Genomic DNA, 57220 nt, shown 5'->3' with positions numbered 1-57220 from the left:
CGAGCTGCACCTTGCTAGTACGTGAGATACGTTCATTCTCGTAAAGTCTCAAAGCGGTCGTCGGATCGGGATATCTGCCGAGGAGTTTGCCAAGGACGTATGCGTCTTCTATCGCCATTGAAGCGCCTTGAGACAGGAACGGAAGCATTGGATGGGCGGCATCGCCGAGTAATGTGAGTCGGCCTTTGCCCCACTGGGACATGGGATCCCGATCGAATAAGCACCAAGCGAAGATCTCAGAGGGATCGGACATCTTGAACAGTCGGATGAGATCTTCATTCCATCCGTCGAAAGCCTCCAACAATGCCGCTTGGCTGCTCGGCACCGTCCACGATTCCTCTACCCAATCACTGCTCTCTCTGACTGCAACGATGTTGACCATGGAACCACCGCGACAGTAGGTCGTACGGAGACGTGTCTACTCGCGGGCAGTGGGGCGGATCGGTACTCATTGTCACCGAAAACGCAGATCCTCGTAATAAGGGGCTTTATGCTGCGATCCCTCAGTTGGGCAACGGGTTCGGTATCCTCTTCGCCAACGGTTCGTTCCTGTTCCTGACGCTGGGATTCCCAGACGCTTTCCTTACCTGGGCATGGCGAGTTCCATTCTTGATCAGCGTGATCCTGGTGGTAATCGCCATCTACATGCACTTCCGTGTCGAAGACAGTGAAGAGTTCGTGCGGGCACGCGCCAAGGTCCCGGCCGCGACTAGTGCGCCGTTGCTGGCCGTACTGCGCCGCTATCCCATCGAGATCCTCTTGGCCGGTGCCGCATTCATGATCGTCAACGCGGGCTACTACATTGCGTCGACCTACGGTCTGTCGTACGGCACGACTGTCCTCGGCTTGAGGCGCGAGACCATTCTCGTCGGCATCGTAGCTTCGGCGGCGGCGTCGATCCCGGTCACTCTCCTTGCGGGCTACATCTCGGACCGTGTCGGTAGAGGACGCGTCTTCATCACCGGTGCTGTCCTCCACCTGCTGTGGGTGTTCCCCTTCTTCTGGCTGTTCAACTCCAAATCTAGTGTGGCTATGGGGATTGCGCTCATTGTCAGTCAAGTCACCCTCAACACGATGTACGGTCCGCTAGCAGCAATGTTCGCCGAGCTGTTCGCGCCCGAAGTACGCTACAGCGGTATGTCGCTCGCCTATCAGTTCGGCGCAGTCCTCGGCGGAGGCTTCGCCCCCACAATCTGTGCAGCACTGTTCGAGACGTTCCAGACATCCGCGGCGATCTCCACGTACTGGGCCGTTGTTGGTGCGGTCTCTCTCGTGGCGATCTCGATTCTCACGGCCAGGCAACGCCGGATGGCCGCACAGCTGGCCCTTTGAGAATGTTCCTACCATCTGCGGGCTGACAGGGATGCAGCCTCGTCAGCCCGCAGTGGTCAACACCCGGATTTTGATGCACACCGAACAGGTGAACTGCGCCCGTCAGTTCGGGGTGAGCAGAACTTTGAGGGCTCCGGTAGTGGCGGCGTCGGCGAATTCTGTATAAGCGGTCTCGAATTCGTCAAAGTGGTAGCGATGCGTGACCATGGCGGAGGTATCGAGTTTGTGCGCGGCGACCAGGTCGACAAGGTCCGGCGTCGAATAGGTGTCGACCAGACCTGTGGTGATGGTGAGGTTCTTGATCCAGATGTCCTCGAGATGAAGTGTTGCGGGCCCACCGTGCACCCCGATATTGGCGATGTGTCCACCCGGGCGGACCAGTCGCACGGCGAGTTCGAAGGTTGCGGCGGTTCCGACCGCTTCCATTGCCACGTCTGCACCCGCGCCGCTTGTCAAGTCCGCGATGGCCGCCAGCGGGTCTTGCCGGCTTGGATTGATGACGACATCCGCTCCGAACTTGCGCGCAGCCTCCAGCCGAGTGTCGGCCAGGTCTATGGCTACGACGTGGCTCGGGCTGAACAACTGGGACGTCATGATGGCTGCCAGGCCGATCGGTCCAGCACCCACAACGGCGACGGTGTCCGCCGGTCGGACCCTGCCGTTGATGGCCCCGACTTCGTACCCCGTCGGGAGCAGATCCGCCAGCGTGATCATGTTCTCATCGTCCACGCCATCGGGAACCTTGTGTGTCGAGTTGTCCGCGAATGGAACTCGTACGAACTCGGCCTGGGTACCGTCGATCCGGTTCCCCAGGATCCATCCGCCTCCGCCCGTGCACTGGCCATAGCTGGCGCGACGGCAGTATCGACAGCTTCCGCACGAACTGATGCAGGAGACCAAGACCCGGTCGCCGATTGCGAGCCGACGCACGTTTGATCCGATGGCGGTCACGGTTCCCACCGCCTCGTGGCCGAGGATTCGCCCTGTGTCCACGGTAGGGACATGGCCACGCAGGATGTGCAGGTCGGTCCCGCAGATTGTGACGGCGTCGACCCGAATGATCGCGTCAGCCGGATCGATGAGTTCGGCATCCGGTACGTCTTCCCAGGAGGCCTTTCCACCGCCGTGGTAAACCATTGCTTTCATTGCTGTCTTCCTCAGTTCAGGTGAGCTTGGTCAGTTGGTCGAGGACATGTTCGGGTGACGCCGTCGCGGGAATGGAGGTGACCAATACATCGGCCGCCGGGACGGCGCGGGCGTCCTCCGCATCGCCGGTCCAGAACTCGGGTCCGAGCACACCGATGTTGGGATTGCCTGCAGCCGTCTCGATTCCGTCGACGTTCCACATCGCCAGCGTCCAGTCGAAGTGCGAGGCCACGTTGGCCACGGCGGAGTAGGGCGCCAGGAATTCTGAGAACGGGGCATCGCGGGCATCGAGCAGTGTCAGGGCGATCGGAAGCGTTCCGAGCTGCCCCAGCCATTCAGCGATGTACACCGACGCACTGTCGGCCCGGTCGGCGTCGACTGCATCCAATGGATTGCCGGCCATCAGGTGCGCCGAGGCGAGCCAGGATGCCGGCGACGGAAGATGCAGGAGCAACTGGCGCCGTGCTGTCTTCGCCACCGTCTCGAGCGTCTCCCGACACGCTGACAGGACCTCGGCATTCGTTAGCAGGGTCCGTAATGGATAACCGGTGCGGGTGCGTGCGCCCATCGCCGCGACGAGGTCGGGGCGTGCGCCGGTGTGCGCGGTGAGCAGCCGTTGGACGTCGACCCAGAGTGCATCTGGATCGAGTAGAGCCCTCACTTGTTCGAAATGTCCGACCGCCAAGGCGGTCTCGGTCCACGGAATCGGCGTGCCCTGGCGTACCACCGCGGTGGAGTACTCGGCATCGTCGATCAGTAGTGGCCGGCGTCGCCCGCTCGGCGTGTCCGCCATCAACGATTTCACACTCATGGAAGTGCCTTTCTGGGCTGGTGGCGGCCCCAGGACAATCCGGGGCCGCCATCGATCTCAGGTGAGTCGTGCGACCTGCTCGCCGTGCTTGGCTTCGAGTTCGGCGATGCGGGCTTCGAGCTTGCCGATCTTGACTTCGCGGCGGTCCGGAACCATCACGATCGGAAGCTCGGCCAGGGGTGCGCATACCCGCTCTGGACCGTCGATCGAGTACACGGTCGCGGTGATGTCGGGGTTGTCCTCGGTCCAGGTTCCCCACGAGCCGTAGTACGGCAGGTCTTTCGGTGGTTCGGGAGTAACGAACTCCTGGCAGAACTCGGCGAACGGCTTTCCCCGTCGCAGCCGGTCCTTGCGCGCAGCGGCGCGTGCCGCCTCGGTGCCGGCGACGTCGAGACGAAATGTCGTGGGCTCGTATCGGACTCCGAAGATGTCTTCGGCGACCTTCTGGCTGATCCGCCCGAGCTCGGCGTCGCGGACCACGGCCTCCGGCGAGCGCTCCAACGGATCGCCGTAACCACCGCCTGCGCCCTGGCTGATCATGTAGAGCTCGCCGTCCTTGGCCAGGTCGAACTGCAGACCCATGTGATACGTGGAGTAGCGGCCGTCGGGGAAGGGCCGCTCGTTCATGACCTTCTCGATCGACAGGTCGAACGTCTTGTTGTCCCGCCGAAAATGTTCGTAGACGTTGGTGCCCTTGACCATCGCCAACGGGTAGGTGCCGCAGCCGTATCCGCCGTACATGCCGTAGATCGACGAGAACTTGGCGCCCGAGGTAACCGTCATGAATCCCCACTGCGGTGTGCCCTCGGCGGCCACGATCATTTCGTAGCCCATTCCGCCGGTGAACTTGCCGAAGCCCATGTTGTCGCGCACCAGCCGCTTGGCGACCAGCTGCATGAACGGCACTTCCTCCTCCATCACCTCCTGCTCGGCCGTGTCGGCCATCGCGCAGAACAGCGGGGAAACAGCGTCTTCGCCGTCCCGGAACGGCTTCGCGCCGCCCGGCATCCCGTTGAGATCGGCGCACAGGTTGCCCACCATGTCGCCATGCTGGGTGATGCCGCCCCACAGGAACGTGTTGATCTGGTTGAACCAGTTGGCCACCACGTTGGAGTACTTGTGCGGAGTGGAGAACGACATCCGGCTGTAGAGCGCCTGCATGCAGGAGAAGCCGCGGAACGAGGCCTGCAGTGACTGACCCATCGGGGCGTCGTACGACGCGTCCGCCCAGGTGCCTTCGTCGGAGATGATGTCGATGCAACTCATCGCTGCCGTGCACCGCGGCAAGTCCGGCCACCAGAACGCCAGGATAGCCTGCATCATCATCGATTTCACCGAACACAGCGGTGAGTTGATGGCGCGGTTGAGGATCTCCGGGCCCGTTCCGCGCAGATCCACGGTCATGTGATCGCCCTTGACCGTGATCTTGCACGCGAACTTGATGAGGATGTTCTCCTTGAGTGTGCTGTCCATGAACTGGTCGAAACGGTATGTCCCGTCGGGCAGTTCGGCGATGCGACGGCGAACCTCGGCGTCGACGTCCTCGACCGTGGTGCGCAGCGCGGCCACGAAGGTGTCGACGCCCACCTCGTCGATCACCTTGTCGATACGCTCCATGATCTTACGGACCGCGGTGATCTTCACCTTCAGGTCGGCCAGCTGAAGTTTCGGGTCGCGAACCGAATGCTGAAGGAATGTCAGGAGATCCCGGCGCAACTCGCCGCGCTCGACGATCTTGAACGGGCTCATCCGCAGTCCGTCGTCGAACGCCGTCTCCGAACCTGATGGCATGCCACCGGGTTCGCATGCCCCGTTCTCGCCTTCGTGGATGGTGGCTGCCACCCATGCGATGATCTCGCCGTCACGGATGATCGGCATGATCATCGATTGGTCGGTGTTGTGCACGTTGCCGAACCGGGCATCGTTGTGGATGAAGCCGTCGCCGGGGTTGATCCCGACGGTCGGCTCGTCCTTCCAGTACTTCATGATGTACCGGATCGGGTGGTGCAGGATCGCGCTGAACGCGATGACACCGTGGCACGACAGGTAGGAAACATCGCCGGAGGCCGTGTAGATGGCGGTGGTCAGGTCACCCCATTTGGCCCCGGGTGCCGCGCCCTGTGCCTCGCACATCTCGTAGCCTTCATCGAGGGCGCCGGCGATGCGCTTGCGAATGCGCTCCACCTGGAGCCGGTCCACGCCGGCGGCGATCGCCACCTCCTCGTGCAGCGAGCGTTCCGAGATGCTGTGGCTACGCATGATTCCCGGGTCGGGTCCGAGGAACAGCGTGGTCTCGTCCATGAACTGGTCGACCCACTGCTGTTCCTCCGCGGTGAGCTTGCCGGCCGGTCGTTCGTTGACTGTGGTCATATCGTGTCCTTACTTGGAGTTTGGGGTCAGTCCTGCAGGAACCACACGGCGCCCTGGACAGTGGGTTCGAGGCGCCAGCCGGGTTCGACGAGAAACGTGGTGTTCTCGGTCGTGACGATTGCCGGGCCGGCGATGACACTGTCGGGGGTGAGGGCTTCCTCGCCATAGACTGGTGTCTCGATGGGGTCGTCGACGCCGATGAAGTAGGCCTTGCGGGTGCCCACCGGCACCGCGGCGGTGCGGGCCCGGCTGTCCTCGAGGGCTTCGAAGTTCACCACGTCGCCGTTGACGTAGGACGCGACCCGGACGGTGTTACACCGGATTCCGGCCTCCGGCGCAGCTGAGGATGCCCCGAACCGGTGGCTGTACACATCACCGAAGGTCTTGATGATCTCCAGCACATCGCCAACGCCATTGATGCGGTTGATATCCGAGAGTGCCACTGCCTGGGTGAGCAGCTGATTGCCGTAGCGCATGTCCAGCTCCAGTCGGAACTTGACGTCTTCGGCAGAGAAGCCCTGGCGGATCAGGTCTTCGCAGCCCTGGGCCTCCAACTCCGAGACCACGGAATTGAACTCGTCGTAGTCCTCGAACAGAGCCCTCGTGGTGGCGTTGTACATCGTCACGTGCACGCCCCGTTCGTGGAAGTGCAGCTGTTTCATGTTGCCGGCGCCGCACGCTGAGAACACCGACGAGAACGGCGGGGCCAGAACACGTTTGATCCCGGCATGGCGGGCGACACCGCAGGCGTGCAGCGGGCCGTTGCCGCCGTAGGCCAGCATGGTGAAGTCCTCCGGCAGGTAGCCGCGCACGCGCAGCTCCTTACCGATTCCGATGGCCATCTGCTCGTCGACGCCGTCCTTGATCACCCGGGCAACGTCGATCGGATCCATGTCGAGCTCGTCACTCAGCTCCTCTTCGATGGCGAACAGCGACCGTCTCGGGTTGAGCTTGATGTAGCCGTTGGCATAGTTGTCCGGATCGAGGTAGCCGAGCAGGAGGTCGGCGTCGGTGACCGTGGGTTTCAGCCCGCCGCGGTCGTAGCACGCAGGTCCTGGATTCGAACCGGCCGATTTCGGCCCGATCTTCACCGAGTTGTGGATGCGGTCATAGGTGGCGATGGAACCCCCGCCGGCGCCCAGGGTGTCGAGATGAACCATCGGAACCGACACCAGCCAGCGGTCGATCGTCGGAAGGAAGTCGTAGTGCTTCACCCCGCCCTCTGGCACCAGACCGATGTCGAACGATGTGCCGCCCATGTCGGTGGCTATGACGTGGCCGATCCCTGTTTCGTTCGAAAGATGCTCGGCGGCACCCACACCGGCGATGGGGCCGGAGTGGATGGTCTGCAACGCGTCCGTGGAGTTCATTTGCGCCATGCCGCCGGAGTTGTGGATCACCAGCATCGGCTTGTCGTACCCGAAGTCGCGTAGGTTGCTCGACAGCTGTGCCAGCGCGTGGAACATGATCTCGTGCAGGTAGCCGTCGATGATCGTCGACGTCGCGCGCACGTATTCGCCCTTGCGGCCTGACACCTGATGGCCGAGCAGCACCGGGATCGCGCCGAGTTCGTGCGGCGGAAACTCGTCGAGGATGATCTCCTGGATCGCGAGCTCGTGCTCAGGGTTTTCGGTGGCGTTGACCAGCGACACCACGATCGCTTCGGCGCCTGCGTCCACGAGTTCGCGGACCACGGTGCGGACGTCCTCGGGATCCAGGCGCGCCACGATCTTGCCTGCGGAGTTGATCCGCTCCTTGACCGAGCGGATCATCGCCCGAGGTACCAGCGGTTCGGGCCGTTCTGCGGCCGGAAGGTTCTGTTGCATACCGTAATCCAGACCCTCGCCGTAGCCCCGGCCGCGGGAGAGCGGGATGGTGTCCTCGAACCCGTGGGTGACGATGGCCGCCACCTTTGGCCCGTTGCGCTCGATGAGCGCGTTGGTGCCCAGCGTGGTGGCGTAGCGAACCGAGTCCACTTCCGAGAGCACGGTGGAGCGGTCGAGCCCGGCGCGCTTGCACGCCAGGTCCAGTGCATCGTTGAAGCCGACGGCCAGATTGTGGTGCGTGGTCAGCGCCTTGGCGTCGATGTAGATGTCGTCCCACACGAAGAAGCAGTCGGTGAAGGTGCCACCGATGTCGACCGAAATGCGTTTCATATCTGGTGTTCTCCTGTACAGGTCTGTCAAAGGATCAATGCAGGTGGCCGGCGGCCTTGAGCGCGGCGGTGTACTTCTGGGCGTCTTCGCCCGGCCCGTAGTTGAAGACGGCTTCGGCATCTTGGCCGCGGTCGGCCCACTGTTTGCGCAGAGCGGCGACGTCAATGAGCATGTCGACGGCCGGCGGGTGTCCCGGTGGCAGGTACTCACATTCGATCTGCGTGCCGCAGCCCGGGCAGTAGTACTCCAGGATCCGGCAGTACGTCGGGTCGGGGCTGAAGGTGTACTCGTAGCGTTCCGGGTCGATGATCGGCTGATGGATCTCGCGCGGATCGCGGTCGTAGACAAGAGTTCCCGCCTTGTACGTGTCGTGCGCTGAACCCATGTCCTGAGTGCACACCCGGCACACCCAGCGTTCGGTGTCGAGGTCGATGACGAGGTATTCGGTCATTGGGACTCGCATGGCAAGTCTCCTTTCTTGCGTTCTGGTGTCAGGACTTGTCGTTGAGGAGCAGGTCGCCTGCGGCAGTGCGGCGGAATGACCAGCCGGGCAGTACTCGAGCCGTGAAGAATGGGCCCTCGATGATCGCGGGCCCTTCGCCCGCGTCGCCGGGGCTCAGGTCGTCGAGCACGTAGACTGCGACATCGTCGACGCGGACGGGCGACGACCGAACCTGCCGGGTGCCCGCCGCCAGTGCTGAGGTCGGTGTCACCGCAGCATCAGCAGTGAGGTGTGGATGCGTCAGTGGCGCAGTGGCATTGAGCTGTAGTGAGACGACCGCGCCTGGGTAGTCCACTTCGTCGCCAGGCTCGTAGGGCAGTCGCGATACCGATCCGTCCTCGACGCTTTCGACCAGCAGCTGCCAGGATGTCTCGCAATCGGCCAGCGCGTAGCCCTCCTGGAACATGTCACGTTCGGCGCGGGCGAGCAGTGTGTCGTGGGTTTCGGTGGCGGCCGCGGTGGTGGGTTCGGCGACGATGACCTCGTAGGTCTTGCCGATGTCCGAGAACGAGATACCGAACGCCGAGAACACGGCCGCGGTGCGGGGTACGAGAACCTGTTTGACTCCTGCCAGCCGGGCTGCGCCGGTGGCACTCATCGGTCCGGCGCCGCCGAAGGCGAGCAGCGTGGTGTCTTCGGTGACGAGTGCTGCGAACGACTCCGACAGAGCCTGGAAGTACGCGTGCTCCATCCGGATCAGCGCTTCTTCCAACGGGATTCCGAGTGGCTGAGCGATCGTCTCGGTTATCACCGCGCGAGATCGGCTGGGGTCGAGGGTGAATGTGCCATCGAGGTAGGTGTCGGGGTCGAGGATGCCCAGCAGCAGGTTGACGTCGGTGATGGTGGCTCGTTTGCCGCCGAAGCCGAAGCAGGCCGGTCCGGGTGCGGCGCCCACCGACTGTGGGCCGACGGTGATCTGGCCGTCGACCACCTGGATCACCGACGATCCGCCGACGCCTGACGACGTCACGTCGCTCATCGGGTAGGAGATGGATACCCCCTCGATGCCACCCCGTTCGGCGACGGCGACCGCACCACCTTCGACCACGCCGACATCGGTGGTGGTGCCTCCGATGTCCATCATCAGGGCGTGCGGAAGGTTGTAGACCTGCGCCAGCGCTGCGGTACCTTCCAGTCCGCCGCGCGGACCTGACGAATAGGTCTTGAGCGCGATCGATTTCGCGACTCGGGAGGAGGCTCCGTCGTTGCGGTAGACCAGCAGGGGGTTGACCACCTTGTAGGCCTGCAGTCGCCGTTCGGCGCTGTAGAGAAACCGTTCCATCGTGGGGTGCAGGAACGCGTTGACCACGCACGACCACACCCGGCGGGCGTCGTTGCGGTCGCCGGCCAATTCCCAGCTGTAGATCAGCGGCACCGAACCGAGTAGGTGGCGGGGGAACTTGCGCAGCAGCACGTGCCGCAGCCGTCGTTCCTCCTCGGGCGTGGCGGCGGCGACTACGACACGCGCGGCGCCGAGGGTGGTGAGCCGGTTGATCTTCTGCACCGCGTCGAACTCGAGATCGGCCTCAGCGGCGACGGTCAGGAAGCGGTCGCCGACCAATCCGGTGAACAGTTTCTTCTCGGCGTCATCACGCTGCATGCCCGCATCGAGGCCGCCGATGGTGGTGAGAATGCCGATCATCGGGCCACGGCGTTCCACCAACGCGTTGGTGCCTTGTGTCGTGGAGTACCGGATGTGCTCGGTGGCGTGCAACAGCCTGGTGATGTCGGCCTCGCCGTACAGTGCGTTCGACGCTTTCTCGATGCCGGTGAACAGGCACTCTGAGAGGTCGTGGGGGGTCGTCAGCGTCTTGGTGAAGGTGAACGCGTTCCCGTCCCAGACGCAGATGTCGGTCAGCGTGCCGCCGTTGTCGATGTTGATGAGGGTGCCCATGGCGCTCCGTTCGTGGAAATTCGCATATCTGAATGCGTGGAGTGGGGTGGCATTTGTGCTGTGCGCCACACCGCTGCATAGAGCGTTGCCCATGTCTCAGCCGCGGCAGGTGTCCCAAAATCGGACACCGATCTCCTTGGCTGTGATGCGCGTCTCGTTCAGACTGGACATGACCTCAGGAGGTGAGCCATGCCCGACAGCTCCGCCCGGATGTTGCGGGTGGCGGCCGCCCGTGCGGATTTCCTCGAGTACGGCGGGAGCGGCGCCGCAGGGGTCTCAGACGTCGTCGTCGCGTCGTGGGAGCGCAGTCAGGCTGCGGGCGTGGATATTTCGCATCCGGACGCGCAGTTCACCGATGAGATCGACGCATCCTCGCTGCTCGTGCGGTGTGCGCGGCCGGTGTTGCAGCAGCTCCAAGTCGACACGGCGGATATGCCCCTGGTGATTGCGCTGACCGACAAGAAAGCGAGAGTCGTACAGCGCATCGACAGCTCATCGGCGGTCGCTCGGCTACTCGACCGGGTCCATCTGGCACCTGGATTCAGCTATGCCGAGTCGTCGATGGGAACCAACGGAATCGGCACGGTGTTCGAAGCAGGGCAGCCCATCAGCGTGGTGGGCCCGGAGCACTTCAGCGAGAATCTGCACTTGTTCGCGTGCACCGGTGCCCCGGTCATCGACCCGGTGACTGGCCGTGTCGAGGGCGTGCTGGACATCTCGACGCTGTCGTCCTCGTGGAGTCCACTGATGCACACCCTCGTCAAGAGTGCCGCGAAGGACATCGGGCGCAATTTTCTGCTTGACCGCGGCCAAGCACAGCGAGCGATCTTCGAGACCTATCTCAAGGTCGTCGCGCGCTCCGCGCGCCAGGCCGTGTTCGCGTTCGGAGACTCAGTATTCGTGGCCAGCGCCGTTGCGCAGCAGATGTTCGACGCTGAGGAACAGCGCATCATGCGTGAGCACGCGATGTTCCTGATGGCGGGCAAGGATCGGGTCAGCGACACGATCGCCCTGCCGGGGCACCGCCTGGTTCATGTTCGCGGAACCCGGATCCTGGCCGGCGCCGAGGTGGCCGGCATGGTGGTGATCGCAGATCTGGTGACATCGAGTCAGCCTGGCTCGCCGGATGACTTCAGTGAGCAGCAGTTGCCCCAGGTTGCGGTTGCGACGCCGCAGACATCGCAGATCGTCGGCGGCTTGTGGCGTTCGCGCGACTCTCTGGCGGGCGGCTCCACGCCGGCCTGGATGCGGGCATGCGGTGACCTGCGACAGGCGCTCGAACGAGGCCGGCCCGCGCTCGTCGTGGGTGAGCCGGGGTCAGGAAAATTCACCCTGGTGGCCGAGTTGTTCCACTCGGTGTACCCAGGGGGAAGAGCGATTTCGGTAGATGCCGGCCAGTTGGGAGTCGACGGTGCGCCTTCCGACCTCAGCTCGTTGCTCGGCGAGTCCTCCGAGCCGACGCTGCACATCATCCGCGACATCGATCAGGCGAGTACTGATGGCGTCGAACGGCTGGATGCGTACCTGACCGCGGTGGCCGCGGCGAACGGGCCGGTGTGGGTGGTGGCCACGGGTTCGGATTCTGCGGCGACAACCGACCTGCCGTTCCGCGAACTCCTGCACCACTTCGAGGCGTCCATAACGATCCCGCCGCTGCGGTGCCGGACCGACGATCTCCCAGCGCTCACCGCAGCGTTACTGCGGGGGGTCGCGCCTGACCGAAAGGTGAGACTCAGTCCTGCGGCGCAGCGTTTGATCGCGCGATACTCCTGGCCGCGCAACATTTCTCAGCTGCGCGAGGCGCTGGTCCACGCGCTTCGGCGCCGGCCGGTGGGCGAGATTCAAGAATCTGATCTGCCTGGGTACTGCCAGACCGCGTCGCGCCATGCGCTGACGCCGCTGGAAGCGGCCGAACGCGACGCGATTGTTGCAGCGTTGCGTGACAGTGGCGGCAATCGTGTTGCGGCCGCTGCTCATCTGGGCATGTCGCGGTCGAGCCTGTACCGGAAGGTCAAAACGTACGGCATTGTCGCCTGATTTGCCCAGCGGGCCAACCGATCACCTCCGAAGCCGCAATGTCAGCTCGTGCGCGAGTTCGAGGAGCAGCGCACCCATCTCCGCCCGTCGGTCCGCGCGGAACCGGGTTTCGACGCCGGTGAGGCTCAGCGCCCAGGCGGGGCGATTGTTTCGGTCGAAGACAGCCGCGCCCATTCCCCAGCTGCCTTCGACGAGAAGGCCGGGATTCACTGCGTAGCCGGTGGTGCGGGTGGCGGCGATCCGTTCGCGGATGGCGGCTTCGGAATGGCTTGGGGTCCAGCGTGGTTCGAGGTCTGATCGGGCGAAGTAGTCGTCGATGTCGCGGTCGGGCAGGTGACTGAGGATCGCCAACCCGGCGGAGGCGACTCCGAGCGGGAAACGAATGCCCTCGTGCAGCACGTGGGATCGCAACGGGAAGCTGCCCTCTCTGCTGAGTATGCATACGGTTTCGTCACCGCGGCGGGCCGACAGGAAGGCGCTCTCGCCGGTTTCCCGGGCCAGGCGTTCGATGACGTCGCGGGATTGGTCGGTGATGTCGTAGCGCTGGGCAGCGCCCGCCCCGAGGAGATAGAGCTCCGGGCCGAGTGACCACATTCCGGTGGCCGAGTCGCGATCGACCAATCCCTCCGCACTGAGTGCCGTGAGCAGACGGTGCGCGGTGGGCCGGGGCAACGCGGCGGTGCGGGCGATTTCCGTGGTCGACATCCCCGTCGACTCACCGCCGCCGATGGCGCGCAGCAGCGCCGCGGCACGCGCCAGCACCTGCGTTCCCTTGTCTTCCATGCGGGCGATTGTATGCGTTCATAGAGTGGACGCACGCCGGTCTTGCGGTCATCATCCGAGCAATGTCGGCGAACTTGCCAAGAATACTTGTGCCTTGGACCTGCGAAGAAGCAGTATCGGCACCACAACGGATCGCGTCTGTCCAGTGGTCGGAAAGGAAGGGCATCGATGCCATCGAAGGTCTACGGCAGCGCCGCGGAGGCGGTCGCCGACATCGCGACGGGGGCGACCCTCGCGGTCGGCGGTTTCGGTTTGTGCGGTATCCCGGATGCGCTCATCGCGGCCATCGCCGACTCATCGACCACTGATCTCGAAGTGTTCTCCAACAATTGCGGCGTCGACGACCACGGGCTGGGAGTCCTGTTGTCGCTGGGCCGGATCCGTCGGGTAACGGCCTCCTACGTCGGGGAGAACAAGGAGTTCGCGCGGCAGTATCTGGCCGGCGAACTGGAAGTCGAATTGACGCCGCAGGGCACGCTGGCTGAGCGACTGCGGGCCGGCGGTACCGGGATTCCCGCGTTCTTCACCCCCGCAGGCGTCGGCACCCCTGTTGCCGACGGCGGTATGCCATGGCGGTACGCGGCCGACGGTTCGGTGGCCATCGCGTCGCCTCCCAAGGAGACCCGGGTGTTCGGCGACAAGCGATACGTGCTCGAGGAGGCCATCAACGCCGACTTCGCCCTCGTGCATGCCCGGCTCGGCGACACCGACGGAAACCTTGTGTTCGAGAAGACCGCGATGAACTTCAATCCGCTCGCTGCGATGGCCGGGCGCGTCACCATCGCCCAGGTCGAGGAGCTCGTCGAGCCCGGCGCGATCGATCCGGGCCAGGTGCATCTCCCGGGTGTCTTCGTCCAACGCGTCGTACACACCGGACCGCAGAACAAGCGCATCGAGAAGCGCACTGTCCGTACCGCTGAAGGAGCCTGAGGATGACTGCGACGCTCGCATCCGGCTGGACCCGTAATCAGATCGCCGCACGCGCGGCCGCCGAGATGGTCGACGGGCAGTACGTCAACCTCGGCATCGGGTTGCCTACTCTGATCCCCAGTTATCTCGGGCCGGGAGTGCGGGTAATCCTGCACTCGGAGAACGGAATTCTCGGCACAGGCGGATACCCGGACGAGGACAGCGTCGACGCCGACCTCATCAACGCGGGCAAGGAAACAGTCACCGTCAACGCCGGTGCCGCGTTCTTCGATTCTGCGACCTCGTTCGGGATGATCCGCGGTGGCCACATCGACACTGCCGTGCTCGGCGCCATGCAGGTGTCTCGCAACGGTGATCTGGCGAATTGGATGGTGCCGGGCAAGATGGTGAAAGGTATGGGCGGCGCAATGGATTTGGTCCATGGCGCGGCGCGGGTCATCGTCGTCATGGAACACACCGACCGCAGCGGCGCACCCAAGATCCTCGACGCGTGCACGTTGCCGTTGACCGGACAGGGCGTCGTCGACCGCATCATCACCAATCTCGGTGTAATCGATGTCCCCGCAGACGGAAGCCTCATCCTGCGCGAACTGGCTCCCGCCGTCACCCTCGCCGATGTGATCGCCGCGACCGGCGCCGAGCTGGAGGTGCAGCTGTGATGACTGCTGACACCACTACCGTTCTGGTCGCCGGAGCCCGCACCCCGATCGGAAAGTTCATGGGGGCGTTGGCCACCCGCTCCGCCGCGGAGCTCGGCGGCATCGCCATCGCGGCGGCGCTTGCCAAGGCGGGCATCTCCGGGTCGCAGGTGCAGTACGTGATCATGGGTCAGGTACTGACCGCGGGCGCGGGTCAGATCCCGGCCCGGCAGGCGGCGGTCGCCGGCGGCATTCCGATGACGGTGCCTGCCCTGACGATCAACAAGGTGTGCCTGTCCGGTTTGGACGCCATCGCCCTGGCCGATCAGCTCATCCGGGCCGGGGCGTTCGATGTCATCGTCGCCGGTGGTCAGGAGTCCATGTCGCAGGCGCCGCACCTACTCGAAAACTCCCGTGCCGGAGTCAGATACGGCGACGTGACGCTGCGAGATCACGTTGCCGTCGACGGATTGCGCGACGTGTTCACCGATCAGGCGATGGGCGCTCTCACCGACAGCGTCAACGCCTTGTCGCGTTCCGAGCAGGACGAATTCGCTGCGGTGTCGCAGCAGCGCGCCGCAGCGGCCTGGAAGAACGGCATCTTCGACGACGAAGTCGTGCCCGTTGCCATCCCGCAGCGCAAGGGTGATCCGGTTCAGGTCACCCAGGACGAAGGTGTCCGCGCCGACACCACCGCCGACTCGCTGGCCCGCTTGCGGCCGGCGTTCATCCCCGACGGAACCGTCACCGCGGGAAATGCTTCGACCATGAACGACGGTGCGGCGGCCGTGGTCGTGATGAGCAAGGCCAAGGCCATCGAGCTCGGTCTGAGCTGGATCGCCGAGATCGGCGCGCACGGCACGGTCGCCGGGCCCGATTCGACGTTGCAACTGCAACCGGCGAACGCCATCGCCGCGGCGTGCGAGATCGACGGAATCGACCCGGCCACACTCGATGTCGTAGAGATCAACGAAGCGTTTGCCGCAGTGGGTATCGAATCGACCTGCGCGCTGGGCCTCGACCCGGAGAAGGTCAACGTCAACGGCGGCGCCATCTCGATCGGCCACCCGCTGGGCATGTCCGGCGCACGCATCGTCCTGCACCTGGCGTTGGAACTGCAGCGCCGCGGCGGAGGGACCGGGGTGGCAGCGCTCTGCGGCGGTGGGGGACAAGGATCGGCGCTCATACTTCGGAGCTGAAAGCCGTCGGTAGGGGCTTAGACGAAGCCGATGACGGCCGGGCCTGGGCACGGCGATGGCGCCGTACCCGGGCCCGGCCGCACGCATCGTCATCCCCAATGTTCGGCGGCGCGCACCTGCAGCAGATCGCGGAATTGTTTGGTGGTGTTCGGGAGCAGCTCACCGGTGCCCCAGTCGACCACGACGCCGTAGCGGCGCACCAGATCGAAGGTGTCTAGTTCTCGGTCCCGGAATCGGGCGGCGACCTCCGCAGGGTCGACGTCGAGCCACTGTTTGCGAGCTGCCCGGATCTCGGCGCGGAGCGCTTCCGTTGCGCTGCGGTCGATCTCGTACTCGTCGATCTCCGGGTCGATCGGCGTGATCACCACACCGTAGTCGCGGGCGCCGCCGGCAATGGTCACATAGCCGTCGATCACGTCCTCCAGAACAGCCTCCGGAGCGCGGTCGAGGGGATCGCCGAGTCCTCCACCGCCTGCCGACGGCCGCTCGAAGGTGTCGCCGGCCTGCACCGCAACGCTGGAGAACACGGATCCCAGAAAGGCTTCTTCGGCCGTTCCACGGTTGAGCCAGACGCCGTGAGGAATGGAGGGGAGCCCGCCGTTGATACCCCAGGTGACCGACCGGGATCGGTCGCAGCAATAGGACATCACGGTGTTCTCGCAATCGGTGAGGGTGCCGCCTTTGGTCACACCGCAGCCGCCGCGGTACTTACCCGGTCCGCCGGAATCGGGGATGATCGCGTGCTTGGTCGTCAGCACCGGAGTCAGGCGTTCTTGCCCCTCGCACGGCTGAACGGCCAGTCCCACACCGAACACCGGTGCCGTCGCGGTCGATCCGTCCTTGGTACTGCGCCCTCCCCAACCTCCGGCCATCCAGTCGTACCACATGAAGAACGGACGTTCGTCGCCTCGAGCGTCGCGGCCGCCGACCAGAAGGTATTCAAGGTTGAACGAGCATGCGATGGCTCGCTCGGGCATGATCGCCGACCACAGTTCGAATATGGCGTTCATGATCTTTTCGTAAGGGCCAGAACAGAATCCGGTCACCGCGATCGGCCAGCCGGCATTGACCACGGTGCCTTCGGGTCCGATATCGGTATTGATGGCGGCGTAGAGACCGGAGTTCAGCGGAACGTCGGGAAAGAAGGTCTTCGTGCCCGCGACGATTCCGGAGAAGGCCGTGCCGTACCCGCAATTGAGGAAACTCGCCACCGCGGGGGCGCTACCGGAGAGGTCATAACTGAGCTGATCACCCTCGATGGTCATCTTCACCCGAATCGGTACCATCCCTTCGGGTTTCGAAGGATCCGAGTCGAGGTAGTCCTCGGTCACCCACTCGCCGTCGGGGAGTTCTGCGACGCGTTGGCGGATGATGCGCTCCACATAGTCCTGTACCTCGGCCATGGCTTCGACGACGGTGTCCCGGCCGTATTTGGCGACCAGTCGGTGAATCTCGCGCTCACACACGCCGGTCGCTTCCGCCTGGGCGTGCAGATCGCCCAAGCTGATGTCCGGAGCCCGCGTGTTGGCCACCAGTAGTTTGGCGACATCTGCGAGAAAACGGCCCTCGTGCCAAACGCGAACGGGCGTAATGCGCAGCCCCTCGGCGAAATGCTCAGTGGCGGTGACGTCGAAAGATCCGGGGACGCTGCCGCCGATATCGGCCCAGTGTCCCTTGTTCTGGGCGAATCCGATCAGCTGGCCGTCGGCGAAGATCGGCCGGATGAAGCTGACGTCATTGAGGTGAGTGCCACCTCGGTAGGGATCGTTCACGCAGAAGACGTCACCGCGGTTGATATCGTCGCCGAACTCTTCGAGCACGGCTTTGCATTGGAAATGCAGCGTTCCGACGTGCACTGCGATGTCTTGGCTGCCCTGCATGACGGTGTTGCCCTGGGCGTCACACAACGCCGAGGAGAAGTCGCGGCTGTAGATGACGAACGAGTAGCAGGTACGCAAGATCTGCTCACTCATCAGGTCGACCGAGGTCACGAATGCGTTCTTGAGCACCTCGAACGTAACCGGATCGAGGCGGCGGGTGGTGTTGGCGGCGTTCACTGCTGCTCCTGATGGATGTGGATTCGAATGTTGGCCCACTCGTCGACGACGGCGGTGGTCGCCGGCGGTATGACGGTGGTCGAGTCGAGCTGGTCGATGATGGCGGGCCCGTCGACCGCGTTTCCGGCGATCAGCTCGTCGCGGTCGAAGACCGGCGTCGGCATTCGCCCGCCGACCTCGTCGAAGTAGACCTGACGAATTGCCAGCGGCGACGGTGCGGGTGCGTCCGACGTGTTCTGCTGGGGGAAGCGGGGTTTCGGGGTTTCACCGATGGCGCGAACGCCGATTTGGTAGATCTCGACGGCCACGTCGTCGCGGCGGAACGAGTAGTCGCGTTCGTGCTCTTCGTGAAAGAGTTCGACCGCACGGTCCAGGAACCCTTCGCGGTTGTCTGCCGTGACGCTCAGCGACCGCCATTGTCCCGCGTAGCGCATGCTGATCGAGCGGTCGATACGCATGCGACTCTCATCGACCCCCTCGTGCCGTAGCCGGGCGAGGCCTTCCTTTTCCAGCTGTGCGAATTCGGCTTCGAGCTCTGCCGGGTTGACGTCGGAAGCGATGCGCTGGAACATCGCCGACAGGTCGTGCCGGATGTCGACGAGCAAGCACCCTTGGGCCGAGGTGATTCCAGGATGGGCCGGCACCACGACCGTGGGGATCGACAGCTCCTTGGCGAGGGCGGCACCGTGGAGTGCGCCGGCGCCGCCACACACCACCAGGACGAAGTCCCTGGGGTCGTACCCGCGGCGGATGGACAACAGTCGCACTGCGTCGGCCATGTTGGCATTGGCGACCTGGATGACATTCGATGCGGCGGTATCGACATCAAGGTCGAGGCGCTCAGCGATGCCGCTGCGCACGGCTTCGCGCGCCGCGTCGGCGTCGAGCGTCAGTTCGCCGCCGATCAGTGACTCACCCAGCCGACCGAGTACCAGGTTGGCGTCGGTGTTGGTCGGTTCGGTGCCGCCGCGCCGGTAGCAGGCCGGGCCGGGTGCGGCCCCGGCGGATTGCGGTCCATTCCGCAGGGAGCCGGCCTCGTCGATCCACGCGAGTGAGCCGCCGCCTGCGCCGATGGTGAGTACCTCGATGCTGGGGAAGCAGATCGGGAAGCCGTACTCGACCTGCCAGCGTTTGGTGGTGCGGATCTCGCCGTCGTAGACCAGTGAGATGTCCGTACTGGTCCCGCCCATGTCGAGGCCGATCGCATTCGGGTATCCACAGCGGGAAGCAATGTCGGCCACCGCGATGGCGCCCGCGGCAATACCCGAGGCGGCCAACCGCACCGGATAGCGGTCGACCATGGCCGGCGTCATCGATCCGCCGCCGGAGTGCAACAACAGCAGGTCGCCGTCGTAGCCGTCGGCGCGCAGGGATCCTTCCAGTCGGTTCACGTAACCACTCACCAGCGGGGCGAGCACCGCGTTGGCCACTGTTGTTGACGCGCGGTCATATTCGAATATTTCCGGCAGGATCTCACTTGACGTCGACACGGTGACTCCGGGGATCTCGTCGATGAGAATGTCGCGCATCCGCCGTTCGTGGGTGTCGTTGACGTAGGAGTTCATGAAGCACACCGCCACGGTCAGCACACCTTTACGCCGCAGGATGCGTGCGACGTCGCGCGCCTTGTCTTCGTCGAGGGGTGTGACGATCGATCCGACGTAGTCGATCCGCTCCGGTACCTCGTACCGGTTTCGCCGCTTGATGTACGGGGCGCCGACGTCGACGTAGGAATCCCAGAGTTCGTCTTTCGTGCCATCGCGGATCTCCAGGATGTCGCGGAACCCCTCGCTGCACACCATCGCGGCGGCTGGAAAACGGCGCGTGATCAACGCGTTGGTGGCCACCGTCGTGCCGTGCGAGAACAGGGCCACCGCCGAAAGATCGACACCGGTCGATCGCACACCGGCGACGACCGCTTCCATGGGGTCGTGTGGGGTAGATGGCACCTTGGCGACGCGCGTGCTCTGGTCACGCTCGTCGAAGATGCACACGTCGGTAAACGTCCCACCCACGTCGACAGCAACACGAAGGGTCTTCGTGGCTGTGTTCTGCTTCATTGGTAAGCCTCCTCTGGTGAAGTGTGCTCAAGTATTGAGCTGCACTAATCCGCAGCCAATTGGAGAAAGTGACTGTCGACTACACTCAGATTGGAGTTTTTGACCGTCCGGGGTGAGGCCGCCGCAACTGTGGAGAATGACGATTTCCGCCTGGTCGATCTGCTGTTGGATCAGTCCCTCGGCCTCGTCCTGGTGAGCGACTGCAATCCGCACGTACCACTGTCGGGCGCGCACGCGATCGAGATCGCCCATCCGTCCGAATGGCTGCAGCCTGGAACAGTGATGCTGACGACGGGTTCGCTGTACGGCCATGAGGCCAAGAGCGGTAAGGCAGCGCAAGCGCTCCGCGGCCTGGTGCGCGAGCTGGTCTCGGCCGGCGTCGCCGCTCTCGGGTACGGACTCGGGGTTGTCACCGATGACGTGCCTCGAGCGTTGGTGGACGAGGCGAACCGTCATCACTTCCCGGTATTCACCGTGCCCCGTGAAGTGGCCTTCATGACGGTGATCGATCGTGTTGCGGAACAAACTCATTCAGTCGAGTCGCACTCCTTGCGGCGGGCGTTGCAGATGCAGGATCAGCTACTCGACGCGCTGGGCGCCGCTGATCCCGAGCAGGAGTTGATATCCCGCCTGGCCGCGATATTGCGTTGCAGCGTACTGCTGTACAACGAGTTGGGTGACGTCGTCGCATCCTCCGGCAAGGCACCGGCACATCTGATGCGGTCCCAACTGCGTGGCCGCAGCGGCCATCTACGGTTCAGCGTCGGCAAGTGGTCGGTTACCGCCGACCCGATTGAGCCTGGAGGAGAACCACATTGGCTGGTGATCGCCTCGACCCGGCACGAGGTTCCCGACGCTCTGGCCCGATCGATCCTCCAGGTCTCCGTCCGGCTGCTCAACGCGATCGAGCGGTCGCGGTATCGGGCGGCGGTGGAGAACAGGGCCCGCCAGGCGGCGTTTGTGCGCGAGCTGGTTGCCGGTGAGATCATCGATCAATTCAGCGCCGAAGGACATTTGGAGTCGCTTCGGTTCGGGCACCGGCCCCAGTTGCGGGTGTTCGCAATGTCTCCCTCGGACGGTTACGACGCCGGACGCTGGGTGACGCGCGCCGCGACCGCGCTCGACGCACTGGAGGCCGACGCGCTCGATCTCGCGCGATTGATGCGCCTGCCGGTGATGTTCGCACAGCACACCGATCAGCTGATCGGTGTGCTCGCGGCGGATGTGCCCGCCGTCAACGGCTGGATCGCCAACCAACCGGAAGGTACCGTCTGCGGTTTCTCCGAGCCGTTCCAAGATGTGCGCACCGGTCCCGAACGTCTCAGAAACGCACAGCGCGCACTGCGGGCTGCGCAAACCCGAAACCTTCGCCACACCAAGTTCGAAGACGTTGGCATCGCGGACTGGCTCTTGACCGGACAACACCGGGAGACCACCACAGCCAAGGCCACCGAACAGCTCGCCGTCCTCGGGCGGCACGATGGGTACCTGGACTTCATCCGCACGTTCTTCAGCCATGACCTCGATGTCGTGGCAACAGCGAAGGCACTCAACGTACATCCGAATACCGTGCGGCACAGAGTGAAACGCGTCGAGTCGATGTTCGGCGAGTCGTTGCGCTCGCCCGCGCTGATCACCGCCATCCACCTGAGCCTCGAGGTACTCGCGCTCGAGGGCGACCTTTCCGCGATCGGCGATACGAGAGCTCGGTGAGGCGGCCCCTTCCCGTCGGAGTGTCCTGTCTCCTGGCCCCAGCCGTAGAATGAGGCGAGGCGACTGGCGCAGGTGGGGGACCACCGGGAAGCTGAATTCAGGACGCATCGACCGCCTGGGTGCTCCTCAACTTCTGAGGAGTCTTCATGCGCGCGACTGTTATCGACGGCACTGCCGTCGCGAAGCGAATTCTGGACGAGACGCGTCAACGTGCCGCGAAGTTCGAACGATCACATGGTCGTAAACCGTGCTTGGCGACCGTGCTCGTGGGTGATGATCCTGCCTCACATACCTATGTGCGTATGAAGGGCAACCGCTGTCGAACCACCGGCTTGGATTCCCGGCACCACCAGCTTCCGCAGACTGCCGGCACGTGCCAGGTAGTCGAGCTCGTCACCGAGCTGGCCCACGACGACGCCGTTGACGGCATCCTGGTACAGCACCCCATGCCGGCACAGATAGACGAGCGCGAGGTCTTCGAAGCGATCACCCCGGACAAGGACGTCGACGGGGTTACTCTCGCCTCATTCTCCGCTATGGCATTGGGTGGCAGAGGGTTTCAGTCCTGTACACCAGGAGGCATCATGCGTCTACTGGATGCCTACGATGTCGATCCCGCTGGTCAGCATGCCGTTGTCATCGGCCGCAGCCCCATCTTGGGCAAGCCGGTCGGGATGCTGCTGTTGGGCCGCGACGCCACGGTGACGTACTGCCACTCCAAAACCACCAACCTGTCGGCCGTTGTCGCCGCCGCCGACATCGTGGTTGCCGCAGTTGGTCGGCCCGAGCTGATCAAAGGCGACTGGATCAAGCCCGGTGCCGTTGTCATCGACGCGGGCTATAACCCCGGCAATGTCGGCGACGTGGAATACCGCGCCGCCGCTGAGCGTGCCTGCCTCATCACCCCGGTTCCTGGCGGCGTCGGACCCACCACCATCGCCGTATTGCTGGCCCAAACGGTCGACGCGGCCGAACGGGTCACCCCAAGCTGACGGCCGCCCATCGGGGGACAGGGAGATTTAGTTACGCGACACCACCGTGGCGCGCCACGAAAAAGCAGCGGTCGCATGACACGCTGCCCTCATGGTTGAGGTGTTGGTAACCGAGCCTGGCGAACTCAGCACAGCCCAGCTTGGTGCAGCCGAAGCGTTGGTGCGCACCGCATTCGGATCTCAGTTCCGATCCCACGACTGGCTGCATGCCGTCGACGGAGTGCACATCGTGCTTCACGACGATGAAGCGTTGATCGGATTCGCTTCCGTCGTGCCCAGAACTTTGCGTTACCACGGCATTGCTTTCGACACCGGCTACATCGAAGCGGTCGCGGTTCGCTCCGACCAACAGGGTCGTGGTCTGGGCCGCGTCGTCATGGACCATGCAGAACGGGTCATCAGTGCGCGCCATGAGCTCGGTGCCCTCAATGCGGTCGAGACTGCGGCAGCTTTCTATGCCGCTCGCGGCTGGCGACTTTGGACTGGACACACCCAGGCTGATGGCCCAACGGGCATCATTGACACCTACGACACCGCTGACCGGATCTATCTTTTCGATCCCGACAACCCGAGCAAACCACTTGTCCCGGACGCCGCTCTGATCTGCGACTGGCGACCGGGTGATCTCTGGTAGACCCGTCAGAACGTGCGAGCCTCTCAATGACGATGTCAAGCGTCGACACCATCATTTGGCCCAGCTCGGGCGTGAACTCGGGGATGGTCACCTCGCGGAGACATAGCCGCCTGAATCGATGCATTCCGACCGATGGCGATGGGCAACCGGGCCCGGCTGCCAAACTCGGTTGCTGACCGTGAAGGCGGCGCATACGGTCGCCCTATGCCTGCGGATGTGCCGACCATTCTGGCGACCAGCGGTGGTATCACCTCGGGTCGCCGTACCCGATTCGCCTTCACCGCGCTGACAGAGTTCGCAGTAGATCTCTCGGGCGTGACGGGCCGATCACCTCGAATCTGCTTGTTGGCCACCGCGATGGGCGATGACAAGGCGGTTCTGCACTATCTCACCGAGGCCGCACAGGCTAGCGGTTTTACCCCGTCGCACCTGTCTCTGTTTCCGATGCCGAGCGTCGATGACATCACCGCGCATCTGCTGGCTCAGGACGTGGTGTGGGTGTTCGGCGGCAGTGTCGCCGGCTTGTTGGCGATGTGGCGATTGCACGGTGTCGACACCGCGCTGCAGGCTGCCTGGCAGGCCGGCGTGGTGCTCACCGGCATCTCAGCCGGATCGATCTGTTGGCACGTTGGTGGAACGACAGACTCGTTCGGTCCACAACTGCAACCGGTAACCAACGGTCTGGGCTTCGTGCCTTACGCCAACGGCGTACATTACGACTCCGAGGATCAGCGCCGGTCGCTGTTGCACAGGCTTGTCGGCGAAGAGGTGTTGCCCGCTGCGTATGCCACCGACGATGGTGCCGGTGTGCTGTACCGCGGGACCGAGTTTGCGGAAGCGGTATCCGAGCATGACGGCGCCGCAGCATATTTCATTGACGCCAGGGATGGCGTAGTCGTCGAGACGCGGCTCGACACCAGGAAGCTGTAGTCGTCGTTAGGGTCGAGCGCGGCGGGTTCAGCAGGCCAGAGAGCACACGGACAGATCCGCCATGTTCCTGAGACAACGTTGTTCGGCTTCGAGTAGCGCGCTACTCATGTCCTGTCGAGCTCCCGGGATCATGATGGGACGATGCCGACTGCGACGACAGAACCCCACCCGGCGACTTCGGATGAACGCTCGCAAGTTGTCACGACGCTGTGCAGAGCCTTCTTCGATGACCCGGTGTACCGCTGGTTGGTGCCCGACGACGCGCAACGTCGGTCGAGCACAGCGGCCTTCTACGCACGGTTCGTCGCGGCGTGCTGGCCGCATGGTGGTGTGTACGCGGCCGATCAGGGCTTAGGAGCTGCGCTGTGGCTTCCGCCGGGTCGGCAAGTGGTCACCGCTGAGGAGGCCCAGACGTTCAACGAAGCCCTTCTCGCCACGGCGGGCGGCGACGCTGCTCGGGCACGAATGACGCAACTGTTCCAGATGATCGACGAACACCACCCGGCAGATGTCTGCTGGTACCTGGCATTCATGGGCGTCGAGCCCGCCGCCCAACGGCGGGGCATCGGCTCGCGACTACTAGCGGCGGTGCTCGCGAAGGCGGACCGTGAAAAGCTGCCGGCCTATCTCGAGGCGTCCTCTCCAGAGAACCGGCGGCTGTACGAGCGCCATGGCTTTCAGACTGTGGGCGAGTTGACGATTGCCGGTTCGCCGACCATCTTCCCGATGTGGCGGCTACCGGCTTGACGTCAGATCGGTTGCTTGACTGCGTCTTCCGCGATGATCTCGAGTAGGACCTGGTGGGCGCGGCGGTCGAACGCGTTCAGCCAACGACGTTGGATGCGGTAAGTCAACAGAGTCAGCCGGCTGCGGTTCTTGAGCCGCACGCGGTACACGACCCGTGTTCCTCCTTCGGCCGTCGGGACGAAGTCAAAGGTATTGATCTCGTCATGAAGGCCAAGGTACGGGCCCAACGGCGGCGCGGTCACTTCGTGGGTGACGCTGGTGAAGGGTCGCCAATCAACGAATTCCCATCGGGCCGTTCCTGGACCGTGGCTACAATGCATGGCCGCGCCGGCTCCTATACGCCCCTTGGTATTTCGCGTCGGTACGTCCGGCTTCTTGCTGAAGTAGCGGCACTTCCATCGCTGACGTTGCACCGGGTTGAGGTAATAGTGCCACGCCTCAACCGGAGGGATCGGGACCTCGACACTGGCTGTGAAGTCGGCATCCTCGGGTCGCACATAGCGTCGGTGACTGTCTTGCATGGCGGCGAGGGCCGGCTTGAGGTCATGAACTCCGATCGTCGTGGTGCCGAACGATTCGTAATGTTCTTCCAGGAGAGGCATTTTCGTCGGCAATCCCAGCCGCTGAACGCACGCGGAAGTGAGCGCAGCGTATGCCTTCAAACCCGTGCGCTCGGCGACGGTGTTCTTGAGCAGGCGATGCACCAGTATGACGTCGGCGCCGGCAACGTCGACACCGCTCTCCGTCCGATCGACCACAAACGTCCCGAAATGACAGATGAACTTCAAATCCAGCGTTCCGATCGCCGCGCACGCGGCGCAGGAACACGTTGTATTGCGTGACATGTTCAGCAAGCGATTCGAAAATTCGTAGTAGCACACTTCGATCAGCTCGACGAGACGTTCCCCGTCCCCGAAAGTCGAGTCGTCGGCGTAACAGAACACCGCATCGCCTTCCGCCTGCACAAACCGCATCGGAGGAGCAAGTTGATCGCGCACGAGCGTGATCAACTCGCGGATGATCGACTGCGCGTGTTCCAGCTCGGTGCTGGTCAGGAAGTTTGTGTATCCCGAGATGTCGGCCAGCAACAGGTGCCCGGTGCGCGTCTGGTAATCGACTTGCACGTTCGCCTCCATCACCCGACCTCGGCGCTGCGTTCGCCATGCATTTTAGTCTCTGCATGACCGATTCGGAGAGCGTGATGTCAGCAGAACTCCGATCAATCGTCGGTGGCGATAATCACCGTAAGGGTGCTGCGCGCACGGTCGATCGCGATGAACTCGTGAAAACCTCGCTGCCCGACGACCCATCCGAACTCATGCGCGTTGCCCTCCCTCGGCACGGTGAGCCGATAGAGCTCATCGGCACTGACCAGCAGCGGCGCGACCCACGCCCCGAGAATCTCCCGCGACAGCAGCAGTGACTCACTCACCCACGGATTGAGGTCCGTCGCCGGCCAGTCGACCAGGATCTCCCAAGCGGTCGCCACGGTGCACCGTTGAAATCCTTCGACAGCAATGGTTTCCAACCGGTATGGACCGTGAACGTCACATGGGCCGGTCCACGGACTCATGCAGTCGTCGCGCCAGCGAGGATGCTCCAGCACCGCCGCGATCAATTGGGTAGCCGCCGGTTGACCGTCAAAGGCAAACTCGAGCAGCATGCACCAGTCGTACATCCCAGGTGCCAAATGCACGAGGGTGTCATCGGTCAGGCGCAGCAGCACGGGTTCATGCTATTGCCAACAGCTCGGTGCGGGATCGCTGACTCTGGTAGGTGACCGCTCAGGTGTTCCGAGGTCGGTGCATCGAGGCGGTGCCCGAGCGTCTGGGAGTGCCGATGTCATCGGGACGCACGATTGGTGTTTGTTGGCGAAATGTCGTGCGATAGGTCTGGGGCGGTACTCCGACGATTCTCTTGAACTGATCGCGAAAGTTCGCGGTAGACGTGAAACCGACTTGGCCGCTGATGGTTTCGATGCTCTCGGAGGTGCGCTCCAGTAGCTGTTGGGCGTGCCGTATTCGCACGCCGATGACCCATTGCATTGGCGTCTGCCGGATCTCGGCCTGGAACCGGCGATTGAGCGTTCGGATGGTCGTCGACGCCTGGGCGGCAATGTTGCGAAGCGTGAGCGGCTCATGGGCGTGGATTTCGATCCAATTGATCAGCTCACCGAGTTCGGTGTTGAGTGGTCGCTGATTGCGGACGATGAATTGCGCTTGCCCGCCGCTGCGGTGCAGCGGCGCGACGGCCATCCTCGCCGACTGGGCGGCGACGGCGGCACCGCAATCGCGGCCCACGATGTGTAGGCACAAGTCCAAACCCGCCGAGGCGCCAGCCGACGTCAGGATTTGGCCTTCATCGACGTAGAGCACATCGGGGTCGAGGTCGACGTCGGGATAGGCCTTTTGGAAACTGGACGCTCCGAGCCAGTGCGTGGTTGCCCGCTTGCCGTCGAGCAGCCCCGTCGCAGCGAGAACGAAGGCGCCGGTGCATATGGACGCCAGGCGAACACCGTTGTCGTAGGCCAGTTTCAGGGCTGCGATCAGCTCTTGGGGCACCTTTGCGAGAGGATCATGACAACCCGGAACGACGATGGTATCTACATACCTCAACAGGTCGAGTCCACGGTCGGTGGCAATGCGCATCGGTCCGGCATTCACTTCGGGTGCAGTACCGCACACCTGCACGTCATAGCCGGCGCTGCCGTCGGGCAGCTCGACACGGCTGAACACGTCGATCGGTGTCGCGATGTCAGAGGCGACGCTGTTGGGTAGTGCAACGACGGCAATCCGATGCATGGTTGGCAACATAACAGCGTTATATGTCTATCTAGCCAGTGGCCGCGGCAGTCGGCATCGACCAACATCGCCAGGTGTGTACGCACAAATCGTTCTCTTCGACAAGTTCGACCCACTCGATGTCATCGCACCCTTCGAAGTGCTCGTGGCGGGCGCGCGGGCCCTCGGCGGCGGCTTCACGGTGGAATTGGTGTCTGCCGAGGGGCCCCGTCAAGTAGTCAGTGGCACAGAGGGTTTGAGCCTGGCGGCCACCGGCACGTTGGATCCGACCAGGCCGGGTTACGTGGTGGTTCCGGGCGCGAGCGGACCGATCGACGGTGATCCGGACGACGGTGTCGAGACCATTCCGGTCTTGCTGGCGCGGGCAGCCCAAACAGCGCTTACCCCGTTGCTGGAAAGAGCCTTCGGAGATCCGGGGATCACGGTGGCAACGGTCTGCGGCGGCTCGATAGTCGTGGCGATGGGCGGGCTGATCGACAACCGCTACGCCACAACCCATTACTTGGGAATGGACGTACTCGACGCGGCCGGTGTCAATGCGGTGAGTGCCCGGGTGGTGGACGACGGCGATCTGATCAGTGCCGGTGGAGTCACCTCTGGCCTCGATCTGGGCCTCTATCTGTTGGAACGTTCCTTTGGGCCGCGGATCGCGCACGCCGTGGAGAAACTCTTCGAGTACGAACGGCGCGGCACCGTGTGGAGGCGCTCAGGAATCGAGCCGGGGGAGCTGTGAGATGACCATTGTCGGAGACTGGGACGTCACCATCAAAACGCCGATCGGCTCGTTGGCCGTGGAATATGCGTTCCGCGACACCGCCGACGGCGTCACCGGCACGGCCACCCTGAAGGGTGACAGTGTTGAACTGCAGGATGTTTCGCAGAATGGCAACCGCGTGACATGGCGGCAGAAAGTGACCAAGCCGATGCGGCTGAACCTCGAGTTCGACGTGACGATTGGCGGGGACGAGATGACCGGACACTCACGCGCCGGCCGGTTGCCTCGATCCAGAGTGACCGGTACGCGTCGCCACTGAAGCGTCGCCACATTTTCCGACCGTCGGCATGGCGTCATACTGACGGACGTGACGCCAAGAAAAGTACGGGGCACATCACGCAAGCAGGAATGGCTGACACCGAAGCAACAGCGCGCGTGGATCGCCTACATGCGCGTGCAGCTGCGGATGCGCTACGAGATGAACCGTCAGCTGCAGGCCGATTCAGATCTGTCGCTGGCCGACTACGACGTTCTCGTCGCCCTGAGCGGTGAGCGCAACGAGGGCATGCGCATCAGCGACCTGGCGGCCGAGATCGGTTGGGAACGCAGCAGGCTGTCACATCACTTGCGGCGCATGGAAGACCGTGGGCTGACCGAGCGCCGCGCCGGGGCCTCGGACGCGCGTACCACCATCGTCGGACTCACCCCGGGCGGTCGGCGGGCCATCGAAGACGCCGCACCCGCCCATGTGGATCTGGTGCGCAGACTGTTCTTCGATCCCCTGCCCGAGAACCTGCTCGGACCGTTCACCGAGGCACTCGAGCACATCCACGTCAATCTCAATCACAACAGTTCGCTTCCGCCTCCGCCAAGCTAGCATTCAGTGAGAAATCACCTAACTAGTGAGGAGCGGGACTATGAGTGACGTGGTCACCCGGCTGATGGAGGCCAACCTGCTGGCCGTGTTCGATGAGCGCGATCCTCAGCGCCGCGCCGACGCGATCGCGACGACCTATGCGGATGACGTGCGGTGGACCGACGACGACGGCGTCGTAACGGGCCACGACGAACTCAATGGCAAAGCGGCGGAGCTGCAAGCAAAACTGACTGGCCTGCATTTCGTCAAGGCCGGAGCGGTGCGTCAAACCCGCGGGCTGGGTTTCCTGGCCTGGGAAGTGCGTACCCAGGACGACCACACCGTGGCATCGGGCTTCGACGTGGCCGAGATATCCGACGATCGGATCAGTCGCTTGTGGACGGTGCTCGATCCGCAGGAATAGGTGACTAATCACCTATGTTGCAGCACCTGTCAACGTACCCACAGAACGGAGCCCAACCATGGGACAGCTCGACGGCAAGACAGCACTCGTCACCGGTGGAACCGCGGGAATCGGTCTGGCGACTGCGAAGCGGTTGGCCGGCGAAGGTGCCTACGTGTTCATCACCGGACGCGACCGGACACGTCTTGACGAGGCAGCCGATTCGATCGGCGCCCACGGCGTGAAGAGCGACATCAGCAAACCCGAGGAACTCGACGCCTTGGCCGCCGAAATCGCCAAGCGCGGCCGGGGGCTCGACGTCGTCTTCGCGAACGCGGGTGGCGGCGATTTTGCCACCCTGGCCGATGTGACCCCGGAGCACTACCGGGACAGTTTCGATCGCAACGTCGCGGGCACGGTGTTCACCGTGCAGAAGATGCTGCCGCTGCTCAATGATGGCGCGTCGGTCATCCTCGCCGGCTCCACCGCGGCGAGCGAAGGGACGCCGGCATTCGGCCTCTACGCGGCATCCAAGGCGGCGATTCGGTCGCTCGGCCGCACATGGGCCGCAGAACTGGCCGACCGCAAGATCCGGGTCAACACCGTCGTCCCCGGCCCGATCGACACCCCTGGACTCACCGGTCTGGCACCTGCCGACCAGAAGCAGAATCTGCTCGACAGCATGGCTGCCCAGGTGCCGATGAAGCGGTTGGGACGACCCGAGGAGATCGCGTCCGCGGTGCTGTTCCTGGCCTCGGACCAGAGCAGCTTCATGACCGGTACGGAGTTGGCCGTCGACGGCGGGATGATCCAGGTCTGAAGTCCACGACTGCGGTCCGACCATGAGGGGAGCGCGGATGGCCGGACAACGACCTGACACCATCGGAGTGTGACGACACCGTGCGATAAGGGGTTGCCGCGGGCGACCGATCGGATCTCGTGGCCGGTGATGATTCCGCTGCTCGTGGGAATCCTCGCGCAGAGTCTCGCGGTCAGCATGATCAACACCGCCCTGCCCAGGCTTGCCCGCGATCTCGGGATCGCCCCGGCGGACCAGTCGTGGGTCGTCAACATCTACCCCCTCGCCGTGGCGGCCGCGATCGTGCCGGCCGCGAGGTGGGGCGACCGGTCTGGACGGCGCCGCGCTCTGGTCGCGGGCATGACGGCCTTCGCGCTGCTCAGCACGGCGGCCCCGGTACTGCCGGCCCCCGGGCTGCTCGCGGCGCGACTCGGCCTTGGCATCGCCGGCGCGCTGATCCTGGCGAACGTGGTGTCCACCATCGGCGCGCTATTCACAGGTCACGCCCGGACGCTGGCGAACGGCCTCTGGGTCGCCGTGTTCGGTGCCGCCAATACCATCGGCCCGCTCGTCGGCGGCTACCTCACCGATCACTGGGGCTGGCAATGGGTGTTCTGGATCTGCGTACCGATAGCGACGATCGGCGCGCTCCTCACCTGGGCGAAGGTGCCGAACACCCGGGCCGATGTGACGCCGATGTGGCATCCGGGATGGGTGATGGTCGCGGCGCTCGGGCTCGGCGTCACGGTGTACGGCGTGCAACGCCTGCCGTTCGTCCCGGCGGTCGGCGCGCTCGTCGGGCTGGCCGGCGCGGTCGTCCTGACCGTGTTCCTGCGGGCCCAGCGGCGACTGCGGGACCCACTGCTGCGGGTGGACCTGTTCGGGGATCGGGGCTTCTCGGCAGCGGTGGCGACGATCATCGTCTCGGCCGGGGTCACCCTCGGGGCGATCTACCTGACCAGCCTGCATCTGCAGAACGACCGGGGGTGGTCGGCTTCGGCGACCGGGCTCGTGTTGCTGTGGCAGGCGATCGCGACCACGGTCGGCGGCATCGTGGCGCCGATGCTTGCCCGGATCGACCGCCGCGGCCTGGTCCTGCCGGCGGCACTGATGCTGCAAGCGGCCGGGCTGGCTTGGGCCGCAACCGATCCTGCGGTGATCGGCCCGGCCCTGCTGCTGATCGGCGCGGGCTTCGGTGTGATCGGCACGCTCGGCACCACGGCGTTGTTCGTGGCGGCTCCCGCCGGCGCGGTATCGCAGGTGGGGGTGGTGCAGGAGGTGGCCTTCGCGCTCGGCTCCGGGCTCGGCATCGCCGTGTTGGCGGCGCTTGCGGCACCGTTCGGCTACTCAGGTTCGCTGGCTGCCGGAGCGGTCGGGGTGACGGTGACGACTCTGGTCGTCGCCCGGATGTGCAATCCCCTGGCTCCGGCCTCCGGCCGCTGACTGGACCGCGAACGACGGCCCGGCTGTTTGAATCAGCTTGTTCTGTAAGGCGATTGAGCAGTCAAGGTCCTCGCGAGGCGAACAGCGGCCGCGCGGTGAACGGCATGCATTTCATGGCTTTGACTGCCGCGCGACGGTCCGGCCCACAACGGATTTCCCTCCTGGTCGACCTGGACAAGTAGGCCGGTTGAGCGGTGTGATCGTCGGCGGGCGTTGTGGCGTGGGCCGCGCGGACAAGGTCGTACTGGCAACGCCTTGGCGGGCGAGTGGGATATCACGCCGGACGCCTGCCGTCGCCGCGGTCCATACGGCATCCTTGGCAACGTGACGGTCGACTCGATACTGGAATCCATCCCACCGCTGGCGGTGTACCTCGTCATCGGCCTGGTCATCGGCCTGGAGAGCCTGGGCATCCCGTTGCCGGGCGAAATCGCATTGGTGAGCGCGGCGCTGCTGGCTTCCCGGCACAATCTCGACATCAGCCCGGTGTGGGTTGGGACGGCCGCCACGGTCGGAGCCATCGTTGGCGACTCCATCGGGTACTCGATCGGCCGACGCTACGGCATGAGCCTGTTCGAGCGGCTCGGCAAGCGCTTCCCGAAGCATTTCGGACCGGGCCACGTCGCGCTGGCGAAACGCTTGCTGGGCCGCTGGGGCGTATGGGCGGTGTTCTTCGGGCGGTTCATCGCGCTACTGCGAATTCTGGCCGGCCCGTTGGCCGGTGCGCTGCGCATGCGCTACGGCCACTTTCTCGCCGCCAATGCATCCGGCGCCATCTGCTGGGCCGGCGGTACCACCGCGGTGGTCTACTATCTCGGCCTGGCCGCCGAGAAATGGCTGGCCCGATTCTCCTGGGTGGCACTGGTCGTCGCGATCATCGTCGGCATCGGGTTGACCCTGTTGCTCAAGGAGCGCACCCGCAACCTCATCGCCGAGCTCGAAAACGAACATGACTGGGAAACCCTGCGTCGGCACGACTGATATCGGCGCAGCCGCTGCGCGCCGGCATACGTGAATCCAGCGGGAAAACCGTTGTGACGCGGTCAGTTTCGCTTTGACGACATCCGCCCGACGATGCCTCGCTGGCCTTGAACGGGCATCAGACAGCCTGGCCGGACGATGCTCGCTTCGATCGACCGAGAGAATCGGCCGCCGCGACACGCATGCGCAGTGACCGGTGAACGGCGGCTGGCGGGGGAACAATGATAGCGGCCCGAGAGCGAATCGACGCCTTGGCTTGAGTGCACACAAACTTGATCGCACATGAAAAGGAGTGCCGCGATGGCAGCAAAAGAGACTTCGACGGATGCGGGAACAGCGAAGCCGACGACCCGCCGGACAGCTTCGAAGAGGGCTGCGGCGCAAGACAATAAGCCCGCGAGGCCAAGGAAGTCGACTGTCGGCAGGGCGACGACGAGCGCCAAATTGCCAAGCTTCACCCACGAGATGATTGCCGAGCGCGCCTATCACATCTCGCTCTCGGAACGGCGTGGGACTGACGAGGAGAACTGGCACCGCGCCGAGGCGGAGCTGCGCCAGGGCTCGTAGGAGACCCAGGACCGTACCCGCCGGCTGGCTGAGCACAGACCCGAGCCGGTGTCGGAAACCCTTGCGCAACACGGGATAGGCAGTTCGAAGCGCAACGTTTGGTGTGGCGCGCGCCGGGCAATCCCCAGCCATGAGCAGTCATCCCACCGTCGGCGTGGAGGAGGAGTTTCTCCTCGTGGATCGGCGACACGGCTACCCCGCCGCCCGCAATAGAGCTGTGGCTGAATATGCGGCCAAACATGGTGTCGAGTTGCAGCTCGAACTCACCAGCTGTCAGGTTGAGACCACGACTGATGTGGTCGACAGCAGCACTGAGCTACGCGCCGAGCTCAGCCGGCTGCGTCGCGTCGCCTCCGAGGCGGCGGAGGCCAATGACACGCGGCTGTTGGCCGTCGCGCTGCCACCGACCGTGCCACACGCGTTCCCGGTCACCAGCACACCGCGCTACCACCGGATTGCCGACCGGTTCGGCATCATCGCCCATGAGCAGGGCATCTGCGGGTGCCATGTGCACGTCGCGGTCCCCAACCGCGCGGCCGCCATCGACGTCAGCAACCGGATCCGGCCCGTCCTGCATCTTATGCTGGCCCTCACCGCGAACTCGGCGATCTACCGCAATACCGACACCGGCTACGCGAGCTTCCGCAGCATGTTGTGGGCGCATTGGCCGAGCTCCGGGCCGCCGCCATACTTCGAGTCGGTCGAGCAGTACGACGCCACGGTTCATGCCCTCCTCGAGTCTGGTGCCGCGCTCGACTACGGCATGGTCTATTGGGACGTGCGTCCGTCGGCCCGCTTTCCGACGGTCGAGGTGCGGGTGGCCGATGTGCCTGCCACCGTGGCCGAGACCGTATTGCTGGCCACGCTCATCCGTGCCTGTGTGATGACGGCGCTGCAAGCCCGGGAGGCCGGGGATCCACCACCGCGGCCCACAGACTGGGCTCTGCGCGCCGCCCACTGGAGGGCGGCACATGATGGGCTCGACGGCCAGGCGATCGATCTGATGGCCGGGCATGCGCTGGCGTCGACGCGGCTGCTGGCGGCCGGGCTCATCGAACATGTGCGGCCGGCCCTCGAAGAGTTGGGTGACTACGAGATGGCCCGCGACGAGTTGGCGCGTATCGCCCAGGCGGGCAATGGTGCGATGCGGCAACGCCGGGTGTGGCGCCGTCGCGAACAGGTCGACGACGTCATCGCCGAATTGGAAGCAGCAACAACAACATTCGAATGAGTGCCAGGATCTTCGCGACACCGCTGCTGGATACGTCCGAAAACCATGTGCAGCGTGGCCGACGGGTGGGTAGTCCCAGGGCATGGCAAAAATCGGATACTTCTTATCAAGTGAACAGTTCGGTCCCGCGCAGCTGATCGATCAAGCCAAACGCGCAGAGGCGGCCGGTTTCGAGGCGTTGTGGATCTCGGACCATTTTCATCCCTGGAACGACGAACAGGGCCAGAGTCCTTTCGTCTGGGGTGTGATCGGCGCGCTTTCCCAGGTGACTTCGCTGCCGGTGTCGACCGCTGTGACCTGCCCGACCATCCGGATACATCCGGCGATCATCGCCCAGGCCGCCGCGACCGGCCGTCCAGCTCGACGGACGGTTCGTGTTGGGCGTCGGCAGCGGGGAAGCGCTCAACGAGCACGTACTCGGTGACCGGTGGCCGTCCGTGGGGGTGCGCCAGGACATGCTCGAGGAGGCGGTCGACGTGATCCGGCTGCTGCACAAGGGCCACGAGGTCAGCCATCACGGCCCGCACTACGAGGTTCAGGAGGCCCGGATCTACACATGTCCCGACCAGCCGGTGCCCATCTATGTCTCAGGCTTCGGGCCACAGTCGGCCGCGCTGGCCGGGCGGATCGGCGACGGTTACTGCACCGCGATGCCCGACAGCGAATTGATCAAGACCTTCCGCGACAGCGGGGGAGGATCCAAGACCGTGCAAGCCGGCACGAAAGTCAGCTGGGACCGCGACGCCGACACCGCCCTCAAAGCCGCCCACCGGCTGTGGGCGAACGAGCAGCTGCCCGGGCGTTTAGCCCAAACCCTCCCGACCCCACAGGATTTCGCCGACGCGATGACCCTCGTACCCGCCGAAAAGGTCGCGCAGTCCATGGCTTGTAACAACAATCCCGACGAGCACGCGGCGCAGGTCCGGCGCTACCTGGACGCCGGCGCCGACGAGGTGTACGTGCAGCAGATCGGCCCTGACATGGACGGCTTCTTCACCGCCTGGCAGCGCGACGTCCTGCCGCAGCTGGTCTAGGCGCGCCGGTACGGCGTGTTTAAACCTCGCCAAACCGGCAAACACGTGAGATGACGGCGTTTGTGCGACGAGGGAGGAGAAGGCCATGGCTGGTTTGAAAGCCGCTGCCGCTACGGCAAGCGCAGCCGCAGCAACGGCGCTGTTGATGGGCGCGCAGGCAACCTCCTCGGCCAGTCCCATCGGTAGTGAGCAGCAGGTGGTCGGCCCGGACGGGTCAGTGGCTGCCTACAGCGTCACCGATCTGCAGCCAACCGACAGCACGACGTTGAACGTGCCGGGAACCGGCGGTGTCCCACTGGCGGGCCGGCTGTGGTCCGCCACAACCACAGTGTCCGCCGTGCGGGGGCAGGTCATCCCGGCGATGCGGGCATTCAACGCCCGCACCGCAGACGGCCAAAACTATCGGGTGCTGGACCAGGCGCTGGCACCTGATCTTGACGTGTCGCCGATGAGTCAGGGCCAGCGCACCACCGGGCATATCTACTTCGACGTCACCGGGCCCGCCCCGACCGTCGTGGCCTACAACGATGGCGCACAGGACCGCATGGTCTGGAGCGGCCAGTAGTCAGTGCTCTTCTCCCGCTTCGTCAGCTGGTGGCGGCGCTGGAGAAGAACAGCAGGCGAAAATTTCCAATCTGAATTTCGTCGCCATTGGCTAGCTTTGCGGAGTCCACCGGTTGGCGGTTGAGGTAGGTGCCATTGAGACTGTTGGTGTCTATGATGCGGTACTCCCCATCGTCGCAGTGGAATTCGGCGTGTAGTCGGCTGACGGTGATGTCATCGAGATAGATGTCGCTGCGGGGATGACGGCCCGCAGTGGTGACGGGCTGCTGCAGGACGAACCGGAGTCCGATCGTGGGGCCGCGCTTGACGACCAGCATGGCGGCGCCCGGTGGCAGCGTGTCGAGGTGTTCGAGGGCGGCTGCCGCGACCCCGACGGTCCCGTCGAACGGGGCGAGCAATCCGGCAGTGTCCTCGATCTGGTATTCCGATGTCGGGTGGTTCTCTGCTGTGCTCACGGGTTGTCCTCCTCGGCCACGCGCGGTCTGGTTGACCAGAGCGCCGCTAATTCGGCGGTTAGGGTGACGATGGCTCTTTTACACTGGTGCCCTTGGCATTTGAATGCGCAATGATCGGAGCTTGGTGTGGTCCGGCGCCGTCGGCATGGATCGACCATGGGCAGGAGCCGCGTTCGCTTCTGCCGAGCGCATCAAGAGCAGCGGCGGCGATGATGATCGGAGCCCCGCACGTCGGGCACCGCATCACTTAGCAATACCACTCTGGGGTGGCGGACACAACGAGGAGCCGGGCTCTGTGGCCGGACCGGCCGACGCCGTGCCGCGCGCGGTGGCGGATTTCCGAATCCGGTTTTCGCAACCGCGGCGCACTGCGCGACGTAGTCTGGGTCTCCGACTCCCAAGTCGGGGCCACGACGAAAGGTGTTCGCAGAGTGAAGGTCACAGTTATGGGGGCCAGTGGCCTCATCGGGAGTCTGCTCGTCGAGCTGTTGACCCGAGAGGGCGAGGACGTGGTCGCGGCGTCCCGGCGTACGGGCGTCGACGTGCTCAGTGGCCTGGGTGTCCCCAAGGCGCTCGCGGGTGCTGACACTCTCGTCGATGTCACCAACTCCCCGTCCTTCGACGACGAGGAAGTGTCGGAATTCTTCGTCAGGTCGACCACCAATCTGGTGGCCGCGGCGCGGGCGGCCGGGGTGGGCCATTACGTCGCATTGTCGATAGTCGGTGTCGACGAGCTACCGGACAGTGGATACATGCGGGCCAAGGCCGCCCAGGAGCAGATCATCGCGTCGTCAGGGTTGCCGTACACCATCGTGCGAGCGACCCAGTTCCGTGAGTTCGCGGACGCGATCGTCGATTCGCTGGTTGTCGAGACCGATGCGGACGAGGAGGACGAGCATGACGTCCGGGTGCCGGACGCGCTGATCCAGCCGATCGCGGCCGACGAGGTGGCGGCCTTCTTGGCCGAGGTCGCGATATCGCCACCGCGCAACCGCGTGGTCAACATCGGTGGGCCCGAAAAGATCTCGTTCGCGCGGCTGGCGCGGGAGGTGCTGGCACTGCACCACGACGATCAGCGAGTGGTGGTCGATCGCCAGGCGACGTACTTCGGTGCGAAGCTGGCAAAGGACAGCCTGGTCACCCGTGACGGAGCGATGATCGCTTCAATTCCCTTCTGCTGACCCGTAGTTCGGCGCCGCCGATCATCGCCCGCCAGGGCGGCGCGGAGCGATGCCGTCATCGAGCATCTGCTGGAAATGGTCGGTGACGGTCACCTCCGCGGGCCGATACGTCAGCCCGAGTTCGTCTCTGCTGCGGCTGTTGTCGAAGGCCAACGGGTAACCGACGTTGGTTTCGACGTACTTTCGCGTCAGCCCGGCAAGGGGAGCGATGAGTTTCACGACGGCCTTGGGCGCCGTGGTCCTGGGGAACGGATACAACGGGCCGTACCCGCGGCGCAGAATCTTGCCGATCTGCAGCAAGGTGAGGGAGTCGGCATTGACGATGTAGCGGCCGTGGGCCTCTGGGGTGAAGCCTGCGAGCACGTGTGCGTCGGCGACATCGCGGACGTCCACCACGCCCATGGTCAGCGCGGGAGCCCCGGTCAGCAGGGTGCCGTCGATGAACTGCTTCATGGTGCTCAGGCTGGCCGAATCACTGGCACTGGTCAGCGAAGGTCCGAGCACCAGGCCCGGATGGATGGTGACCAGGTCCCACCGGTCCTGCGCCTTCTGATACCGCCAGGCCTCCTGCTCGGCCACAGTCTTGGAATACGAATACGGTTGGTGGTCAACGCTACTGGTGGTGTTCCAGTGCTCGTCGGTGAAGACGCCACCGGGGACATCCCGTGATTCGCGGGCATCGCCGTAGATCGCGACCACGCTGCTGGTCAGCACCACCCGCTTGACGCTTTCGGTGCGGTTGACCGAGTCCAGCACGTTGCGGGTGCCTTCCAGCGCCGGACGCACCAGTGCCTCCTGCGCATCGGTGAATCCGGACAGGATGAACGGCGACGCGGTGTGCATGACGAGCTGGCATCCGGCCATGGCGTCGTCGAAGCTGCCGGGGTCGAGCAGGTCTGCCTTGAAAAGCCGGAGCCGGCCCGGGTGATCGGCGGAGAGCTTGTGCAGATGTTCCAGTCCGGTGTCCTTGTCCGGGTTGCGGACCGTGCCGTGCACGGTGTGTCCTCCCTCGAGGAGGCGGCGGACGATCCAGCTGCCGATGTATCCGCTGGCGCCCGTGACGAGCACCGGTGCGGTCGCGTCGATCGTGGTCATGGGCCAATCCTTACCTGCCGACGCGACGGCGTCGAGGCCGGTACGGATATCAAACCCGGTGATCTTCTCTTGGATCAGGCCTGACCGGCTGTGGCGCAGGCGATTTCCTCGGTGCGGACGGCTTCGTCGCGGCGTGACCGTGGCTTGAGTTCGCTGACGATGACACCCGCGACGATGAAGACGGCGCCGACGATCGCCAGCCCGGGCAGTCGGTCTCCCGCGACGCGACCGAAGATGCCGCCCCAGACGGGTTCGCCGGCGTAGATGATGGTCGCGCGCGTCGGCGAAACCGAACGCTGGGCCCAGTTCATGGTCGCCTGAATCAAACAACTGGAGACACCCATCCCCACGGCGGCTCCGAACCACCACCAGGAAAACGCCGGAATGGTCTCGCCCGTCACGGGCATGGCGAGGAAGGCGAACGCCCCGGCGGCCAGCAGCTGAATGACGGTGACCCTGCCGAGGTCCACCTTGCCGGCAAAGCCGCCGATCAGGAGGATCTCGGCAGCCATGGCGACCGCGCCCATGAGCGTCGCCAACTCGCCGCGCCCGAGGCTGAGGCCCGTGGCGCTGGGGCCGGCCAACAACACCAGGCCGACAAAGGCGAGCAAAACCCCGACCAGCGCCGCGCGATCGGGGCGGCGGCGCATCACCGCCCACTGCAACAGAGGTACCAGCGGCACATAGAGCGCGGTGATGAACGCGGAAACGCTCGAGCTGATGGACTGCAGGCCGTACGTTTGCAGTCCGTATCCGCACGCGATGGCCGCACCGATCGCCACCCCGGCAACGACCTCGGCGACGCTGACACCTCGAAGGGTCTTGTAGAAGACGGCAGCACCGAGCACGCCGGCGATCACAAACCGCAGACCGACGAAGAACAACGGTCCGCTGTGGTTCATCGCCTGATGCACGATCGGGAAGGTTGAGCCCCAAATGGCGGTGACGCCGATCAGCGCCAGTTCAGGCCCCGAAGGCAACCGGTCCCGTATCGCGATGTGCAACATTCTGCACACTGTAGGGCTGAGCCGGCCAATGTGCAAAATAATGCACAGCGGTTACAGTGGCAGCGATGACCGAAGGAACCGAGGTCCTGGCCTGCGTCGGCGCGAATGTACGACGCCTGCGCGCGGCGTCGGGTCTGAGCCAATCCCAACTGGCCACCGCCGCGGGGGTCAGCAGGCGCACCATCGTGAATTTGGAGGCGGGCTCGGCAAACATTGGGCTGTCGTCGCTGGACACCATCGCCGACGCACTCGGGGTGACATTCGTCAACCTGGTGCTCGCGCCTGCCGCCACACCCGAACATATCGACGCCCTGATGTGGAAGGGCAACGGGGCCGACAGTCGTGCCGTCCTGCTCGGCAGCGCAGCGGCGCATCAGGAAGGACAGCTCTGGGTCTGGAGCCTTGGCGTGGACGACCGGTACGACGCCAACCCGGACCCTGCCGGATGGCACGAGATGGTCCTCGTCATCGCCGGGCGGCTGCGGATCGAGCGCGAAAGCGGTGACGTCACACTCGGATTGGGTGATCACGCCATCTACAGCAGCGCGCAGCAGTACGCGTACATCAACGCCGGTTCCGAGGTCACCAGGTTCGTGCGCGTCGTGCTGTCGTGACGTCGGCCATCGGCGTGGCTACGTCCCGTACAGATGCAGGATCCGTGCGGTTGCGGTGGCGATGTCGCCACTGAGCTTCACAATCGGCGGTCCGCCACGCTGATGGATCACGTTCGCCAGGACGATCACGTAGGTATCCGAGCCGGGGTCGATCCACAGCGACACCCCGGTGAAACCGGTATGGCCGAAGCTCCCGATCGGGAATAGCATTCCGCGCGGACGGGACTGCTCGGTGTCGATATCCCAGCCGAAGCCGCGGAGGTCTTGGCCCGCGATCGCCGGATACTCCGGCGCGAGCAGGGGATCTGTTGTGTTGGGCGTGTTTTCGACGGCCCGCCGCGTCGCCTCGTTGGCTGCCTGCAGCTGCGCCGGGTTGTGCCCGGGTTGCTGCGGTGTCGTCATCGATTCCAGAGTGGATTGCTTCAGTGGGAAGGGGCTGGGGCGTCCGGCAAGGCGGTCGAGTAGCGCCTGGGCGTACCTGCCGACGTCTTGCACCGTCGAGAACACCCCGGCGCTGCCGCTCACGCCGCCCATGCGGCGGGCCGTCGGGTCATGCACAGTGCCGCGCAGCAACTGGTCGAAGTCGGGGTTGAGACCTGGTGTATCGCCGTCGTGCGCGGTGGGCGCGATCCGGGCCAAGAGATCGATACTCCAGGTGCCGGCGGGGCATGCGCCTTCGGTGGCCGCTGTCTTGTCGAAAACGATTGCGGTACCGCGGATCTGGTGCGGGCCACACGCCTTATCCGCGGGCAGGTAGCGGGTGTCGGCCATACCAAGCGGAGCAAAGACGTTGCGCGGCACGTACATATCCAACGTTTCACCGGTGAGCTTCTCGACCAGTGCCCCGAGAATGATGAAGTTGATGTCGGAGTAGTGGAAGCGCGTTCCGGGGTCGAACACCACCCACGCCGCGAGCGCACGGTGAATGCCTTGGGCCTTGTCTGAGTGATCCAGCCCCCAGGGCCCGTCCAGGCTCAGATCTCCTGCGATACCCGAAGTGTGCGTCAGCAACATGCGTAGCGTCACCTGCGCGCGTCGTGGGTCATTCGCCGGGTTGAACTCGGGTAGGTACTTCTGGACAGGGTCGTCGATCTGAATGCGGCCCTGTTCGTAGAGCTGAAGGACCGCGACGGTGGTCGCGAGGCTCTTCGTCAGCGACGCAAGGTCGAAGATCGTGTCGTCGGTCATCGCTTCGGCGGGTGCCGGCGCTCCGTCGAGCCCAGGTTCGTCGGGTAGCTTGCGCGAGCCGAACGCTTGCCGGTAGACGACGTTACCGCCGTGCCCGATCTGAACCACCGCGCCGGGCAGCCGGTGCGCCGCGATCGAATCGTCTACCAGCTGGGCGACGGGCGTGAAATCCCCCTCGGGAACGACGGGCACGGGCGGGGGAGTGGTTGAGGTCGTGGTCGGGGCGGCGATCAGTGGCGTGCTGGTAGCCGCCGGGGGTGACGGCGGCTGACCGCACGCAGGCGCCGCGCCCAGGGCCAGCAAGACGGCGGCGATCGCGCGGACCGGGGCGACGCGCGATCTCGACACCGCACCAACGGTAGCCGGGCCTGAGTGGCACGTCACCGACAACAGGGCGGCGCGGCGCCGGCCGGTGAGCGCATGTTCAATCGCGGACTGGCGACCCTGCGGGGAAGCGCGGCCTGCCGGTTTCCGTTGGACTGCGAAGACGCCGGGACACGAATACGTCTGCCTGCCGAAACGAAAGGCCACAGCCATGGCGACCACTCGCATCGACGACCAGTACGCGACCGGCCTCTCCCGGCGCAACATCGAACAGGCCCTGACAGGCGCGGGGCTCGACCTCGATCGGCTGCAGCCCGCCGATCTGGGGGTGCTCGAGGATTTTCACACCATGGGCCGCATCGCCACCAGCCAACTGATCGAGCTCGCCGGGATCACCAGCCAGACCGCAGTGCTCGACGCCGGCAGCGGGGTAGGCGGCACTGCCCGCTACATCGCCGACCGGTACGGCTGCACGGTGACGGCCGTCGATTTGACCGAGGAGTACTGCGACACCGCCCGCTGGCTCAATCAGCTTGTGGGACTGGATGACCGGATCGCAGTCCGGGCCGCGGACGTCACCGCTCTGCCCTTCGCCGACAGCACGTTTGATGTCGTGGTGAGCCAGCACGTCCAGATGAACGTCGCCGACAAGACCACCCTGTACCGGGAGGCCCGCCGGGTGTTGCACGACGGGGGGATCCTGGCGTTGTGGGACATCACACGTGGGCAGGGAGATGAGCCGGAGTTTCCGTTGCCGTGGGCCGACGAAGCAGGTGTCAGTCACTTGGCCACACCCGACGACTTGCGCGTTACGGTCGAATCGTCGGGGTTCGTCGTCGAACAATGGAACGATCTCACCGATCAGGCGAGCGCGGTGATGCAGGCGCTGCTGTCGCAGCCCGTCGGGCCGCTCGGACTGCACGCCTTCGTCCCCGACTTCGCCCGCAAGGCCCACAACCTCACCGCCGGGCTCAGCGACGGCAGGCTGCGGGCCGTGCAGGGAATCGCGCGGGCGAGCGGCCAGTCACCGTGCAGCTGAGCCGTTTCCGACGGCCAGCAGAGCCCGCCCGTTGACGGGAGCGGTTCGAGGCGTCGGCGTGGTGCGCTTGGCTTTCATGTCGCGTCCGGTCGCGATCGACCATTGATTGATGATGTCGAGCATGTCGCGGCGGAGTTGGTTCGGAGGACCTGAGGTCGGGTTGGCGTAGAGCGCGCTGACTGCGCTGATCGAGTTGTAGACGCCCTCCTCGATGTGCCGGAACAGCGGCGACATCCGGGGGGCAAGCCGGAAGAAGCTCTCCGACTGTGCATGCGGTGCGAGTCCGACGCGTTCACCGATCTTCCGTAGCCGTTCCTCGGGACTGGCGGCGGTGGCTTTGAGGTCGACGACGACGGAATTGTTCGATTCGAGAGTCAGGTCGAACCACGAGAGCATGGTGACGATGACGAATTCTTCCCGCGCCAGGTTGCCGAAGCGGCGACGCGTGGTCAGCATGTCCTGCATGTCCCGGGCATGTGTGGCGATGGCGGCGTCGTCTTTGCTGTTGATACCACTGGTATTTCGGTAGTTCTCCGATGCCGTCCACACCTCGCGAAGGAAGTCCTCGAAGGTTCGGATGAGGCCGGTGTTGGCGGCTTGGGCCCGTACGTAGCTGTACGGGGCTCCGTTGTTAGCTCCGTGGTTGAGGTCGACCCCGAAAAGCCGGTAGTAGGCGTTTCGCCGGGTGGCCTCGAGGTCGGGCCGGACCGAACTGGTGATCGCCCCGATGGACCGCGACGGTAGTTCGCGCATGAACAGTGCCTCGGTGGTTCTCAGCCACTGCTGTGTGGTCGGCGACGGTACTTCGAGCCGCTCGCCGTGGAGGAACTCGGTTACCACCCGGAAGAAGATCGGGAGCAGACGCGTGTTCTCGATGAGGTAGGCGTAGATGAGGTGATCCCAGCGTGCTCCCGTTCCTGAGTCGTCCGGCGGGGCGAAGTTCCACGTAGGAAGGGTGCCGTAGATCGTGCCGTTGACGGCGCTCAACCGTTTGTGAAGCCCGGATTCGAAGCCGGGTGCCTGGCCGTAGAGCAGAGCTGGCGGCAACTGGAAGCCCGGCAGCGATTGACTTCCGTACGCCCATGATTCCTCGAGAAAGCGGAGGATCTCCTCTGGGTGCAGAGCGAAGACATCGTTGGCCGCCTTGGTGGCCTGCTCAATGACATCCGTTGTGCCACTGGCACGTTCCAGATCGGCAAACCAACTGGCCAGTTCGAGCATCATCGGACTGCTCCTTTTGGGGTGGGAATGTGCACATCAGACGTGGTGGTGAAGGATTCGTCAGCGGTGGTGCGAACGGTGACGGGTCCGGTTGTCGCGCCGTCCGGTACCACCGCCTGGTACCACCGGCGCCCGCTGGTCGAGCCGGCGCACTGGACTGTCAAAGGGGTGGGCACCACATTGATCACACCGCCGTCGACGCCGGTGCTGAAAGCGACATCGTCTGCGGCAGCGGCGAACTGGAGCACGAAAACAGCCACCAGGTGCGTCTCGCACTCATAGACGTGCAACGAGACCAGCCGCCCGGGCCCGATGACATCGTCGTCATCGGGGCCTGCGAGTTGTTGCCGCAGTGCCGCATAACTGTTGACGATCTGACGTTCCTCGGCGGTGTACTCGGCGCCGGGCGGGACGAATCGGGTATCGAGGGCACCGATCAATTGATCGAGTAGCGTTTGATTGCCCGCTTTGAGCTGGTTTCCGAATTCTCTGAACACCGTCGCGAGCTTCTCGATGTCAGTGCCGCCCGGGTGGCCGTTGCCGGAAGACGGTTGTCCGCCGCCGGCGCCGCGTGCGGTGTCCGATGATTGTGTTGGCATGGCTCAATCCCTTTCACGCTACTTGTGCCGCGTCGGTGAGGGTCCCCAGCCGGCGCATCCAGGTCTCGAAACTGCGTGCCGTCGCGGCGGCACTCTCCGGTTTGGCCGCCACGTTGTAGGACGCGAGCGCCAACAGTCGCAGCCCCTCGGACTGCAGGTAATGACTTGAGATGGTCAGCGCGGTTCCGGCTGTGCGCTCCAGCTCCGCGAGTGCGGCCGGTGACACCCGGCCTGGGTCGACGACATCGCACAGGGCTTTGCCGGCGAAGGCGCGCATCGGTGTCCGCAGGCCGATTTCGACGATCCGCGGAAGCGCCTCGATGCTGCGTTCGATCAATGGTCGCACCGCGGCGGGTGCGGCCGAAAGCGGGTACGCGACCTGCCATGCCTGTGCGAGCGTGTCCCAGGGGCCCGTGCCATAGAAGCGTTTGCACATCTCGACACCCACCAGCACGCGCAGGTAGGCGATCGGGTGCGGGTCACCGAGCGGCAGCGAGAACACCCGCTGTACGTCGTTGACGACATCGTGTAACGCGGCCACCGCCCCGAATCCGCTGTGCGCGAACGCGAGTAGGTCCGGTCCGAGTTCCGTCGCCCAGCCTGACCACATCTCGGCCACGATCGGATCGGCGATACCCCGCCGCAAAGCGATGGTCAACTCGTCGTTCCATCCGGTCAGGTGTGCGACCTGGTGACCGGCTTCGTGCAGCATCGACGTGGGACGCATCATGTTGAACCGCGTGAGTTTGATCGCTGCGGCCGGCGAGGGTGATCCGCCTTCCCACGCCCGCCAGCCTGCTCGCAGAATCGACGCTCCCAGTCCGTTGTCGAGATAGACCAGTACGGGCGGTGTCTCCAGGCGTAGCGGGCGTAACGCGGTCCGCATGCTCTCTGCCGCCAGAAAATCGAAGGCCCGCAAGAGCTCTCCGAGCGCGGCATTGGTTCGGGAGCGGACCGCGTTGCCGTAGAAACTCAGCACGGTCTCCAGTTGCAGAAAGCGATGGCGAAAGCGCGTCACGCGCGCGTGGCAGCGCCGAAGGTCGTCAACTGTGGCAGCCGCGCGTAGATCGGTTTGGAGAGCGTCGAGTTCGAGCTGGGTGGCGCCGATGAGGCTGGTCAAGTGGCGGCGCAGCGCGACGCCTACGTAGCGTTCCAGGGCCTGCCAAGCGCTGGTTGCTGCGAAGTTCTCCAAGTCGCTGAGCCCGACCATCGCGGTCTGCCAATGTGCGATCTCGCCTCTGAGCTCGAAGACGATCGAGTCCTGCTGGCTGATCATGACTGGAAACCCGCTACCGAACGCACGGTGACTTCGGGCGAACCCAGGATGGCCCGCGCGACCGCCGTCAGCGACACCAGGCCCTTGCCGCGCAGCGCATCGTCGAGCAGCTTCATCGCGCCCGCGTGCCGGATGGCGACGATGATGGTGACCCCTTGGGCCGGCTTGTCGGCCGCGGTGAGGAACTCCTGTCTGCGGCGCGCAAGAAACTCCGAGACAGCGGTACCGACCCACTCGATCACCTTGTCCGCCAGCTTCTCCAGGATCTTCGCCCCGATCGCACTGAGCGCGCCACCGACGAACTGCTCCTCGGATGCCACTTCGTGGACGATCTTGACGTGGCGCGAAGCATTTCCCGAAAGAACGCTCTTGACCCCGGCCACGTAGACGCGCCTGAGCAGAACCAATGCCGGCGTTACCGATTCGCCGCGGCGGATCGAGGCGGCGACCGCCTGCGCATCGCTCTCGTCGAGGTGAATGCACAGGCGCGCAGTGGATGACGGGAAGTCCAGCGTGATGTTGACCTGGCTTGCGTGACCGCGCAGCTGTACCGGATGCGACGCTGGGCCCGAGCCGCCCGGATGTGCGGTGGTGTGTGCCCGCTGGGGTACGAGCACGACGAACCGCTGTCGGACTGCGATGCGGCGGTGCGAATGCAGATAGTGGTTGGGCACGTCGCGACCGAGGCCGGGCTCGCCGAAGAGTGCGGTCGCATTGTGCCGGGTCAGCGGTATGAACAGGCGCCAGCCGCGCGGGTGGGTGGGACCCAAGCCGGGCACGTGGGTCTCGAGCCGTGCGATCGTGGACAGTTTCGTGCCTACCATCGCCTCGAAGAGATACGCCTTGCACGCGACGGGCCCTGTGACGCCGTAACGCGATTTCAGGAAGGTGCCCAGGTGGATTCCGCCGAAGCCGGTCACCGACTTGGCCAACTGATGCGTCACTGTCACGTCCAGCGGCCGGGAATAGAAGCGGTAGCGCTTCCGCCCGTTGCGCGGACGCAGAATCCACGTCCCGCGGTGCCGGAGCCTAGTGGATACCTCTTGGTACTGCTCACGAATCACGTTGGAGGGAAATGATTCCGAAGCCGCTTCGGCGAATGCTTCTTGCACCACCGCTTCCAGCAGGTGCTGGTCCTCGAAAGTCTCGGATTCGAGTTCGGTGAGCCGTTGCACCGTGCCTTCCACCGCCGACGCGACAGCCTCAGCGGCCAACTGGGTTTGGTTACCCGGCACTTCGAGCCCGATCATGCTCATGCCGGTCGACACGATCGCCTGTGACAGTTGTGTGGCGATGGTCGGGCCGATGTAGGGGCGTACCAGCGCGGCAAGGTATTTGGCGAGGAATCCGACGACCCGGTCGCGTCCGATCACGGAGATACCGATGCGCAGCGCTGCGATGATGGCCGGAATGAAGTTCTCCATGGCCGCGTTGATCGAAGCCTCGTTGGTCGCCTGAGAGATCTCGGTGATGAATCGCTCACGGGCGGCGTCGAGCTCGGCCAGCCGGTGGTCGGTCTCCGATTCTGAGGCGACTGACTCGCCGGACGTCCAGGCTTCTGAGTTCTCGCTGGACTCGGCGAACAGTTCGCCGACCAGCTTGGCGTCGATCTCGTGTTGGATGGAGTCGACGTCGGTGTGTGCGAGTGCTTGGAGTTCGGTGCTGACGGCTTCCTGTTCTCCGGAGCCACCGAAGTAGTTCTCGAATTCACCCTCGGTTTCACCGACCCCGAACAGTTTGGTGGCGACTTTCCTCGCGGCCGGGCGCAGTGATACGGGTAGCCGGCTCAGTGCGAGATCGAGTACCCGCTTCAACAGAGGCCGGACGATCTTCTTCAGTCCCTTGAGAATGAAGCCGAGCGGAATGACCTTGCCGACTGCCGCGATTCCCTTCTTGGCCAGTCGAATTGCCCCGCCTGCGACCGCCTTCGCCTTTTTCCAGAGCCCGCCGAGGAAGTTCTCGACACCGGGGGTGAGGTGTTCGAAGCTGGGCTGGATCGTCTCGAAGAGCCGATCCAGTTCTTGCTCGGTGATCTGTGAGATGTCGTGCTGGGCATACTGTTCGGCGTAGCGCTCCAGGAACGTCTCGGCTTCGCGTGCCACCGGTGTCATGTAGTTCTCGAGGTACCGTTCGGCCTCGTTCGGGGACGCCTCGCCGATCTGCTCGGACATGCTCGACGATGCCTCGGCCGCCAGCTCGTAGAGCGCCTCTGAGAATTCGCTCTCGTAGAGGCTTGAGACCGCCTCGTCGTATGCCTCCCGATGGACGTCTGAGCTCTCCGAGCCGACTTCGTCGTAGGCTGAGCGGAACGGGCTTTCCAATTCGGTGAAGAACTCGAAACCACCTGCACTGCTTGGTGATTCCATGTTCTCCGAAATTGGGGCGAACGCTTCGCCCTGCTCGGCGAAGTCGAACGTTTCGGTGAACGGGGAGAGGGTAGCGTAGGACTCGCTCTCCATGGATGAGGTAGTCACGGGTGGTCTCCTCCCACGGCGGATCGGATCTGGGTGCCAAGGTAGCCATCGGCTCGACCGGATCGAATGCGTAGTCGACTACTCCAATTTCCAAGACCCGCAAGCGGTCTCGCGTCAGTCGTCGCCAAGGAAAACAGTTTGAGGTGGCCCGGCGGCAGAGCCAGTTACGGCGTAATGCGTTGCTGTTGGCTGCGTTGTCAAATAATCGACGTCGGTCGGTGTGGCTGATGCCCGGTCGACGACGTCCGCGATGTGGTGGTCATGGTCTGTGGGCTGCGGGTGCCGGGTCCCGGACGGGCGAGGTGCGACCGAGAAGGTCCGATACGCTGGCGTGCGTGACGCAAACTGCTTCACGGCGCGAAGTCCTCAAACGTGCGGCGCTGCTTGCGCCGGCACTGGCCGTCCCCGGCGCGCTGGCCGCTACAGTCGGGACGCCTGCAGCGTCGGCCGACGGCTTGCAACTCGTCGATTTCGCCGACCGGCTGGTCCAACCTGAACAGCTCAAGTCCGCCGGCTTCGGCGGAGCCCTGGTTTACGTCTCCGAACTGCGGCCGGGGGCCACCTTCGACTTCAAGCCTGTCACCCGGGACTATGCCGACCGTTTACGCGCAGCGGGCCTGCAGATCGTCAGCTGCTACCAATTCGGCAAGCCCGGCTGGCCGACGCCGTCGGACTTCACCCGCGGCTACGACGGAGGGGTGGCCGACGCCCAGACGGCGGTGGGGCTGCACACCGCCGCCGGCGGCCCGGCCTCGGCGCCCATCTTCTTCAGTGTCGACGAGGACATCGACGCTGCAACATGGAAATCCACAGCGGTGCAATGGTTTCGAGGTATCAACTCGGTTCTCGGTGTTGCCCGCACCGGCATCTACGGTGGGCGCCGCCAATGCGGCTGGGCCATCGCCGACGGCGTCATCGGATCCTCCACCAGCCCTGGCTATCGGTGGGCCTGGCAGACGAAGGCGTGGTCGCGGGGCGAGCGTGAACCGGCCGCCGTGCTCTTCCAGAGGGAAGTCGTCACCGCATCCGACCCGGGTTTCGTCATCGACGGCATACACGTCGACGTGGACGATGTTCTGGCGCCCGACTTCGGCCAGTGGGATCTCGCGAGATAACGGGTCAGCGGAAGCGCACGTCCATCGTCGCCAGGCCGAATATCTTGCGGCCACCGGATTTCGCGGCGACGATGACCACGCCCGTGCGGGTCTGCGGGTCCAGCGACTTGATGCGGCCGCTGAATTCGATGTCGGCCCCTTCTTTGGCCGAGACGATCGCAGGCTGCGAGAGCCGCACGGCGTAGCGGGTCACCGCGCCGGGGTCGCCCGACCAGGCGGAGACAAATCCGGCGCCCAGGCCCATGGTCAGCATCCCGTGGGCGATCACGTCGGGCAGGCCGGCGAGTTTGGCGATCTCCTCGTCCCAGTGGATCGGGTTGGCGTCACCGGCCACCCCGGCGTAGTTCACCAGGTCGCCACGCGAGAGCCGATAGTGGTGCACGCCCAGCTCGTCGCCGACGTTCACGTCGTCGAAGGACGGCGTCCCCGGTGTACGCGCGTCCGGTTTGGCGATGCGCACCTCGACCTCGGGACGCACGGTCTTCTGATAGTCGGTGTCGGACGCGCCGATACCGGAGAAGTCCACGTCGTGCATCATCGCGTTCTGCACGGCCGCCATCGTCCCCGGGTTGATGTCGTCTGCGGTGACACCGACCACAGTGGTGTGCAGGGTGTGGACACGCTCGCCGGCCGTGTCGGTGAAGGTGTTGGTCACAGTGATCAGGTCCCGGCCCGCGACCCGGCGCACCGACGTGAGCTCCACATCGATCTGGAGCTCGTCGCCCGCCACGATGGGGCGATGCTGCTCGAAGACCTCTTCGGTCTGCAGGTAGGTGTCATAACCGACGACCACCGACTCGAACATGCGGCGGTTTGCCGCCATGGCCGGGGTCGAGGTGAACGTCAGCGGTGCGACCAATCCGGAATAGCCCAGCTCAGCGGCAGCGGAGACGTTCCAATGCGCGGGGTGGTAGTCCTGCACGGCACGGGCGTACTCGCGCACCTTTTCGCGGCCGACCCGGTAGGTGTCGTCCGCCTGGTAGTAGTGGCCAACCCTGGATTCGAGTGCCGACGTCTCTGCTGCGGTCATGAATGTGCTCAACTCTTCCATCGGCTTGTTCGCTGAGGCCGACCACAGCACATTAACGTGCCGACCGGGCCCAATACACGCTGATGCTCCCGCCGCTGGGCGCCTGCGGCAAAACCGTCCCCCTCGAACGGGCTCTTGGAATCATGTATCCGGTGACCGATCGCGTGCTTGTCCTCGGATCCGGTTTCGCCGGGTTGTGGGCGGCTCTGGGTGCTGCGCGGCGCCTCGCCGAGCTGGGGGTGTCTCCTGACGCCGTGGAAGTTCTGGTGATCAGCTCGCAACCGTTCCACGACATCCGGGTCCGTAACTATGAAGCCGACATCAGTGCGTGTCGCATCCCGCTGGGCGACGTGCTCGATCCGGCCGGAGTCCGGCATGTCGTGGGTGACGTGACGGGCATCGATGCGCCGGCACGCATCGTTTCCCTGGCCGACGGCACGGCGTACGGCTTCGATCGACTGGTGCTCGCGGTGGGGAGCGAGGTGGTCCGTCCGGACATCCCGGGATTGTCGGAGTTCGGGTTTGACGTCGACACCTACGACGCCGCGCAGCGGCTGCAGGATCATCTCCGAACCCTGTCCGCGCGCGCCGCGGACCCCGCGGCAAGTACGGCGGTGGTCGTCGGCGCAGGTCTGACAGGTATCGAGACGGCCTGCGAACTGCCGGACATGATGAGGGCTGTCTTCGGCGGCGACGCGAGACCGCGCGTGGTGCTGATCGACCACAACCCGTACGTCGGCTCGAACATGGGCACCTCTGCGCGCCCGGTGATCGAGAAAGCATTGGCGGACAACGGGATAGAGTCGATGACGGGCGTCCGGGTGACTTCCGTCGACGGTGCGGGCATAACCCTGTCCTCAGGGGAGACTCTGCCGGCGGCCACCGTCGTGTGGTGCGCGGGCATGCGGGCCAACCCGTTGACCGCGCAACTCGGCGTCGAGCGCGACCGGTTGGGGCGGGTACCTGTCGACGACTACCTGCGGGTGATCGGCGTGCCGGGGGTGTTCGCCGCAGGCGACGTCGCCGCGGCGCGTATGGACGACGAACACCTGTCGGTGATGTCGTGCCAGCACTCGCGCCCGATGGGCAGGTATGCGGGCTACAACGTGATCGGCGACTTGTGTGGCGCGCCGCTCCTGCCCCTGCGAATCCCTTGGTATGTAACGGTTCTCGACCTCGGGCCGGCCGGTGCCGTCTATACCGAAGGCTGGGATCGCCAGGTGGTGGCAGACGGTGAGCAGGCCAAGGCAACCAAGCGCGTCATCAACACCCAGCGCATCTACCCGCCGCTGGATCGGGACCGCGCGGCCCTGCTGGCGGCGGCCGCCCCGACGCTGCAGACGGCACCCGCCCGCGGAGAGTAGGGCAGGAACCGCAGGTCACGCCCTGATCCCTACTATCTGGGAATGGTGTGGCTCAACGAGTGGTGGCAGCACGAGATCGTCCACGGGTACAAAGGACCGCTGCTGCTGAGCTTCGTGGCGTTTGTGGTCACCTTCGTGGCGACTCGCACCATCACCCGGCTGATCCGTGCAGGCAAGGGTCCCTTCCACAACGTCAGCACCGGTGGCGTGCACATGCATCATTCGACGCCGGGGGTGCTGTTGCTGATCCTGGGTGCGTTCATGGGCGTCGGCTCACCGCCGCTGTCGGTGTGGACCTATGTGGCGGGTGTGCTGATCGGTGTCGGGGCGTCCCTCGTGCTCGACGAATTCGCGATGATTTTCCGGTTGCAGGACGTGTACTGGTCGCAGGAAGGCCAGCTGTCGGTCAACATCGTCACCCTGGCGGCGGCATGCATCGGTCTGGCAGCGGTCGGAGTGTCGCCCGTCAAGGTGCATGACGTTCCCGGGGCGGTGACCGCGGTGCGGATCGCGGCGGTCGTGCTGCTCGTGTTCCATTTCCTGGTGGTCGCCGTCACCGCCTTGAAGGGCAAGTACCCGACCGCTTTGGTCGGCTTGTTCGTCTCACCGGTTGCCTGGGTGGCCGCCGTGCGACTGGCCCGACCGACGTCACCGTGGGCGCGCTGGCGCTACGACTCCAAGAAGCTGGCACATGCCCAACGCCGCGCTGCCACCTTCGACCGGCGGTGGGCGCCGGTACGGCGGCACTGGGACGACTTCGTCGGGGGCACCCCGACGTCGGATGCGCCGCAACCCGCGTCGACGCCGACCGGCGGTGATGGGGTCTGATTCGGTGCCCGCGTCCTCGCCGCTCGTTGTGCTGAGCTAAGTCAACCCCGCTTGTTTGCGGACGTAGTCAGCGAGCAGTTCGTGGGCGTGGGTGGTGAAGTGTTCACTGGCCGCGAAGACGTAGGTACGGTCGGCGGTCGGTTCCTTCCATTGGCCCACGCCGCACGAGTCTTGCCCCGGCTGTGCGCAGGCGTCCTCGTTCGCCCCATGGGCAAAGCCGTACTTCGGGAGGTTGTTCAGCACATCGGTGACAAAGGCGTCCGTGTCCAAGATGTGGACGCGTGGATCCTTGGGCAGGCCGGCGACGAGCGTCTCGTTGTACGCCGAAGTCAGGTCGCTCACGTAGCGACGTGCTGCCTGCGACTCGAACCACGGCAGGACGCCGAGGTCGAACAGTTTGAACACCATGAGGTGCTGCGCACCGTGGGTCAGCATGTCCGCGGCCGTGTGCACTTCCGCGGTTGCGGCCTGCTGGATGCGGCTGCGCTCGGTGGCCATCACATCCGCGGTGGGGGACCGGTTGTCGCGAAGGTCGGCCGCCAACTTCGCGTCGAAGCGGGGGTCGTAGTTGAGGGCGACGTCGTTGGTGCCGACGTAGAGAGTGACGAGCTGATCGGGCTTGAACTCACCGTGCTCGGTGAGGAAGTGCTGCAACTGCACCTGTGTCGAAACGGGGGTGCCTTCGGGATTCTGCGACACCACCGAGTACGGGAGCGCCGCGCGGGCCCCACCCTCGGCGTAATTGAGGCCGCCCGGCCCTGCCGCACCGGGCTTGCCCACGTATACGTCGTCGTAACTGCCGACATGTTCGTTGGGTTCGGTGGACTGCCCGAGCGCGGTGGCGAGGTGCTGCGCCCAGGTCTGCCCCGGGTTGGTGGTGAAGCGGAATCCGTACGTGCCCGCGTCGGTCAGGCTGTCGCCGAAGAAGACGGCACCGGTGATCGGCGGTGGCGACTGTTCGGCGGGTGGCTGCGCGGTGGAATGACAACCCGCGAGCACGGCGGCCGCCGTACCAAACACCAACGTGCGCAACACATGTTTCAACGCATCTTCTCCATGGCAGAACCATCGACCTGTCGAGGTCTCACTGTAGAGGCGACCGCACCTGTCAACCCCGTCCCGCTGTGGGCAGCCCCAGAGGTTTTTTCTGCACATATTGTGGGTGTGATCGACGTCTGTCACCACGTAGGCTCGTGTGCGGTGAGCTGAGCGGCAGCACGACGGGTGCACACGCTCTCGGACGATGGAAGGCCCTGCAAGTGCGTGATGTGTTTGTCGTGCTCTTGCTCGCGCTCTCGGCGGCCGGACTCCAGGTGATCATCGTGGTGTTGAACCGGATCCAGCGCCGGGCACGCCAGCGCCGGTAGCTGCCCATCCCATTCCGCGGCGTGGCCGAACCGTGATGAACTCTTGACCGAATCATCAACGCGCGCCGTAGCGTTCGGCCGCAGGGCGACCCATACCATGACGGGGTTCACACCCAGGCGGTCATCATCAAGGGGTCAGGCTGATGCGGGCGGTACTTCATTGTGTTCTCGCGTTGGTCGTCATAGCTCTGATGGTTTCCGGTGGTAGCACAGGCGTCGACACCGCGGCGGTTCGCCTGCCGCTCAGTTCTGACATCGAGTCGATCCTGCCGACCGGGACCGCGGCCGTGGGTGTGGCGCACCCGGTGATGCTGACGTTCAAGCGTCCCGTCGCCAACCGGGATGCGGCCGAACGGGCCATCGGGCTCACATCGTCACCAGCCCGGACGGGCAAGTACGAATGGCTCGACGACAAGGTCGTGCAGTGGGTGCCCGACCAGTACTGGCCCGCGCACAGCACCATCAGCCTGTCCGTCGGCGGTATGCCCCTGGAATTCAAGACCGGCCCGAAAGTCGTTGGGGTGGCCAGTATCTCGGATCACACCTTCACGGTGACCATTGACGGGGAGACACCGCTCGACATGCCGTCCCCGCACCATCTGCCACACCTGGGCGAACCGGGGGTCCTGCTCGCCTCGATGGGCCGGCCGGAGTACGCGACCCCCGTGGGCAACTACACGGTTCTCGGGAAAGAGCGCTCTGTGACAATGGATTCCAGCAGCGTGGGCATTCCCGTGGAATCTCCTGACGGTTATCTCACCGACGTGGAGTACGCCGTGCGGTTCACCCGCCGGGGCCTGTTCGTGCATTCTGCCCCGTGGGCCGTGGAGTCGATGGGGTTCGAGAACACCAGCCACGGCTGCATCAGCCTGGCCCCGGCAGCCGCCGAGTGGTACTTCAACACGGTCAACGTCGGCGACCCGGTGATCGTGCAGGAATAGGCTCTGCGACAGCAGTTCTCGGCGATTCACCAGATACGACAACGGGCGGCGATCGTGTGATCGCCGCCCGTTGTCGGGTACGCCACGTGCCGCGGGCCAGGATCAGCCCTGGGGACCTGGCTGAACCGGAACACCCGGTGCCGGGCCGGGGGCATCGGCAGGACGGCTCGTAGGCGCTTCCTTGCCGGCCCCCACACCGACCATGTCCGCCAGCGGAGCACCTGCGGGTGCGGCCGCCGCGGCGATGGGTGCGCCTGCGGCTGCGGGAACGACAGGGACCGGTGGTGCCAGCGGTACCGGTGGCGCGCCCAGCGGGGGCACCACGGGCACCGGTGGGATCCCTGCCGCGGGTACGACCGGGACTGGTGCGATGGCTGCAGGAACCACCGGCACGGCCGCTCCTGCCGCTTCGACGGCCGGCGCGGCACACGGTGCGCCGGCGGCGACCGGCGCGGCACCTGGTGCCGCCGTTCCGGCGGCCGCGTCCAGGCACTTGTATCCGCCCGCCTTCAGCGGAGCGGCCCCGGCATTCGGGCACACCGCCGCGGCGGCCACGCAAACTCCGGCGCTGGCAACAACTTTGACTGCTACTCGAGCAAAGCTGATCATCCCCGACGACTCCCTTGATCGTGCCCCGAAATTACTGTCACGAAAATTTGTGCAGCTGAAATGTAGAACCGCACGCGCACGGCGTCCATACATCCGTGTAATTAGTTGCGGGGTCGACACGCGGCCGAGCTGCGGCCGTGACCACACCGATGCAGAACTGTCACGTCCGCTCGGCCCCACGGTATGGTAGGGCGCGCCAATGCTCAACGCGGGCAACGGTTTAGTCACCGCGATCCGGTCCAGCCGGCGGCCGGCCATCCTGGTTCAGAACTGGGCTGGATCGGGTCGCACGATCGACCGTGGGGGCAGCGCCAGTCCCCGGACATGCGTCGCGATCTCGTGCAGCGGCGCCAGCCACACATCGGAACAGGAAGCCACGTACTCGACGAGTTCCTCCAACGCCGCCGCGCGCGATGGCCGTCCCGACAGGAACGGGTGATTGGTCAACACGAAGCACCCGCCGGCCGAACGCAGCCCTTCGAACTCCAGTCGCCAGATCTCTGCTGCCTTGCGGGGGCTTTCGATCAATCCGGACCCCGAGATGTCCGGGATGTAGCAGTACTGCTCCCAGTCGTCGAGGGCCCACTGGATCGGGATCTCGACGAGCTGCCCGCCACCGGCCACGGCCAACTCATACGGGTGGTCGGCATCCATCAAACTCGTGTCGTAAAGAAACCCACGCTCGGCCAAGAGATTCGGGGTGTGCCAGTTGAGTTCCCACATGGGTGCCCGGAACCCGGCCGGCGCTGTGCCGGTCACCGCGGAGAGCGCCTCGATGCCGCGGTCGATCACGACGCCTTCCTGCTCGGGCGTCATGCCTGTCAGCACCTCGTGCAGGTAACCGTGGTGCGCGATCTCGTGCCCTGCGTCGGCGATGGCGCGCACGACGTCGGGGTAGCGCACTGCCGTGTATCCGGGCACGAAGAACGTCGACCGCACATCGTGGCGCGCGAGGAGGGCCAAGATGCGGGGGACACCCACGAGCGGCCCATAGGCCTGATGGGACATCACCGACATTCGACCGGCCAACGCGGTATCCACCCCGAGGAGAGCCGATTCGGCGTCCACATCGAAGGTGAAGCTTGCGGCGGCGCGGCGGCCGTCCGGCCACGACACCGGCTCCGCGGGGTGTGTCGTCATGCCTTCCTCGCCAGCAACGAGACGAACT

The 57220-nt window shown here is 64.8% G+C and carries 53 protein-coding genes, 1 pseudogene and 1 riboswitch (2 of these 55 cut by a window edge); of the genes and pseudogenes, 28 read left to right on the top strand and 26 right to left on the bottom strand.

Annotation, left to right across the window (positions count from 1 at the left end; genetic code table 11):
• Positions 1 to 382: the 5' portion of an FAD-dependent monooxygenase gene (locus RMCB_RS11435; RefSeq protein ID WP_072278450.1), read on the bottom strand. It extends 50 nt beyond the left edge of the window; 382 of the gene's 432 nt are visible here — the first part of the coding sequence; it begins with the start codon at positions 380 to 382; its stop codon lies beyond the left edge, outside the window.
• 32 nt (positions 383 to 414) lie between these two features.
• Between RMCB_RS11435 and RMCB_RS11430 the strand changes: the two genes are divergently transcribed.
• The gene (locus RMCB_RS11430) at positions 415 to 1332 is read left to right on the top strand and encodes an MFS transporter (RefSeq protein ID WP_072278449.1); all 918 of its coding nucleotides are present in this window, start codon (positions 415 to 417) and stop codon (positions 1330 to 1332) included.
• Positions 1333 to 1434: 102 nt separating this feature from the next.
• Here RMCB_RS11430 and RMCB_RS11425 read toward each other — a convergent pair whose 3' ends face one another.
• Genes RMCB_RS11425 through RMCB_RS11400 form a run of 6 tightly spaced genes read right to left on the bottom strand, consistent with a single transcriptional unit; the run spans position 1435 to position 10211 of the window.
• Positions 1435 to 2478, bottom strand: a complete 1044-nt coding sequence (locus RMCB_RS11425) for a zinc-dependent alcohol dehydrogenase family protein (RefSeq protein WP_062828853.1) — start codon at positions 2476 to 2478, stop codon at positions 1435 to 1437.
• 16 nt (positions 2479 to 2494) lie between these two features.
• Complete coding sequence (locus RMCB_RS11420; protein WP_062828852.1) at positions 2495 to 3289, bottom strand: hypothetical protein; 795 nt, start codon at positions 3287 to 3289, stop codon at positions 2495 to 2497.
• A 57-nt stretch (positions 3290 to 3346) separates the two neighbouring features.
• Entirely contained in the window at positions 3347 to 5659 is a 2313-nt protein-coding gene (locus RMCB_RS11415) for a hydantoinase B/oxoprolinase family protein (RefSeq protein WP_062828851.1), read from the bottom strand.
• A gap of 26 nt (positions 5660 to 5685) precedes the next feature.
• Positions 5686 to 7815, bottom strand: coding sequence for a hydantoinase/oxoprolinase family protein (locus tag RMCB_RS11410; RefSeq protein WP_062828850.1), 2130 nt, complete (start codon positions 7813 to 7815; stop codon positions 5686 to 5688).
• A 34-nt stretch (positions 7816 to 7849) separates the two neighbouring features.
• The gene (locus tag RMCB_RS11405; RefSeq protein WP_062828849.1) at positions 7850 to 8278 is read right to left on the bottom strand and encodes an acetone carboxylase subunit gamma; all 429 of its coding nucleotides are present in this window, start codon (positions 8276 to 8278) and stop codon (positions 7850 to 7852) included.
• Positions 8279 to 8306: 28 nt separating this feature from the next.
• The gene (locus tag RMCB_RS11400) at positions 8307 to 10211 is read right to left on the bottom strand and encodes a hydantoinase/oxoprolinase family protein (RefSeq protein WP_062828848.1); all 1905 of its coding nucleotides are present in this window, start codon (positions 10209 to 10211) and stop codon (positions 8307 to 8309) included.
• Between the two features lie 189 nt (positions 10212 to 10400).
• Between RMCB_RS11400 and RMCB_RS11395 the strand changes: the two genes are divergently transcribed.
• Positions 10401 to 12248: a sigma-54-dependent Fis family transcriptional regulator gene (locus RMCB_RS11395; RefSeq protein ID WP_062828847.1), complete on the top strand. Its 1848-nt coding sequence runs from the start codon at positions 10401 to 10403 to the stop codon at positions 12246 to 12248.
• Positions 12249 to 12269: 21 nt separating this feature from the next.
• Here RMCB_RS11395 and RMCB_RS11390 read toward each other — a convergent pair whose 3' ends face one another.
• On the bottom strand, positions 12270 to 13031 hold the full coding sequence (locus tag RMCB_RS11390; RefSeq protein WP_062828846.1) for an IclR family transcriptional regulator: 762 nt from the start codon (positions 13029 to 13031) through the stop codon (positions 12270 to 12272).
• A 168-nt stretch (positions 13032 to 13199) separates the two neighbouring features.
• On the opposite strand from RMCB_RS11390, the gene RMCB_RS11385 reads away from it, so the two are divergent.
• Genes RMCB_RS11385 through RMCB_RS11375 form a run of 3 tightly spaced genes read left to right on the top strand, consistent with a single transcriptional unit; the run spans position 13200 to position 15798 of the window.
• A complete protein-coding gene (locus RMCB_RS11385; RefSeq protein WP_062828845.1) occupies positions 13200 to 13961 on the top strand; it encodes a CoA transferase subunit A in 762 nt (253 codons plus the stop codon).
• Between the two features lie 2 nt (positions 13962 to 13963).
• Entirely contained in the window at positions 13964 to 14620 is a 657-nt protein-coding gene (locus tag RMCB_RS11380) for a 3-oxoacid CoA-transferase subunit B (protein ID WP_062828844.1), read from the top strand.
• Positions 14620 to 15798 (top strand): acetyl-CoA C-acetyltransferase, encoded by a 1179-nt coding sequence (locus RMCB_RS11375; RefSeq protein WP_062828843.1) that lies wholly within the window; start codon positions 14620 to 14622, stop codon positions 15796 to 15798. The genes RMCB_RS11380 and RMCB_RS11375 overlap by 1 nt, the downstream gene beginning before the upstream one ends.
• Positions 15799 to 15887: 89 nt before the next feature.
• Here the strand turns inward: RMCB_RS11375 and RMCB_RS11370 are convergent, their stop codons facing one another.
• Entirely contained in the window at positions 15888 to 17855 is a 1968-nt protein-coding gene (locus RMCB_RS11370) for a hydantoinase B/oxoprolinase family protein (protein ID WP_029370241.1), read from the bottom strand.
• On the bottom strand, positions 17852 to 19915 hold the full coding sequence (locus RMCB_RS11365; protein ID WP_062828842.1) for a hydantoinase/oxoprolinase family protein: 2064 nt from the start codon (positions 19913 to 19915) through the stop codon (positions 17852 to 17854). Before RMCB_RS11365 ends, RMCB_RS11370 begins: the two co-directional genes overlap by 4 nt.
• Positions 19916 to 20044: 129 nt before the next feature.
• On the opposite strand from RMCB_RS11365, the gene RMCB_RS11360 reads away from it, so the two are divergent.
• From RMCB_RS11360 to RMCB_RS11340, 5 genes are all read left to right on the top strand, one after another.
• Positions 20045 to 21628: a PucR family transcriptional regulator gene (locus RMCB_RS11360; protein WP_062828841.1), complete on the top strand. Its 1584-nt coding sequence runs from the start codon at positions 20045 to 20047 to the stop codon at positions 21626 to 21628.
• Positions 21629 to 21677: 49 nt separating this feature from the next.
• Positions 21678 to 21756: riboswitch (ZMP/ZTP riboswitch) on the top strand.
• An 18-nt stretch (positions 21757 to 21774) separates the two neighbouring features.
• Positions 21775 to 22620 (top strand): bifunctional 5,10-methylenetetrahydrofolate dehydrogenase/5,10-methenyltetrahydrofolate cyclohydrolase, encoded by an 846-nt coding sequence (locus RMCB_RS11355; RefSeq protein ID WP_062828840.1) that lies wholly within the window; start codon positions 21775 to 21777, stop codon positions 22618 to 22620.
• 91 nt (positions 22621 to 22711) lie between these two features.
• A complete protein-coding gene (locus RMCB_RS11350; protein ID WP_062828839.1) occupies positions 22712 to 23254 on the top strand; it encodes a GNAT family N-acetyltransferase in 543 nt (180 codons plus the stop codon).
• Positions 23255 to 23458: 204 nt separating this feature from the next.
• A complete protein-coding gene (locus RMCB_RS11345) occupies positions 23459 to 24184 on the top strand; it encodes a Type 1 glutamine amidotransferase-like domain-containing protein (protein WP_062828933.1) in 726 nt (241 codons plus the stop codon).
• A gap of 249 nt (positions 24185 to 24433) precedes the next feature.
• Positions 24434 to 24931 carry a GNAT family N-acetyltransferase gene (locus RMCB_RS11340; RefSeq protein ID WP_165606276.1) on the top strand — a complete coding sequence of 166 codons (498 nt, stop codon included), beginning with the start codon at positions 24434 to 24436 and terminating at the stop codon, positions 24929 to 24931.
• Between the two features lie 2 nt (positions 24932 to 24933).
• Here the strand turns inward: RMCB_RS11340 and RMCB_RS11335 are convergent, their stop codons facing one another.
• The 3 genes from RMCB_RS11335 to RMCB_RS11325 all read right to left on the bottom strand — a co-directional run bounded on the left by RMCB_RS11335 (position 24934) and on the right by RMCB_RS11325 (position 27732).
• The gene (locus tag RMCB_RS11335) at positions 24934 to 26067 is read right to left on the bottom strand and encodes a DUF2652 domain-containing protein (protein ID WP_062828837.1); all 1134 of its coding nucleotides are present in this window, start codon (positions 26065 to 26067) and stop codon (positions 24934 to 24936) included.
• An 83-nt stretch (positions 26068 to 26150) separates the two neighbouring features.
• Positions 26151 to 26657: a hypothetical protein gene (locus RMCB_RS11330; RefSeq protein ID WP_062828836.1), complete on the bottom strand. Its 507-nt coding sequence runs from the start codon at positions 26655 to 26657 to the stop codon at positions 26151 to 26153.
• 58 nt (positions 26658 to 26715) lie between these two features.
• Positions 26716 to 27732 (bottom strand): GlxA family transcriptional regulator, encoded by a 1017-nt coding sequence (locus tag RMCB_RS11325; RefSeq protein WP_084388435.1) that lies wholly within the window; start codon positions 27730 to 27732, stop codon positions 26716 to 26718.
• Between the two features lie 76 nt (positions 27733 to 27808).
• Between RMCB_RS11325 and RMCB_RS11320 the strand changes: the two genes are divergently transcribed.
• The 11 genes and pseudogenes from RMCB_RS11320 to RMCB_RS11270 all read left to right on the top strand — a co-directional run bounded on the left by RMCB_RS11320 (position 27809) and on the right by RMCB_RS11270 (position 36326).
• A complete protein-coding gene (locus RMCB_RS11320) occupies positions 27809 to 28465 on the top strand; it encodes a DJ-1/PfpI family protein (protein WP_062828835.1) in 657 nt (218 codons plus the stop codon).
• 1 nt (position 28466) lies between these two features.
• Entirely contained in the window at positions 28467 to 28766 is a 300-nt protein-coding gene (locus RMCB_RS11315; RefSeq protein WP_062828834.1) for a hypothetical protein, read from the top strand.
• 48 nt (positions 28767 to 28814) lie between these two features.
• A complete protein-coding gene (locus RMCB_RS11310) occupies positions 28815 to 29324 on the top strand; it encodes a MarR family winged helix-turn-helix transcriptional regulator (protein ID WP_029370250.1) in 510 nt (169 codons plus the stop codon).
• A gap of 40 nt (positions 29325 to 29364) precedes the next feature.
• Positions 29365 to 29727 (top strand): nuclear transport factor 2 family protein, encoded by a 363-nt coding sequence (locus RMCB_RS11305; RefSeq protein WP_062828833.1) that lies wholly within the window; start codon positions 29365 to 29367, stop codon positions 29725 to 29727.
• Positions 29728 to 29785: 58 nt separating this feature from the next.
• Positions 29786 to 30526 carry an SDR family NAD(P)-dependent oxidoreductase gene (locus RMCB_RS11300; RefSeq protein ID WP_062828832.1) on the top strand — a complete coding sequence of 247 codons (741 nt, stop codon included), beginning with the start codon at positions 29786 to 29788 and terminating at the stop codon, positions 30524 to 30526.
• A 69-nt stretch (positions 30527 to 30595) separates the two neighbouring features.
• Positions 30596 to 31948: an MFS transporter gene (locus RMCB_RS11295; protein WP_062828831.1), complete on the top strand. Its 1353-nt coding sequence runs from the start codon at positions 30596 to 30598 to the stop codon at positions 31946 to 31948.
• A 324-nt stretch (positions 31949 to 32272) separates the two neighbouring features.
• Positions 32273 to 32929 carry a DedA family protein gene (locus tag RMCB_RS11290; protein WP_029370253.1) on the top strand — a complete coding sequence of 219 codons (657 nt, stop codon included), beginning with the start codon at positions 32273 to 32275 and terminating at the stop codon, positions 32927 to 32929.
• Between the two features lie 300 nt (positions 32930 to 33229).
• Positions 33230 to 33496: a DUF2934 domain-containing protein gene (locus RMCB_RS11285; protein WP_036424368.1), complete on the top strand. Its 267-nt coding sequence runs from the start codon at positions 33230 to 33232 to the stop codon at positions 33494 to 33496.
• Positions 33497 to 33626: 130 nt separating this feature from the next.
• A complete protein-coding gene (locus tag RMCB_RS11280) occupies positions 33627 to 34727 on the top strand; it encodes a glutamate--cysteine ligase 2 (protein ID WP_062828830.1) in 1101 nt (366 codons plus the stop codon).
• Positions 34728 to 34809: 82 nt separating this feature from the next.
• Positions 34810 to 35761 (top strand): annotated as a pseudogene (locus tag RMCB_RS11275) (TIGR03557 family F420-dependent LLM class oxidoreductase).
• An 85-nt stretch (positions 35762 to 35846) separates the two neighbouring features.
• A complete protein-coding gene (locus RMCB_RS11270) occupies positions 35847 to 36326 on the top strand; it encodes a DUF1942 domain-containing protein (protein WP_029370257.1) in 480 nt (159 codons plus the stop codon).
• Positions 36327 to 36348: 22 nt separating this feature from the next.
• Here RMCB_RS11270 and RMCB_RS11265 read toward each other — a convergent pair whose 3' ends face one another.
• Complete coding sequence (locus tag RMCB_RS11265; RefSeq protein ID WP_029370258.1) at positions 36349 to 36780, bottom strand: FHA domain-containing protein; 432 nt, start codon at positions 36778 to 36780, stop codon at positions 36349 to 36351.
• Positions 36781 to 37211: 431 nt separating this feature from the next.
• Between RMCB_RS11265 and RMCB_RS11260 the strand changes: the two genes are divergently transcribed.
• Entirely contained in the window at positions 37212 to 37961 is a 750-nt protein-coding gene (locus RMCB_RS11260) for an SDR family oxidoreductase (RefSeq protein ID WP_029370259.1), read from the top strand.
• A gap of 21 nt (positions 37962 to 37982) precedes the next feature.
• On the opposite strand, the gene RMCB_RS11255 is transcribed toward RMCB_RS11260, so the two are convergent.
• Together RMCB_RS11255 and RMCB_RS11250 are read right to left on the bottom strand one after the other, a co-directional pair.
• Complete coding sequence (locus tag RMCB_RS11255; RefSeq protein ID WP_029370260.1) at positions 37983 to 39056, bottom strand: SDR family oxidoreductase; 1074 nt, start codon at positions 39054 to 39056, stop codon at positions 37983 to 37985.
• Positions 39057 to 39130: 74 nt separating this feature from the next.
• The gene (locus tag RMCB_RS11250; protein WP_029370261.1) at positions 39131 to 40063 is read right to left on the bottom strand and encodes a DMT family transporter; all 933 of its coding nucleotides are present in this window, start codon (positions 40061 to 40063) and stop codon (positions 39131 to 39133) included.
• Positions 40064 to 40128: 65 nt separating this feature from the next.
• On the opposite strand from RMCB_RS11250, the gene RMCB_RS11245 reads away from it, so the two are divergent.
• Positions 40129 to 40677 carry a type II toxin-antitoxin system RelB family anti-toxin gene (locus tag RMCB_RS11245; protein WP_036424322.1) on the top strand — a complete coding sequence of 183 codons (549 nt, stop codon included), beginning with the start codon at positions 40129 to 40131 and terminating at the stop codon, positions 40675 to 40677.
• 18 nt (positions 40678 to 40695) lie between these two features.
• Here RMCB_RS11245 and RMCB_RS11240 read toward each other — a convergent pair whose 3' ends face one another.
• Positions 40696 to 42213: a serine hydrolase domain-containing protein gene (locus RMCB_RS11240; protein ID WP_084388423.1), complete on the bottom strand. Its 1518-nt coding sequence runs from the start codon at positions 42211 to 42213 to the stop codon at positions 40696 to 40698.
• Between the two features lie 187 nt (positions 42214 to 42400).
• Between RMCB_RS11240 and RMCB_RS11235 the strand changes: the two genes are divergently transcribed.
• Entirely contained in the window at positions 42401 to 43228 is an 828-nt protein-coding gene (locus RMCB_RS11235; RefSeq protein WP_062828829.1) for a class I SAM-dependent methyltransferase, read from the top strand.
• Here RMCB_RS11235 and RMCB_RS11230 read toward each other — a convergent pair.
• The 4 genes from RMCB_RS11230 to RMCB_RS11215 are packed head-to-tail and all read right to left on the bottom strand — an operon-like array spanning position 43214 to position 48798.
• The gene (locus RMCB_RS11230) at positions 43214 to 44452 is read right to left on the bottom strand and encodes a hypothetical protein (protein WP_029370264.1); all 1239 of its coding nucleotides are present in this window, start codon (positions 44450 to 44452) and stop codon (positions 43214 to 43216) included. The genes RMCB_RS11235 and RMCB_RS11230 overlap by 15 nt on opposite strands.
• Positions 44449 to 45048, bottom strand: coding sequence for a hypothetical protein (locus RMCB_RS11225; protein WP_062828828.1), 600 nt, complete (start codon positions 45046 to 45048; stop codon positions 44449 to 44451). The genes RMCB_RS11230 and RMCB_RS11225 overlap by 4 nt, the downstream gene beginning before the upstream one ends.
• A gap of 13 nt (positions 45049 to 45061) precedes the next feature.
• A complete protein-coding gene (locus tag RMCB_RS11220) occupies positions 45062 to 46324 on the bottom strand; it encodes a hypothetical protein (RefSeq protein ID WP_062828827.1) in 1263 nt (420 codons plus the stop codon).
• Entirely contained in the window at positions 46321 to 48798 is a 2478-nt protein-coding gene (locus RMCB_RS11215) for a hypothetical protein (protein ID WP_131805509.1), read from the bottom strand. The genes RMCB_RS11220 and RMCB_RS11215 overlap by 4 nt, the downstream gene beginning before the upstream one ends.
• Before the next feature lie 380 nt (positions 48799 to 49178).
• Between RMCB_RS11215 and RMCB_RS11210 the strand changes: the two genes are divergently transcribed.
• Positions 49179 to 49913, top strand: a complete 735-nt coding sequence (locus RMCB_RS11210; RefSeq protein WP_276064528.1) for a DUF1906 domain-containing protein — start codon at positions 49179 to 49181, stop codon at positions 49911 to 49913.
• A 4-nt stretch (positions 49914 to 49917) separates the two neighbouring features.
• Here RMCB_RS11210 and RMCB_RS11205 read toward each other — a convergent pair whose 3' ends face one another.
• The gene (locus RMCB_RS11205; RefSeq protein WP_062828931.1) at positions 49918 to 50943 is read right to left on the bottom strand and encodes a fused (3R)-hydroxyacyl-ACP dehydratase subunits HadA/HadB; all 1026 of its coding nucleotides are present in this window, start codon (positions 50941 to 50943) and stop codon (positions 49918 to 49920) included.
• A gap of 143 nt (positions 50944 to 51086) precedes the next feature.
• Here RMCB_RS11205 and RMCB_RS11200 point away from each other — a divergent pair, with 143 nt between their 5' ends.
• Together RMCB_RS11200 and RMCB_RS11195 are read left to right on the top strand one after the other, a co-directional pair.
• The gene (locus RMCB_RS11200) at positions 51087 to 52307 is read left to right on the top strand and encodes an NAD(P)/FAD-dependent oxidoreductase (RefSeq protein WP_062828824.1); all 1221 of its coding nucleotides are present in this window, start codon (positions 51087 to 51089) and stop codon (positions 52305 to 52307) included.
• A 42-nt stretch (positions 52308 to 52349) separates the two neighbouring features.
• Positions 52350 to 53135: a hypothetical protein gene (locus RMCB_RS11195; protein WP_062828823.1), complete on the top strand. Its 786-nt coding sequence runs from the start codon at positions 52350 to 52352 to the stop codon at positions 53133 to 53135.
• A gap of 36 nt (positions 53136 to 53171) precedes the next feature.
• On the opposite strand, the gene RMCB_RS11190 is transcribed toward RMCB_RS11195, so the two are convergent.
• Positions 53172 to 54170, bottom strand: coding sequence for an SGNH/GDSL hydrolase family protein (locus RMCB_RS11190; protein ID WP_062828822.1), 999 nt, complete (start codon positions 54168 to 54170; stop codon positions 53172 to 53174).
• Positions 54171 to 54645: 475 nt separating this feature from the next.
• Here RMCB_RS11190 and RMCB_RS11185 point away from each other — a divergent pair, with 475 nt between their 5' ends.
• The gene (locus RMCB_RS11185; protein ID WP_062828821.1) at positions 54646 to 55443 is read left to right on the top strand and encodes a L,D-transpeptidase; all 798 of its coding nucleotides are present in this window, start codon (positions 54646 to 54648) and stop codon (positions 55441 to 55443) included.
• A gap of 102 nt (positions 55444 to 55545) precedes the next feature.
• Here the strand turns inward: RMCB_RS11185 and RMCB_RS11180 are convergent, their stop codons facing one another.
• The 3 genes from RMCB_RS11180 to speB all read right to left on the bottom strand — a co-directional run.
• A complete protein-coding gene (locus tag RMCB_RS11180) occupies positions 55546 to 55998 on the bottom strand; it encodes a hypothetical protein (protein ID WP_407662119.1) in 453 nt (150 codons plus the stop codon).
• Positions 55999 to 56316: 318 nt separating this feature from the next.
• Entirely contained in the window at positions 56317 to 57192 is an 876-nt protein-coding gene (locus RMCB_RS11175) for a polysaccharide deacetylase family protein (RefSeq protein ID WP_062828819.1), read from the bottom strand.
• Positions 57189 to 57220 carry the 3' portion of an agmatinase gene (gene speB / locus RMCB_RS11170; protein ID WP_062828818.1) on the bottom strand. The gene runs 943 nt beyond the window's last position, so only the last 32 of its 975 coding nucleotides appear in the window; its start codon lies beyond the right edge, outside the window; it ends in the stop codon at positions 57189 to 57191. The genes RMCB_RS11175 and speB overlap by 4 nt, the downstream gene beginning before the upstream one ends.

Origin of the sequence: Mycolicibacterium brisbanense, from assembly GCF_001570425.1 — a bacterium.
Taxonomy (GTDB): domain Bacteria; phylum Actinomycetota; class Actinomycetes; order Mycobacteriales; family Mycobacteriaceae; genus Mycobacterium; species Mycobacterium brisbanense.
The sequence above is the reverse complement of the archived record's forward strand: the minus strand, read 5'-3'. Positions and strand labels throughout refer to the sequence as shown.

Coding starts and splice junctions, on each gene's coding strand:
- RMCB_RS11425 (WP_062828853.1), bottom strand. CDS start 2,478: ATGAAAGCAATGGTTTACCACGGCGGTGGAAAGGCCTCCTGGGAAGAC.
- RMCB_RS11420 (WP_062828852.1), bottom strand. CDS start 3,289: ATGAGTGTGAAATCGTTGATGGCGGACACGCCGAGCGGGCGACGCCGG.
- RMCB_RS11415 (WP_062828851.1), bottom strand. CDS start 5,659: ATGACCACAGTCAACGAACGACCGGCCGGCAAGCTCACCGCGGAGGAA.
- RMCB_RS11410 (WP_062828850.1), bottom strand. CDS start 7,815: ATGAAACGCATTTCGGTCGACATCGGTGGCACCTTCACCGACTGCTTC.
- RMCB_RS11405 (WP_062828849.1), bottom strand. CDS start 8,278: ATGCGAGTCCCAATGACCGAATACCTCGTCATCGACCTCGACACCGAA.
- RMCB_RS11400 (WP_062828848.1), bottom strand. CDS start 10,211: ATGGGCACCCTCATCAACATCGACAACGGCGGCACGCTGACCGACATC.
- RMCB_RS11395 (WP_062828847.1), top strand. CDS start 10,401: ATGCCCGACAGCTCCGCCCGGATGTTGCGGGTGGCGGCCGCCCGTGCG.
- RMCB_RS11390 (WP_062828846.1), bottom strand. CDS start 13,031: ATGGAAGACAAGGGAACGCAGGTGCTGGCGCGTGCCGCGGCGCTGCTG.
- RMCB_RS11385 (WP_062828845.1), top strand. CDS start 13,200: ATGCCATCGAAGGTCTACGGCAGCGCCGCGGAGGCGGTCGCCGACATC.
- RMCB_RS11380 (WP_062828844.1), top strand. CDS start 13,964: ATGACTGCGACGCTCGCATCCGGCTGGACCCGTAATCAGATCGCCGCA.
- RMCB_RS11375 (WP_062828843.1), top strand. CDS start 14,620: ATGACTGCTGACACCACTACCGTTCTGGTCGCCGGAGCCCGCACCCCG.
- RMCB_RS11365 (WP_062828842.1), bottom strand. CDS start 19,915: ATGAAGCAGAACACAGCCACGAAGACCCTTCGTGTTGCTGTCGACGTG.
- RMCB_RS11355 (WP_062828840.1), top strand. CDS start 21,775: ATGCGCGCGACTGTTATCGACGGCACTGCCGTCGCGAAGCGAATTCTG.
- RMCB_RS11350 (WP_062828839.1), top strand. CDS start 22,712: ATGGTTGAGGTGTTGGTAACCGAGCCTGGCGAACTCAGCACAGCCCAG.
- RMCB_RS11345 (WP_062828933.1), top strand. CDS start 23,459: ATGCCTGCGGATGTGCCGACCATTCTGGCGACCAGCGGTGGTATCACC.
- RMCB_RS11335 (WP_062828837.1), bottom strand. CDS start 26,067: ATGGAGGCGAACGTGCAAGTCGATTACCAGACGCGCACCGGGCACCTG.
- RMCB_RS11325 (WP_084388435.1), bottom strand. CDS start 27,732: ATGCATCGGATTGCCGTCGTTGCACTACCCAACAGCGTCGCCTCTGAC.
- RMCB_RS11315 (WP_062828834.1), top strand. CDS start 28,467: ATGACCATTGTCGGAGACTGGGACGTCACCATCAAAACGCCGATCGGC.
- RMCB_RS11305 (WP_062828833.1), top strand. CDS start 29,365: ATGAGTGACGTGGTCACCCGGCTGATGGAGGCCAACCTGCTGGCCGTG.
- RMCB_RS11300 (WP_062828832.1), top strand. CDS start 29,786: ATGGGACAGCTCGACGGCAAGACAGCACTCGTCACCGGTGGAACCGCG.
- RMCB_RS11285 (WP_036424368.1), top strand. CDS start 33,230: ATGGCAGCAAAAGAGACTTCGACGGATGCGGGAACAGCGAAGCCGACG.
- RMCB_RS11280 (WP_062828830.1), top strand. CDS start 33,627: ATGAGCAGTCATCCCACCGTCGGCGTGGAGGAGGAGTTTCTCCTCGTG.
- RMCB_RS11270 (WP_029370257.1), top strand. CDS start 35,847: ATGGCTGGTTTGAAAGCCGCTGCCGCTACGGCAAGCGCAGCCGCAGCA.
- RMCB_RS11255 (WP_029370260.1), bottom strand. CDS start 39,056: ATGACCACGATCGACGCGACCGCACCGGTGCTCGTCACGGGCGCCAGC.
- RMCB_RS11250 (WP_029370261.1), bottom strand. CDS start 40,063: ATGTTGCACATCGCGATACGGGACCGGTTGCCTTCGGGGCCTGAACTG.
- RMCB_RS11245 (WP_036424322.1), top strand. CDS start 40,129: ATGACCGAAGGAACCGAGGTCCTGGCCTGCGTCGGCGCGAATGTACGA.
- RMCB_RS11235 (WP_062828829.1), top strand. CDS start 42,401: ATGGCGACCACTCGCATCGACGACCAGTACGCGACCGGCCTCTCCCGG.
- RMCB_RS11230 (WP_029370264.1), bottom strand. CDS start 44,452: ATGATGCTCGAACTGGCCAGTTGGTTTGCCGATCTGGAACGTGCCAGT.
- RMCB_RS11225 (WP_062828828.1), bottom strand. CDS start 45,048: ATGCCAACACAATCATCGGACACCGCACGCGGCGCCGGCGGCGGACAA.
- RMCB_RS11220 (WP_062828827.1), bottom strand. CDS start 46,324: ATGATCAGCCAGCAGGACTCGATCGTCTTCGAGCTCAGAGGCGAGATC.
- RMCB_RS11205 (WP_062828931.1), bottom strand. CDS start 50,943: ATGACCGCAGCAGAGACGTCGGCACTCGAATCCAGGGTTGGCCACTAC.
- RMCB_RS11200 (WP_062828824.1), top strand. CDS start 51,087: ATGTATCCGGTGACCGATCGCGTGCTTGTCCTCGGATCCGGTTTCGCC.
- RMCB_RS11195 (WP_062828823.1), top strand. CDS start 52,350: ATGGTGTGGCTCAACGAGTGGTGGCAGCACGAGATCGTCCACGGGTAC.
- RMCB_RS11185 (WP_062828821.1), top strand. CDS start 54,646: ATGCGGGCGGTACTTCATTGTGTTCTCGCGTTGGTCGTCATAGCTCTG.
- RMCB_RS11175 (WP_062828819.1), bottom strand. CDS start 57,192: ATGACGACACACCCCGCGGAGCCGGTGTCGTGGCCGGACGGCCGCCGC.